The sequence below is a fragment of the Nocardia sp. CWNU-33 genome (assembly GCF_046764895.1).
Lineage (GTDB): Bacteria > Actinomycetota > Actinomycetes > Mycobacteriales > Mycobacteriaceae > Nocardia.
This window is the reverse complement of record NZ_JBKOQN010000005.1, coordinates 287,087-344,757: the sequence shown is the minus strand read 5'-3', so window position 1 is coordinate 344,757 and position 57,671 is coordinate 287,087. Positions and strand designations below refer to the sequence as shown.

At 67.0% G+C, this 57,671-nt stretch carries 47 protein-coding genes and 1 pseudogene (2 of these 48 running past the window's edge); 19 read left to right on the top strand and 29 right to left on the bottom strand.

Annotation, left to right across the window (positions count from 1 at the left end; all coding sequences use genetic code 11):
- Positions 1 to 2,410, bottom strand: partial view of a DNA polymerase III subunit alpha gene (gene dnaE / locus ACLMAL_RS09345; protein WP_411998694.1) — the 5' portion only. It extends 1,139 nt beyond the left edge of the window; only the first 2,410 of its 3,549 coding nucleotides appear in the window; its start codon is at positions 2,408 to 2,410; its stop codon lies beyond the left edge, outside the window.
- A gap of 358 nt (positions 2,411 to 2,768) precedes the next feature.
- Between dnaE and ACLMAL_RS09340 the strand changes: the two genes are divergently transcribed.
- The 8 genes from ACLMAL_RS09340 to acs all read left to right on the top strand — a co-directional run bounded on the left by ACLMAL_RS09340 (position 2,769) and on the right by acs (position 11,786).
- Complete coding sequence (locus ACLMAL_RS09340) at positions 2,769 to 3,209, top strand: hypothetical protein (protein WP_411998693.1); 441 nt, start codon at positions 2,769 to 2,771, stop codon at positions 3,207 to 3,209.
- Between the two features lie 94 nt (positions 3,210 to 3,303).
- Positions 3,304 to 4,503, top strand: a complete 1,200-nt coding sequence (locus ACLMAL_RS09335; protein WP_328412887.1) for a histidine kinase — start codon at positions 3,304 to 3,306, stop codon at positions 4,501 to 4,503.
- Positions 4,504 to 4,554: 51 nt separating this feature from the next.
- Complete coding sequence (locus ACLMAL_RS09330; protein WP_411998692.1) at positions 4,555 to 5,352, top strand: LytR/AlgR family response regulator transcription factor; 798 nt, start codon at positions 4,555 to 4,557, stop codon at positions 5,350 to 5,352.
- Positions 5,349 to 5,717, top strand: coding sequence for a hypothetical protein (locus ACLMAL_RS09325; RefSeq protein WP_411998691.1), 369 nt, complete (start codon positions 5,349 to 5,351; stop codon positions 5,715 to 5,717). Before ACLMAL_RS09330 ends, ACLMAL_RS09325 begins: the two co-directional genes overlap by 4 nt.
- Positions 5,718 to 5,771: 54 nt before the next feature.
- Positions 5,772 to 7,526 carry a cation acetate symporter gene (locus ACLMAL_RS09320; RefSeq protein WP_411998690.1) on the top strand — a complete coding sequence of 585 codons (1,755 nt, stop codon included), beginning with the start codon at positions 5,772 to 5,774 and terminating at the stop codon, positions 7,524 to 7,526.
- Between the two features lie 195 nt (positions 7,527 to 7,721).
- On the top strand, positions 7,722 to 8,108 hold the full coding sequence (locus tag ACLMAL_RS09315; protein ID WP_411998689.1) for a DUF485 domain-containing protein: 387 nt from the start codon (positions 7,722 to 7,724) through the stop codon (positions 8,106 to 8,108).
- Entirely contained in the window at positions 8,105 to 9,751 is a 1,647-nt protein-coding gene (locus ACLMAL_RS09310) for a cation acetate symporter (RefSeq protein WP_328411468.1), read from the top strand. Before ACLMAL_RS09315 ends, ACLMAL_RS09310 begins: the two co-directional genes overlap by 4 nt.
- A gap of 67 nt (positions 9,752 to 9,818) precedes the next feature.
- Entirely contained in the window at positions 9,819 to 11,786 is a 1,968-nt protein-coding gene (acs, locus tag ACLMAL_RS09305) for an acetate--CoA ligase (RefSeq protein WP_411998688.1), read from the top strand.
- Between the two features lie 121 nt (positions 11,787 to 11,907).
- Here acs and ACLMAL_RS09300 read toward each other — a convergent pair whose 3' ends face one another.
- Positions 11,908 to 12,441: a DUF6194 family protein gene (locus ACLMAL_RS09300; protein ID WP_411998687.1), complete on the bottom strand. Its 534-nt coding sequence runs from the start codon at positions 12,439 to 12,441 to the stop codon at positions 11,908 to 11,910.
- Positions 12,442 to 12,840: 399 nt separating this feature from the next.
- On the opposite strand from ACLMAL_RS09300, the gene ACLMAL_RS09295 reads away from it, so the two are divergent.
- On the top strand, positions 12,841 to 13,125 hold the full coding sequence (locus ACLMAL_RS09295; protein ID WP_411998686.1) for an antibiotic biosynthesis monooxygenase: 285 nt from the start codon (positions 12,841 to 12,843) through the stop codon (positions 13,123 to 13,125).
- A 64-nt stretch (positions 13,126 to 13,189) separates the two neighbouring features.
- Here ACLMAL_RS09295 and ACLMAL_RS09290 read toward each other — a convergent pair whose 3' ends face one another.
- Entirely contained in the window at positions 13,190 to 13,852 is a 663-nt protein-coding gene (locus ACLMAL_RS09290) for an NADPH-dependent FMN reductase (protein WP_411998685.1), read from the bottom strand.
- Entirely contained in the window at positions 13,849 to 14,760 is a 912-nt protein-coding gene (locus tag ACLMAL_RS09285) for an alpha/beta fold hydrolase (RefSeq protein ID WP_411998684.1), read from the bottom strand. The genes ACLMAL_RS09290 and ACLMAL_RS09285 overlap by 4 nt, the downstream gene beginning before the upstream one ends.
- Positions 14,761 to 14,882: 122 nt before the next feature.
- On the opposite strand from ACLMAL_RS09285, the gene ACLMAL_RS09280 reads away from it, so the two are divergent.
- The 3 genes and pseudogenes from ACLMAL_RS09280 (at position 14,883) to ACLMAL_RS09270 (ending at position 19,526) form a co-directional block, all read left to right on the top strand.
- The gene (locus tag ACLMAL_RS09280) at positions 14,883 to 18,140 is read left to right on the top strand and encodes a BTAD domain-containing putative transcriptional regulator (protein ID WP_411998683.1); all 3,258 of its coding nucleotides are present in this window, start codon (positions 14,883 to 14,885) and stop codon (positions 18,138 to 18,140) included.
- A gap of 709 nt (positions 18,141 to 18,849) precedes the next feature.
- Positions 18,850 to 19,059 (top strand): annotated as a pseudogene (locus ACLMAL_RS09275) (DUF6529 family protein); the annotation flags it as partial.
- Positions 19,060 to 19,073: 14 nt separating this feature from the next.
- Positions 19,074 to 19,526, top strand: a complete 453-nt coding sequence (locus ACLMAL_RS09270; protein ID WP_411998682.1) for a ubiquinol-cytochrome c reductase iron-sulfur subunit — start codon at positions 19,074 to 19,076, stop codon at positions 19,524 to 19,526.
- Between the two features lie 8 nt (positions 19,527 to 19,534).
- Here ACLMAL_RS09270 and ACLMAL_RS09265 read toward each other — a convergent pair whose 3' ends face one another.
- Positions 19,535 to 20,002 carry a VOC family protein gene (locus ACLMAL_RS09265; protein WP_328411443.1) on the bottom strand — a complete coding sequence of 156 codons (468 nt, stop codon included), beginning with the start codon at positions 20,000 to 20,002 and terminating at the stop codon, positions 19,535 to 19,537.
- Positions 20,003 to 20,112: 110 nt separating this feature from the next.
- Positions 20,113 to 21,003 carry a hypothetical protein gene (locus ACLMAL_RS09260; protein WP_406239395.1) on the bottom strand — a complete coding sequence of 297 codons (891 nt, stop codon included), beginning with the start codon at positions 21,001 to 21,003 and terminating at the stop codon, positions 20,113 to 20,115.
- Between the two features lie 143 nt (positions 21,004 to 21,146).
- Between ACLMAL_RS09260 and lspA the strand changes: the two genes are divergently transcribed.
- From lspA to ACLMAL_RS09245, 3 genes are read left to right on the top strand one after another with little or no spacing between them, the layout of a single operon-like run.
- The gene (gene lspA, locus ACLMAL_RS09255) at positions 21,147 to 21,869 is read left to right on the top strand and encodes a signal peptidase II (RefSeq protein ID WP_411998717.1); all 723 of its coding nucleotides are present in this window, start codon (positions 21,147 to 21,149) and stop codon (positions 21,867 to 21,869) included.
- A complete protein-coding gene (locus ACLMAL_RS09250) occupies positions 21,866 to 22,792 on the top strand; it encodes an RluA family pseudouridine synthase (protein WP_411998681.1) in 927 nt (308 codons plus the stop codon). Before lspA ends, ACLMAL_RS09250 begins: the two co-directional genes overlap by 4 nt.
- Positions 22,785 to 23,462 (top strand): hypothetical protein, encoded by a 678-nt coding sequence (locus tag ACLMAL_RS09245; protein ID WP_411998680.1) that lies wholly within the window; start codon positions 22,785 to 22,787, stop codon positions 23,460 to 23,462. Before ACLMAL_RS09250 ends, ACLMAL_RS09245 begins: the two co-directional genes overlap by 8 nt.
- 68 nt (positions 23,463 to 23,530) lie before the next feature.
- Here the strand turns inward: ACLMAL_RS09245 and ACLMAL_RS09240 are convergent, their stop codons facing one another.
- Both ACLMAL_RS09240 and ACLMAL_RS09235 read right to left on the bottom strand, forming a co-directional pair.
- The gene (locus ACLMAL_RS09240) at positions 23,531 to 24,349 is read right to left on the bottom strand and encodes a PhzF family phenazine biosynthesis protein (RefSeq protein WP_328411439.1); all 819 of its coding nucleotides are present in this window, start codon (positions 24,347 to 24,349) and stop codon (positions 23,531 to 23,533) included.
- Positions 24,350 to 24,411: 62 nt separating this feature from the next.
- Entirely contained in the window at positions 24,412 to 26,850 is a 2,439-nt protein-coding gene (locus ACLMAL_RS09235; protein WP_411998679.1) for an HAD-IC family P-type ATPase, read from the bottom strand.
- Between the two features lie 33 nt (positions 26,851 to 26,883).
- On the opposite strand from ACLMAL_RS09235, the gene rarD reads away from it, so the two are divergent.
- Positions 26,884 to 27,816 (top strand): EamA family transporter RarD, encoded by a 933-nt coding sequence (gene rarD, locus ACLMAL_RS09230; RefSeq protein WP_411998678.1) that lies wholly within the window; start codon positions 26,884 to 26,886, stop codon positions 27,814 to 27,816.
- 144 nt (positions 27,817 to 27,960) lie between these two features.
- On the opposite strand, the gene ACLMAL_RS09225 is transcribed toward rarD, so the two are convergent.
- From ACLMAL_RS09225 to ACLMAL_RS09215, 3 genes are all read right to left on the bottom strand, one after another.
- Positions 27,961 to 31,227 carry an arabinosyltransferase domain-containing protein gene (locus tag ACLMAL_RS09225; RefSeq protein WP_411998677.1) on the bottom strand — a complete coding sequence of 1,089 codons (3,267 nt, stop codon included), beginning with the start codon at positions 31,225 to 31,227 and terminating at the stop codon, positions 27,961 to 27,963.
- Between the two features lie 91 nt (positions 31,228 to 31,318).
- Complete coding sequence (locus tag ACLMAL_RS09220; RefSeq protein WP_411998676.1) at positions 31,319 to 31,825, bottom strand: hypothetical protein; 507 nt, start codon at positions 31,823 to 31,825, stop codon at positions 31,319 to 31,321.
- 88 nt (positions 31,826 to 31,913) lie between these two features.
- Positions 31,914 to 33,257 (bottom strand): DNA polymerase IV, encoded by a 1,344-nt coding sequence (locus ACLMAL_RS09215; RefSeq protein ID WP_411998716.1) that lies wholly within the window; start codon positions 33,255 to 33,257, stop codon positions 31,914 to 31,916.
- 360 nt (positions 33,258 to 33,617) lie between these two features.
- Here ACLMAL_RS09215 and ACLMAL_RS09210 point away from each other — a divergent pair, with 360 nt between their 5' ends.
- The 3 genes from ACLMAL_RS09210 to ACLMAL_RS09200 all read left to right on the top strand — a co-directional run bounded on the left by ACLMAL_RS09210 (position 33,618) and on the right by ACLMAL_RS09200 (position 34,918).
- Positions 33,618 to 34,493, top strand: coding sequence for a UTP--glucose-1-phosphate uridylyltransferase (locus ACLMAL_RS09210; protein ID WP_411998675.1), 876 nt, complete (start codon positions 33,618 to 33,620; stop codon positions 34,491 to 34,493).
- Between the two features lie 105 nt (positions 34,494 to 34,598).
- Positions 34,599 to 34,721, top strand: coding sequence for a hypothetical protein (locus ACLMAL_RS09205; RefSeq protein ID WP_411998674.1), 123 nt, complete (start codon positions 34,599 to 34,601; stop codon positions 34,719 to 34,721).
- A complete protein-coding gene (locus ACLMAL_RS09200) occupies positions 34,718 to 34,918 on the top strand; it encodes a hypothetical protein (RefSeq protein WP_411998673.1) in 201 nt (66 codons plus the stop codon). The genes ACLMAL_RS09205 and ACLMAL_RS09200 overlap by 4 nt, the downstream gene beginning before the upstream one ends.
- Positions 34,919 to 34,961: 43 nt before the next feature.
- Here the strand turns inward: ACLMAL_RS09200 and ACLMAL_RS09195 are convergent, their stop codons facing one another.
- The 18 genes from ACLMAL_RS09195 to ACLMAL_RS09110 form a co-directional block, all read right to left on the bottom strand.
- On the bottom strand, positions 34,962 to 35,498 hold the full coding sequence (locus tag ACLMAL_RS09195) for an NlpC/P60 family protein (RefSeq protein ID WP_411998672.1): 537 nt from the start codon (positions 35,496 to 35,498) through the stop codon (positions 34,962 to 34,964).
- A 402-nt stretch (positions 35,499 to 35,900) separates the two neighbouring features.
- Positions 35,901 to 39,101 (bottom strand): isoleucine--tRNA ligase, encoded by a 3,201-nt coding sequence (ileS, locus tag ACLMAL_RS09190; protein WP_411998671.1) that lies wholly within the window; start codon positions 39,099 to 39,101, stop codon positions 35,901 to 35,903.
- A 290-nt stretch (positions 39,102 to 39,391) separates the two neighbouring features.
- Positions 39,392 to 39,592, bottom strand: coding sequence for a hypothetical protein (locus ACLMAL_RS09185; protein WP_411998670.1), 201 nt, complete (start codon positions 39,590 to 39,592; stop codon positions 39,392 to 39,394).
- A gap of 65 nt (positions 39,593 to 39,657) precedes the next feature.
- Positions 39,658 to 40,515: a DivIVA domain-containing protein gene (locus tag ACLMAL_RS09180; RefSeq protein ID WP_328411423.1), complete on the bottom strand. Its 858-nt coding sequence runs from the start codon at positions 40,513 to 40,515 to the stop codon at positions 39,658 to 39,660.
- Between the two features lie 69 nt (positions 40,516 to 40,584).
- Positions 40,585 to 40,887 carry a YggT family protein gene (locus ACLMAL_RS09175; protein ID WP_228000883.1) on the bottom strand — a complete coding sequence of 101 codons (303 nt, stop codon included), beginning with the start codon at positions 40,885 to 40,887 and terminating at the stop codon, positions 40,585 to 40,587.
- A gap of 89 nt (positions 40,888 to 40,976) precedes the next feature.
- Complete coding sequence (sepF, locus tag ACLMAL_RS09170; protein ID WP_411998669.1) at positions 40,977 to 41,762, bottom strand: cell division protein SepF; 786 nt, start codon at positions 41,760 to 41,762, stop codon at positions 40,977 to 40,979.
- 187 nt (positions 41,763 to 41,949) lie between these two features.
- A complete protein-coding gene (locus ACLMAL_RS09165) occupies positions 41,950 to 42,711 on the bottom strand; it encodes a YggS family pyridoxal phosphate-dependent enzyme (protein ID WP_411998668.1) in 762 nt (253 codons plus the stop codon).
- A 67-nt stretch (positions 42,712 to 42,778) separates the two neighbouring features.
- Positions 42,779 to 43,507 (bottom strand): peptidoglycan editing factor PgeF, encoded by a 729-nt coding sequence (gene pgeF / locus ACLMAL_RS09160; protein ID WP_411998667.1) that lies wholly within the window; start codon positions 43,505 to 43,507, stop codon positions 42,779 to 42,781.
- A gap of 121 nt (positions 43,508 to 43,628) precedes the next feature.
- Positions 43,629 to 44,870, bottom strand: coding sequence for a cell division protein FtsZ (gene ftsZ, locus ACLMAL_RS09155; RefSeq protein ID WP_411998666.1), 1,242 nt, complete (start codon positions 44,868 to 44,870; stop codon positions 43,629 to 43,631).
- A 312-nt stretch (positions 44,871 to 45,182) separates the two neighbouring features.
- Positions 45,183 to 45,845: a cell division protein FtsQ/DivIB gene (locus ACLMAL_RS09150; RefSeq protein WP_411998665.1), complete on the bottom strand. Its 663-nt coding sequence runs from the start codon at positions 45,843 to 45,845 to the stop codon at positions 45,183 to 45,185.
- Positions 45,846 to 45,851: 6 nt separating this feature from the next.
- A complete protein-coding gene (murC, locus tag ACLMAL_RS09145; protein ID WP_411998664.1) occupies positions 45,852 to 47,375 on the bottom strand; it encodes a UDP-N-acetylmuramate--L-alanine ligase in 1,524 nt (507 codons plus the stop codon).
- Positions 47,372 to 48,493 (bottom strand): undecaprenyldiphospho-muramoylpentapeptide beta-N-acetylglucosaminyltransferase, encoded by a 1,122-nt coding sequence (gene murG, locus ACLMAL_RS09140; RefSeq protein ID WP_411998715.1) that lies wholly within the window; start codon positions 48,491 to 48,493, stop codon positions 47,372 to 47,374. The genes murC and murG overlap by 4 nt, the downstream gene beginning before the upstream one ends.
- A gap of 5 nt (positions 48,494 to 48,498) precedes the next feature.
- A complete protein-coding gene (ftsW, locus tag ACLMAL_RS09135; protein WP_411998663.1) occupies positions 48,499 to 50,013 on the bottom strand; it encodes a putative lipid II flippase FtsW in 1,515 nt (504 codons plus the stop codon).
- Positions 50,014 to 50,190: 177 nt separating this feature from the next.
- Positions 50,191 to 51,636 carry a UDP-N-acetylmuramoyl-L-alanine--D-glutamate ligase gene (gene murD / locus ACLMAL_RS09130; protein ID WP_328411406.1) on the bottom strand — a complete coding sequence of 482 codons (1,446 nt, stop codon included), beginning with the start codon at positions 51,634 to 51,636 and terminating at the stop codon, positions 50,191 to 50,193.
- A 49-nt stretch (positions 51,637 to 51,685) separates the two neighbouring features.
- Entirely contained in the window at positions 51,686 to 52,762 is a 1,077-nt protein-coding gene (gene mraY, locus ACLMAL_RS09125) for a phospho-N-acetylmuramoyl-pentapeptide-transferase (protein WP_328411404.1), read from the bottom strand.
- A complete protein-coding gene (locus ACLMAL_RS09120) occupies positions 52,759 to 54,369 on the bottom strand; it encodes a UDP-N-acetylmuramoyl-tripeptide--D-alanyl-D-alanine ligase (RefSeq protein WP_411998662.1) in 1,611 nt (536 codons plus the stop codon). The genes mraY and ACLMAL_RS09120 overlap by 4 nt, the downstream gene beginning before the upstream one ends.
- Positions 54,370 to 54,576: 207 nt before the next feature.
- Positions 54,577 to 56,187: a UDP-N-acetylmuramoyl-L-alanyl-D-glutamate--2,6-diaminopimelate ligase gene (locus ACLMAL_RS09115; protein ID WP_411998661.1), complete on the bottom strand. Its 1,611-nt coding sequence runs from the start codon at positions 56,185 to 56,187 to the stop codon at positions 54,577 to 54,579.
- A gap of 1,474 nt (positions 56,188 to 57,661) precedes the next feature.
- Positions 57,662 to 57,671: the end of a peptidoglycan D,D-transpeptidase FtsI family protein gene (locus ACLMAL_RS09110; RefSeq protein WP_411998660.1), read on the bottom strand. 1,796 nt of this gene lie beyond the right edge of the window; 10 of the gene's 1,806 nt are visible here — the last part of the coding sequence; its start codon lies off the right edge, out of view; the stop codon is at positions 57,662 to 57,664.

The following is a 57,671-nucleotide window of genomic DNA, read 5'->3' as shown; positions in this document are numbered from 1 at the left end:
GATAGTTCGCCTTGAAGTAGGCGGTCCAGTAGGAGACCAGACCGTAGGCCGCGGCATGCGATTTGTTGAACGCGTACCCGGCGAACGGAAGGATGGTGTCCCACAACGCCTTGATGGCGGCCTTGGAATAGCCATTGGCCTGCATGCCCGCTTCGAAGCCCTCGAACTCCGCGGCCAGCACCTCGGCCTTCTTCTTGCCCATCGCGCGGCGCAAGATGTCTGCTCGACCGAGCGAGTAGCCGGCCACCTTCTGCGCGACGTGCATGATCTGCTCTTGGTAGACGATCAGACCGTAGGTTGCGCCGAGGATGTCCTTCAACGGCTCGGCCAGTTCCGGATGGATCGGCTTGACCTCTTGGCGGTTGTTCTTGCGGTCGGCATAGTCGTTGTGCGCGTTCATGCCCATCGGGCCGGGGCGATACAGAGCGCCGACGGCCACGATGTCCTCGAACGCGGTCGGCTGCATGCGGCGCAGCAGGTCGCGCATCGGACCACCATCGAGCTGGAACACACCGAGCGTGTCGCCGCGAGCCAGCAGGTCATAGGTCGCCGGGTTGTCCAATGGCAATGCGTCCAAGTCGATCTCGACGCCGCGGTTCAGTTTCGCGTTGTCGATCGCGTCACCGAGCACCGTCAGGTTACGCAGGCCGAGGAAGTCCATCTTCAGCAGGCCGATGGCCTCGCACGACGGATAGTCCCAGCCGGTGATGAGGGCACCGTCCTGCGGCCGCTTCCACACCGGGATGGCGTCGGTCAGCGGCTCCGAGGACATGATCACCGCGCAGGCATGCACGCCTGCGTTGCGGATCAGGCCTTCCAGACCCCGTGCGGTCTCGTAGATCTTGGCGATGTCGGGGTTGGTGTCGATAAGCGTCCGGACCTCGGCCGCTTCTTTGTAGCGCTCGTGCTCCGGGTCGGTGATGCCCGACACCGAGATGTCCTTGGCCATGATCGGCGGTGGCAACGCCTTGGTGATCTGGTCGGCGATGGCAAATCCGGGCTGGCCGAACAACACTCGGGCCGAGTCCTTGATGGCGGCCTTGGTCTTGATGGTGCCGAACGTGATGACCTGCGCGACCCTGTCGCTGCCCCACTTCTCGGTGGCATAGCGCACCATTTCACCGCGGCGGCGATCGTCGAAGTCGATATCGATATCGGGCATCGACACGCGCTCGGGGTTGAGGAACCGCTCGAACAGCAGCCCATGCGGAATCGGGTCGATATTGGTGATGGTCAAGGCGTAGGCCACCAGCGAACCAGCGGCCGAACCACGGCCGGGGCCGACTCGGATGCCGACCTCGCGGGCATGCTCGATCAGGTCACCGACCACCAGGAAGTAGGCCGGGAAGCCCATCTCCAGGATGACGCCGATCTCGTACTCGGCCCGATCCACGTAGTCCTGCGGCACGCCGTTGGGGAACCGGCGGTCCAGTCCTCGGGCGACCTCTTTGCGCAGCCAGCTGCCTTCGCTCTCGCCGTCGGGCACCGGGAAGACCGGCATCCGGTCGCGGTGTGCCCACACGTCGTCGTAGGGCTGCACCCGTTCACCGATGAGCACCGTGTTGTCGCACGCGCCGGGCACCTCGGCGTCCCAGATCGTGCGCATCTCCTCGGCGGACTTCAGGTAGTAGCCGTCACCGTCGAACTTGAAGCGGGTCGGGTCGCTCAGCGTCTTGCCGGTCTGAATGCACAGCAGCGCCTCGTGATTGGTCGACTGATCCTTGGTGACGTAATGACAGTCGTTGGTGGCGATCGGCGGGATGCCCAGCTGCTTGCTGATATCCAGCAGTCCCTCGCGGACCCGGCGCTCGATGGACAGGCCGTGGTCCATCACCTCGAGAAAGAAGTTGTCCTTGCCGAAGATCTCCTGCCACTTGGCCGCAGCCTCCAGGGCCTCGCGGTCGTGACCGAGGCGCAGGCGGGTCTGCACCTCGCCGGAGGGGCAGCCGGTGGTGGCGATGATGCCCTCGGCATATTGGGCGATGATCTCCTCGTCCATCCGCGCCCACTTGCCGAGCTGGCCCTCGAGCGACGCCAGCGAAGACAGCTTGAACAGGTTGCGCAGGCCGGTCGCGTTCTCGGCGACCATGGTCATGTGGGTGTAGGCGCCCGAACCTGAGACGTCGTCGCCCTTCTGGCTCGGATCGCCCCACTGGATGCGCTTGGTGTCGAATCGGGAGGCGGGCGCAATGTAGGCCTCGATACCGATGATCGGCTTGATGCCCGCCTTTTTCGCGGAGTTGTAGAACTCGGAGGCGCCGTACATATTGCCGTGGTCGGTCATCCCGACCGCGTCCATCCCCAGCCGTTTCGCCTCGGCGAACAGGGGCGAAATCTTTGCCGCACCGTCGAGCATGGAGTACTCGGTGTGGTTGTGCAGGTGAACGAACGATCCGGACGAGGCGGCCAAGACGGTCCTTCCTCCCAAGGTCTCGACGGGGGTTGGCCTAGCGATTCTAGGCACGTCGGTACGACAAGTTTTCTGAGGCGCGCACGCCGCAAAGAGACGCCCCAGGAGGGCCCGGCGTGTCGGTGGCGAAGATCACCGGCGCGCCTGGCGAGTCGCCATGGAGCTGTCCATTTTCCGCGAATGACGTCTAGCGCGGACCGGTCGACACTACGCGACACCCGCGGCCACGTTCTCCTCCGCGCTGCTGGATCGGCGGAATCTCGACCACCGAGGCGGCGCGCGTGGCAACGTTTTATCGGGATGTGTATACGGGCATGACCGCACAACCAAGAACCGACCCAACTCTGTAGGGGTGCCGATGAATACAGCCAGATCTCTGTTCGTCCTTTCCGCTACACCCGTTGCCGCCGTTGCACTGCTGGCCACGGCCGCACCCGCCACCGCGGAGGGCAAGTTCGCCACCATCTACTCGCTCACCCAGGGCGCCTGTTTCGCGCAGGTCGATTCGAGTGTCAACGGTGACGCCTATCCGTCGAGCGCGGCGTTCACCGTCAGCACGACCATGTTCGGCATCGGACCGTGCACGCTGCCGGTCACGCTGAACTGGCGCAATCTCGCCACCGGCGCGACGGGCTCGTTCACAGTGACCGCGAACGGCCCCGGGTACTGGAGCAACAGCAGCTACTCCGCGATCTTCCAGCCCGGAATCGGCGATTTCACCAGCACGGTGACCATCGGCGCAGCGCACATGCCGGAACCGGGCAACCGTGAGTTCACGGTGCACAAATACCAGCCGTAGCCTGCGCTTCGGCGCTGCTGTCACCGACCGCGTGACGGCATCGGGATAATCGGGCGATGACGTGGCAGCAACACACCCCTTCGACGGGTACGCGTTGACGACGGCGGCGGTAGCCGTTGTCGCCTCGGTGCTGTTGCTCGCCGGTGCGCTGCTGGTGTGGTCGCGGACCCGTCGGTCCGTGACCACACCGGCCGAGCGCGCGGTGCACACCGCGCTGCACACCGCCTCGCTGGCCGCGCGGCCCTTGCGTCAGGGCCTGACCGATCAGTCCGCGCAGGAATCGGCGCCGCATCTGCGCGCCCTCACCGGAGCCGAGGCGCTGGGCGTCGCCGATCCGGACGGCACCTTGCTCGCCTGGGACGGCCCGCACTCCGATCTCGCCGAGTATTTCGCCGATGCCGCACGCCGCGCGATGGCGACCGAGCGACCGGTCCTGGTGTCCGGGCCCGGCCGCGTCGAGCACTCCGGGCGCACCTTGATCGCTCAGCCATTGCTGATCGAAAACTCCGGAGTTGCCGGTGCGCTGGGAGTGGTGACCACCGGGCAGCCGGGACCCGGCAGGCTCGGTGCGGTGGCGGAGGTGGCGCGATACGCCTGCGGCCAGCTCGAGTTGGCCGAGCTCGATGCATCCCGCGCCCGCTTGGACCGCGCCGAGGTGCGCGCATTACGCGCCCAGATCAGCCCGCATTTCATCTACAACGCACTCAATACCGTGGCATCCTTCGTCCGCACCGACCCGGATCGGGCGCGGGAGCTGATCCTCGAATTCGCGGACTTCACCCGCTATTCCTTCCGCGCCGCAGGCGAATTCACCGTCCTCGCGGACGAACTGCGCAATATCGAGCGGTATCTCGCCCTGGAGCGGGCCCGCTTCGGCGATGCGCTAGAGGTACGGCTGCAGATCGCGCCGGAGGTGCTCGGCGTCGTGCTGCCCTTCCTCGCTCTGCAACCGCTGGTGGAGAACGCAGTCCGGCACGGCTTGGCGGGGGCGAGCCGCGGCGGCACGGTGAGCATTATCGCCACCGACGCGGGCACCGACTGCGTGATCAGCGTCGAAGACGACGGCATCGGGATGGATCCGGATCTGCTGCGCTCCGGCGCCCTCGACGCGATCGAAACCGGTACCGGCCCGGCGGCTTCCGGCGAATCGGCCCATGTGGGCCTTGCCAATGTCGACGACCGGCTGCGCGCCGCCTTCGGCAACGACTACGGCCTGATCGTGGAAACCGCGCCCGGCGCGGGCACCAAGGTGAGCCTGCGGGTCCCCAAGTTCCGGGCCGGCATCCAGGCATGAAGGCTCGACCCGATCCGATGCAGCGAAGCCAGCGCTTACGATGGACCGGCTGTGACCCGGACCACTGACCAGTCCACCGGAGCGCTTCGCGTGCTTGCCGTGGACGACGAGAAACCGGCTCTGGACGAGCTGGTGTATTTGCTGCGCGCGCAATCGGGTGTCGGCGAGATCCACAGCGCGGGCGACGCGACCAATGCGCTGCGGCTGATGCGGGCCCATCCCATCGACGCGGTGTTCCTCGACATCAATATGCCCGGGCTGGACGGGATGGAATTGGCAGGCATCCTGTCGGAGTTCGCGAATCCACCCGCCGTCGTGTTCGTGACGGCGCACGACGATCGAGCGGTGGCGGCATTCGATCTCGGGGCCGTCGATTACCTGCTCAAGCCGTTGCGCGAGGCACGATTGGCCGAGGCGGTGCGGCGAATCGCTGCCGCACGCAGCACGCCCGTACCGGTGACCGAGCAGCCGCGCGCCGATCCGAACGAGGTCATCCCCGTTGAGCTCGGCGGCGTCACCACCTTGGTGAACCGCTCGAGCGTGAGCTGGGTGGAGGCGGACGGTGATTACGCGCGGCTGCACACCAGCGCCGGGTCACATCTGGTGCGGATTCCGCTGACCGCGCTGGAATCCCGCTGGGAGAATGCGGGATTCCTGCGGGTGCACCGGTCCTATCTGGTGGCGCTGCGGCTGGTGACCGGATTGCGCACGGTCGGCACCGGCACGGTGGTGTGCCTGCGCGCGGACGGGAACGCCGCGGCGGTGGAGCTGCCGGTCAGTCGGCGACAGGTCCGCGAGCTGAAGCAGCGTCTCGTGCACGGCCCTCGACAGCATCGGAACCACCTGTGACCGGACCGCAGCAGCGACCGACCCGGCAGCGTGTGGTGCTGGCCGAGCGTCGCGGCGCGCGGCGGGTACGTACTCGCGTCGAGGTGGCCGAACAGACCGAGATCGGCGCGGCCATGATCGGCGGGCTCATTCGCGCTCAGCTCGGCCTCGCGCTGCGGCTCGGCCTGGTCACGGTCCTCGTATTGTGCTCGCTGCCATTGCTTTTTCATATCGCAGCGGTCGGCTCGTTCGTGGTCTTCGGTGTACGACTGCCGTGGCTGCTGCTCGGTATCGTGGTCTATCCCCTGCTCTACGCCGTCGGCCGGCTGTACGTTCGCCTCGCCGAGCACAACGAACAGGACTTCCTCGAGCTGGCGGACGAGTGACGTGAACATCGACGCGGCAACCGATCTCACGAAGCGAGTCGGCCGGAGACGACAATGAGCACCAGCACCGCACCCGCGCTCACCATCGCCGCCCTGCTGCTTGCTGCACTCGCCACCGTCGCCATCGGCATCTACGGCGTGCGCTTGGCGCGGACCACGTCGGACTTCCTCGTTGCCTCGCGTAGTGTCGGGCCGCGCTGGAACGCGGCGGCGATCTCCGGCGAGTATCTTTCCGCCGCTTCCTTTCTCGGTGTTGCCGGGCTCATCGCCAAGTACGGGGCCGATGCGCTCTGGTATCCGGTCGGGTTCACCGCGGGGTATCTCGGATTGCTGTTGTTCGTGGCCGCGCCGCTGCGGCGATCGGGGGCCTACACCGTGCCCGACTTCGCGGAATTCCGGCTCGGGTCGGTGCGGCTGCGCCGGCTGGCGGCGGTCGTAGTGGTGCTGATATGCGGGGTGTATCTGATTCCGCAGTTCCAAGGCGCCGGGTTGACGTTGCGCATTCTGTTGGGCGTGCCGGACTGGGTCGGCGCCGTGGCGGTCGGGGCCATCGTGATCGCGAATGTGGCCGGCGGTGGGATGCGGTCCATCACGCTGGTGCAGGCCTTCCAGTACTGGCTCAAGTTGACCGCGGTGGCGATACCGGCGCTGGTGCTGCTCGGGCATTTCCTAGCCGACAATCGCGAGCTCGCCACACCCGCGCCCCCGATCGTCACCGAGCGGACGACGGTCGATGTGAGCACCGATGTGGTCGTTCAGGTGGCCGCGCCACAACTGGTTTCGATCAACGGCACCCTCGACGACCGCGCGGTGACCGGACCGGCGCTGCTGACATCCGGCGAACACGAGCTGGCCGCGGGCACCCAGCTGGTCCTCGATGCCGGCGCTGCCGTGCCGGTGGTGGCCGGTGCGCCCGCCGACGGCGCGGCCTGGTTGCTGCCCGGCGGCGGGTTCGGCGGATCGCATCCGACCTACCAGGTGTTCTCGCTGATCGTCGCCACCTTCCTCGGCACCATGGGGTTGCCGCATGTGCTGGTGCGCTTCTACACCAACCCGGACGGCCGGGCGGCGCGGACCACAGCGCTCGCGGTGATCGGGCTGGTCGGAGTGTTCTACCTGTTCCCGGTGCTGCTGGGGGTCTTCGCGCGGCTCTACGTGCCGCAGCTGCTGATCACCGGCACCTCCGATGCCGCGGTGGTGCTGCTGCCGGGATCGGTGCTCGCCGGTCTGCCGGGACAGTTGCTCGCGGCGCTGGCGGCCGCGGGCGCGATCGCCGCGTTCCTGTCCACCTCGTCGGGTCTGCTCGTGAGCATCGCGGGGGTGCTCAGCACGGACATGTTGCGTGGGCGCATTCGCGATTTTCGTGCCGCAGCGCTGTGCGCCGGTGCCGTGCCACTCGGTCTTTCGCTCACCGTCGCCTCGCTCGATCTGTCCCGCACCGTCGGGCTCGCATTCTCGGTCGCCGCGTCCACGCTCTGCCCGCTGCTTGCACTCGGCATCTGGTGGCGCGGGCTGACCGCGATCGGGGCGGCCACTGGGCTGATCACCGGCGGTCTGGCGGCGGGCGGCGCGACGGCGGTATCGGTGCTCGGCGGGGTCTCCGACGAGGTGGCGGGCGGCTGGCCCGCGGCGGTGCTCGGCTATCCGGCGGCGATCAGCGTTCCCCTGGCATTCGCATCGATGATCCTGGTCAGCAAGGTGACACGCGGCCAGAGCGCGCGCACGGTCGGGCGGATCTTCGTGCGCCTGCACGCGCCGGAAAGGCTCGGCATGGGCGCCGACCGGGAGCGCGTGCTGCGCTCTAACTGAGGCTGCCCGCGGTCGAACGAACCGCCGTGGCGATCCGATTTTCGCACTCCGCGGCCGGACCGTTCGTCGCGTCCAGCCGACCGCTCACCGCACAAACAGGCACCTTCACAGAGTGACCTGCGCCACATCATGATTCCCTCATGCCGACCTGGCTACGGTCTGCGCAGTAAGTCACGTCACACGCTAGGACTCCTGATGACCAGTATCGACCTCGACGGCGAGAGCACCGAGCCTCGGCGCTCGGATGCCGCCGCGCCGTCGCGCACGCCGAGCGCCGAAGACTTCGCCGCCGTGCAAGCGAGTCCGCAATTCCAGGAGCTCCGAAGCCGGTTGCGCCGCTTCGTGTTTCCGATGACCGCGCTGTTCCTGGTCTGGTACCTGAGTTACGTGCTACTCGGCGCTTACGCGCACGACTTCATGGCGACCGAGGTCTTCGGGAACATCAACCTCGGCCTACTGCTCGGCCTCGCGCAGTTCGTCTCCACCTTCGCCATCACCGCACTCTACGTCCGGTTCGCCAACCGCGAACTCGACCCGCGCGCGGCCGCTATTCGTCATTACCTCGAAGGGGGCCAGGCATGACCGTCTTCGCCGACACGCAATACCTTGCCGCAGGGACGGTCGGCAATCCGGCCGCGAACATCGCCATCTTCGCCATCTTCGTCGTGATCACCATGGTCGTGGTGATCAGGGCCAGTCGCAACAACCGCACCGCCGCCGACTACTTCACCGGCGGCCGCGGCTTCTCCGGTCCACAGAACGGTGTCGCCATCGCGGGCGATTACCTTTCCGCGGCGAGCTTTCTCGGCATCGCCGGTGCGATCGCGGTCTACGGCTACGACGGGTTCCTCTACTCGATCGGTTTCTTGGTCGCCTGGCTGGTCGCGCTACTGCTGGTCGCCGAAATGCTCAGGAACACCGGCAAGTTCACCATGGCGGACGTGCTGAGCTTCCGGTTACAGGAAGGCCCCGTCCGCACCGCTGCCGCATTGACCACACTGGCCGTCTCGCTGTTCTATCTGCTTGCGCAGATGGCGGGCGCCGGCGGTCTCGTCGCGCTGCTGCTCGATATCTCCGACAAGACCGGGCAGTCCATCGTGATCGCCGTTGTCGGCGTGCTGATGATCGTGTACGTGCTGGTCGGCGGCATGAAGGGCACCACATGGGTGCAAATCATCAAAGCCGCACTGCTCATTACCGGTGCCGCGCTGATGACGGTCATGGTGTTCGCCAAGTTCGGCTTCAACTTCTCCGACATCCTCGGCTCGGCCCAGGAAGCGGTGTCGGGTTCGAAGACCAAGGGTGTGGCCGCGCGTGACGTGCTCGCCCCCGGTGCCCAGTACGGCGGCAGCTCGACCTCCAAGCTGAACTTCCTCTCCCTCGGCTTGGCGCTGGTGCTCGGCACGGCCGGTCTGCCGCATGTGCTGATGCGCTTCTACACGGTGCCCACCGCGAAAGAGGCTCGGCGATCGGTGGTCTGGGCGATCGGACTGATCGGCGCGTTCTACCTGTTCACCCTGGTGCTCGGGTACGGCGCGGCCGCGATCGTCGGCCCCGACCGTATCCTGGGCGCGGCCGGCGGCCAGAACTCGGCGGCGCCGCTGCTGGCATTCGAGCTGGGTGGCGTTGTGCTGCTCGGCATTATCTCCGCGGTCGCCTTCGCTACGATCCTCGCGGTCGTCGCCGGACTGACCATCACCGCCTCGGCGTCGTTCGCCCACGACATCTACGCGAGCGTGATCAAGAAGGGCAAGGTCGACGAAGACAAGCAGGTCCGGGTCTCCAGGATCACCGCGGTGATCATCGGCGTGCTCGCCATCGGGCTCGGCATCCTCGCCAACGGCCAGAACGTCGCGTTCCTGGTGGCGCTCGCCTTCGCGGTCGCTGCCGCGGCGAACCTGCCGACCATCTTGTTCTCGCTGTTCTGGAAGCGGTTCAACACCACGGGAGCGCTGTTCAGCATGTACGGCGGCCTGATCTCCACCATCGTGTTGATCGTGTTCTCCCCGGCGGTGTCGGGCACCAAGACCTCGATGATCCCGGGTTCCGATTTCGACTGGTTCCCGCTGTCGAATCCGGGAATCGTTTCCATCCCACTGGCCTTCGCGCTCGGCGTGATCGGCACCTTCCTCGGCGGCCGGAAGCGGGAAGACCCGGCGAAGGCCTCGGAGATGGAGGTCCGCTCACTCACCGGCGTCGGCGCGGAGAAGGCGGTCGTGCACTGAGACCTGCCGCCCCGACATTTCGACGGGATGAGACCACATCCCTTGTAGTTCCGATAGGAGTTCCACGTTGACCAGCGCAACCACCGACTTTGACACGACCGGCCTCGACAGCGCGTCCGGTGCCGTACCGGCCACCTACCCGCCGGAGGCCGCGTTCACCGCGACCGCCAATGCCGGTGCGGCCGTGTACGACCGGGCCGCGGCCGATCGGCTCGGGTTCTGGGCCGAACAGGCTCGGCGGTTGCACTGGGATCAGCCCTGGACACAGGTCCTCGATTGGCGCGACGCGCCCGTCGCGAAGTGGTTCGTCGACGGCAAACTCAACGTCGCCTACAACTGTGTCGACCGGCACGTACTGGACGGCCACGGCGATCAGGTCGCCATCCACTGGGAAGGCGAGCCGGGCGACTCCAGAGACCTCACCTACAGTGAACTGCTCAGCGAAGTGTCCAGGGCGGCAAACTATCTCACCGAGCTCGGCATGCGGGCCGGCGACCGGGTCGCCATCTATATGCCGATGGTTCCCGAGGCCATCGTCTCGATGCTGGCCTGCGCCCGCCTCGGCCTCACCCACTCGGTCGTGTTCGCCGGGTTCTCCCCCACCGCGTTGCGGCAGCGGGTGGACGATGCCGAGGCGCGGCTGGTGATCACCACCGACGGGCAGTGGCGGCGCGGTGTGGCCGCGCCGCTCAAGGCCGCGGTGGACGAGGCGCTCGGCGGCGTGCCCTCGAGCGTCGAGCACGTGCTCGTGGTGCGCCGCACCAACATCGAGGTGCGGTGGACCGAGGGCCGTGACCTGTGGTGGCACGACACGGTCACCGATGCTTCCCCGGACCACCAGGCGCAAGCGTTCGATGCCGAGCATCCGCTGTTCATCCTCTACACCTCCGGCACCACCGGAAAACCCAAAGGCATCCTGCACACCTCCGGCGGCTACCTGACCCAGGCGGCCTACACCCACCACAACGTCTTCGACCACAAGCCCGGACACGACGTCTACTGGTGCACCGCCGACATCGGCTGGGTCACCGGACACAGCTACATCGTCTACGGCCCGCTCGCCAACCGGACCACCCAGGTCGTCTACGAGGGCACACCCAACTCTCCCGACGAGCACCGGCACTTCGACATCATCGAAAAGTACGGTGTCACCATCTATTACACCGCTCCCACCCTGGTGCGAACGTTCATGAAGTGGGGCCGCGAGATCCCCGACGCCCACAACCTGTCCTCGCTGCGACTACTCGGCTCGGTCGGCGAGCCCATCAACCCGGAAGCCTGGCGCTGGTACCGGGATGTCATCGGCGGCAACCGAACTCCGATCGTGGACACCTGGTGGCAGACCGAGACCGGTGCCATCATGATCTCCCCGCTGCCCGGCGTCACCGCGACCAAGCCCGGCGCCGCGATGGCTCCGCTGCCCGGCATCTGCGCCAAGATCGTCGACGACGAGGGCACCGAGCTCGAGAACGGCCGTTCCGGTTTGCTCGTCCTCGACCAGCCGTGGCCGTCGATGCTGCGCGGCATCTGGGGCGACATGGACCGGTTCCGGGAGACGTACTGGGACCGATTCGCCGACGCCGGTTGGTATTTCGCCGGTGACGGCGCCAAGCTCGATGCCGACGGCGACCTGTGGGTGCTCGGCCGCGTCGACGACGTGATGAACATCTCCGGCCACCGTATCTCCACCGCCGAAGTCGAATCCGCCCTCGTCGGGCACTCCGGAGTCGCCGAGGCCGCGGTGGTCGGTGCCAGCGACGACACCACCGGTCAGGCCATTGTCGCGTTCGTCATCCTCACCGCGGGCGCGACCAACACCGGCGCGGCCCTGGTCGCCGAACTGAAAGCCGAAGTGTCCAGGGAGATCAGCCCCATCGCCCGCCCACGCGAAATCCATATCGTCCCCGAACTCCCGAAAACCCGCAGCGGCAAGATCATGCGCCGTCTACTCCGCGACGTCGCCGAGGGCCGAGAACTCGGCGATACTTCGACCCTCGTCGACCCGAAGGTCTTCGAGACCATCGCCCGCGGATAGACGACGCGGAATGCGGCGGACCCGGCCACCACGGCGATGAGGGGGACCGGGTCCACCGCTCCGCGCCACCGGATCATCGGCGCGGGTGTGGTCGCTGCGATGGGTGATCGCGCCTGATACGTCAGTCGGCCTGCTGTTGTGCGAGGGAACGTCGGCGTGCGAGCCAGTTGGCATGTTTGCGAGCGGTGAACCGGTAGGCCTCGGCCAACAGAGGTTCGATGACGTCGAAGGTCTCGTCGCTCGGGTTCACGACACAGACCCAATGCTGAGCACCGTAGGTAGGGTGCGGCATCAGCTGGTCCCTGGCCGCATAGTCGTAATCGGTAGCAAGCGTGCCGTTCTCGTCGCGCCGAGTGGGTACCTGCCCGAACATCGCGGTAAAGGTGTCCTTGGTCAGGGCGATGTTCAACCGGTACGCGTCCTCATGGTCCAGCGCGGAGACGGTGTCGTAGTTGTCGCCGGTCACGATGGTCGCGAAGGGGATTTGGCGCTTAGCAGGCAGGTCGCCGTTCGGGTCGTAGATGAAGAAACTGTCACCCAGATACCCACTGACCACCACGCCCTCGAACTTCTCACCGATGTAGCGCTTCACTTCGTCGGCATCCATACCGAACCCTTTCTCTAGCGAGATTTCCCCTACCTTGAATTTTCTCATTGAACTTCCCAATGAGACTTTCTTGAATGTAGCCACGATGCAGGCCGAATTTGTCGACAAAACTCTCAAACCCGTGAGACAACTTGAGTCGAGGCGTGCGCGATCGTTTCGTGTCGCCGACACGGCGCACTGGCTGCGTGCCGAGGATGGGGCCGGGGCTCGGTCGCGGGAGTTCTAGCAAAAGATCTGCGGCGCGGGAGGCAATGTCGAAGGTTCTGCTCGATCCGACTGCAGCGCAGGCGCGTGTGACGGCGGCCATGCCGCCGGTACGGCGGACGGTGTTGACGCCGCCGCGGCGCGGGCTACGATTGCCATATACGGAACCGTATATTTGAGAGTTGTTGTTAAACAATCAAATTGCGAAAGCACCGATGCTTTCGCCGAGGAGAGGCACGTCGGATGACAGTCGGTTTTGTTGCCTTCCACTACCCGGTACCCGCACACTTCGACGAGTTCGTCGCCCGGGTGCACAAGGTCCGCGCGGTCCTGCGCTCGTCGCCGGGCTGCCTGTCCGCCGAGTGCTGGGTGACGAGCGAAGGAGACGCCGTCGTCTCGACGGCCGCATGGGATTCCGACGACACGTATTCGGCGGCGTTCGCCGCCGTTTTCAGCGCGGGCGTGGACGCCACATTCGACGAACGTGAATGCCGCCCGCGTCAGATCTTCGAACTCGAATCCCGCTAGCCTCGGACGGCGCCCGCGGAGGCTGCCACTCGTCGAGCTCGGGCGGCCGGGGATCGGGATGTTCTCACTGCACGAACGGTGCACTGGCGCGAGCGTCGCGCAATGCGCGGGCCCACCAGAGGAGTTGGTCCACTGCGCCATTGACGGATTCGTCGAGCTCGGCATCGCGGCGCGGCCAGCTGCCGTCGGCCGCGAAGCGTTGCCACACCTTGGCGATGGGGACGGTGCGGCGAATGGGAACGGCATTCAGTTCGCCGAACACCTGCCGCAGTTGGGCGGCGGCCTGGCTGCCGTCGGATTCGCGGCCGTAGCTGACGACGGTCACCGGCTTGGCGGCCCATTCGCTGTCGAACCAGTCGATGGCGTTCTTCACAGCCGCCGGGAAGCTTCGGTTGTATTCGGGCGTGACCACGACGAAGGCGTCGGCGGCGGCCAAACGCTGGCCCAATTCGCGCACCGTCGGGGGAACCTGTTCGTCGTGATCGGTGAGCCGATCGGGCAGTCCGACGGTGGCGAGGTCGACGGTGTCCAGCTCGACATCACGACGGCGGCGCAATCGGCCCGCGAACCAACCCGCCACCGTCGGCCCGAATCGCCCGGTGCGGGTGCTGCCGAGGATCAGCGTCACCCGCACCGGGCGCGCGGTGGGCGCCGCCGGGGCCGGGCCGGCGCCCGGTTCGTCAGTGCCCACCGCCGCATTCACGGTTCGATCGCCGAGCTCGCTCACCGCACATCCTGTGCGGGTGCTTCGAGGAAGGCAGGGATGATCGGCAGCAACAGTTCTGGACGGTGCACCAGGGTGACGTGGCTGGTGCCGGGCAGGATGGCCAGCTGCGCGTTCGGCAGGCCTGCGGGCGTGTCGCCCATGATGCCGCCGCCGAAGAGCCGGAACATCTCGACCGCGTGCTCGGGCCTGACGATGTCGGAGTCGCCGATCACCGTCAGCGTCGGCGCTGTGATCTGACGCACCGCCGCTGCCGCAAAAGCGGGCAACGCGTTCTGGTCGTGATCCTTGACCCGCGCGACCAACCGCGGGAAGTCCTCAGGACGCGGCGCGTTCTTCATGTAGTCGTTGTAGAAGGGCGAACCGTGCAGCATCTCGGGCTGCAGTTCGGCAAGGCCGTCCAGCAGCCCGGGGTGCATCGCGTTGGCGTCGAGGCCGCCCGCCGCGAGCACCTGTTTGCGCACCAGCTCGGGGTGCTTCAGCGAAATCTCCAGTGCGACACCGGCACCCATGCTGTAGCCGAAGATGTCTGCGCGTTGCACGCCGAGCTGGTGCAGCAGCGCCACCGTGTCCTCGGCCATCTGCGGGGTGCGCAGCGGGCGGTCGATGTCGGCGGTGCGGCCGTGTGCCTGCTGTTCGACGGCAATCACCTGGCGGGTCTTGGACAGTTCCGGAATCAGTTGACCGAAGTCGGTGCCGATGCCCGACAACGCGCCGTGCAACAACACCAACGGCGGCTGCGCGGTCGGAGTCCCGTGCACCTCGTAATACATGTGCAGGCCGTTCACATCGGCGTAGGCGCCGGGAGCCGCGGCCGGAGCGGGCGTCGGCGCGTCGTCGGCGCCCGAGCAGCCCGACAGCAGGGCGGTCGCGGCGAGGGCAGCGGCGACGAATGCGGTGCGGAGTTTCATGTCGGTTCCTTCGGTGGTCGGTGTTGTTCGTTGGGACCAACTCTGGGCTGTGCACCTTCCGGTTTGTTTACGGTCGGATTCCGGTGCCGAGCGCCCGTGCGTCCACCGCTTAAGCTGCGAGTATGCGTTTCGGTGTGCTCGGTCCGTTGACGGTCTGGACGGCGGCGGGCACGGTCGTCCCCATTCCGGGCGCCAAGGTGCGGGCGCTGCTGGCAGATCTGCTGGTCAACGGCGGACAGCCGGTCTCGGCGGATCGGCTCGTCGACGACATCTGGGCCGATGACCCGCCCGGAAACCCCGCAGGCACGCTGGCGGCCAAGGCGTCGCAGCTGCGGAGGGCGCTCGAGGATGCCGAGCTCGGTGGCCGCGAGCTGGTGGTGTCGCCACCACCCGGCTATCGCCTCGGCGGCACCGACGTCGACGCGCTGCATTTCCGTTCACTGGTGGCCACTGCCCGTGCGACCACGGACACGGCCGCGCGCGTCCAGGCGCTCACCGAAGCGCTCGGTCTGTGGCGCGGCCCCGCATACGCCGACTTCCGGGACGCAACCTTCGCCGAACCCGCCATCGCCCAGCTGGAGGAACAGCGGCTGGTCGCTGTCGAGGAACTCGCGGAGGCGCGACTGTCACTCGGCGAATATCGCTTGGTGGCAGGCGATCTCGCGGCCTTCGTGCGCGAACACCCACTGCGCGAACGGTTGCGCGCGGGATATTTGCGTGCACTCTACGGTGCGGGCCGCCAGGCCGAGGCCCTCGACAGCTACGAGGACCTGCGTCGACAGCTGGCCGACGAACTGGGCCTCGACCCGAGTCCGGAACTTGTTGCTCTGCACCGCTCGATTCTGGGGCAGGAGCTCCAGCTCGCCGCGCCGCGACCGGAAACAGTACTACGGCGGCGCAATTCCAATATCCCGGCCCAGCGCACCGAGCTGATCGGCCGCGACGGGGATCTGATTCGGCTGCGCGACACCGTTTCCGCCACCAGGCTGGTGACGCTGACCGGCCCCGGCGGCGTCGGCAAGACCCGGCTCGCGCTCGCCGCGGCTGCCGGACTGACCGAACGGTTTCCTCAGGGCGCCTGGCTGGTCGAGCTGGCGCCGCTGCAACCGACCGCGACCGACGGGTCGACCTGGCTGGCCGAGGCGGTGTCGCAGGTGCTCGGCATCCGAGCCAGCGACGGCGCCGATCCGGCGGAGCTGCTCTGCGAGGCACTCGCCGATCAAGAACTGCTGCTGGTCCTCGACAATTGCGAACACGTCGTCGATTACGCGGCCGACCTCGCCGAACTGCTGCTCGGCGCCGCCCCGAAGCTGCACATCCTCGCCACCAGCCGCGAGCAGCTGCGACTGCCCGGTGAGGACATCGTCGCGGTGGAGCCCTTGACCGTGCCGACCCGCGACGCCGATCTCACCGAGCTCGAACAGTCCAGCGCGGTAAAGCTTTTCCTGACCCGGGCCCGTGCGAGCGCCCGCGACTTCGTCCTCGACACCGACACCGCCGCACCGATCGCCACCCTGTGCCGCAGACTCGACGGCATTCCCCTGGCCCTGGAGTTGGCTGCGACCCGGGTGCGGGCGCTCGGTGTGCACGAGATGGTGGCCCGGCTCGACGATCGTTTCCGGCTGCTCGCCACCGGACATCGCGGCGCCCCGCCACGCCAGCAGACCCTCACCGCAATGATCGACTGGAGCTGGGGTCTGCTCGACAACAACGAGCGGGCAGTGCTGCGCCGACTGGCTGTGCATGCGGGCGGCTGCACCCTCGACGCCGCCGAAACGGTGTGTGCGGAAGGGATCGACGGGGACACCACCACTACCCGGCTCGAGCTGTCCACGGTCGCGGATATTGTTGCGAGACTGGTGGATCGGTCGCTGGTACACGCAACGGGCAGGCGGTTTCGGCTACTCGAGTCGGTGGCGGCGTTCAGCATGGATCGACTGGCGGAGGCGGGCGAAGCGGCCGCGGCGGCCCGGGCCCACCACCGGTATTACCTGCGGCTGGCCGAACGGGCTTCGCCGGAGCTGTATGGCGCGGACCAGCAGCGATGGTTGCATCGACTCGACAGCGAGGATGCGAATCTGCGGGCCGCACTGGACGGATTCGTGCGGGCGAATGATGCGGACCATGCGCTGCGGCTGGTGAATGCGCTGGCCTGGTATTGGCTGCTGCGCGGGCGGTTGAACGAGGCGCGGCGATGGTTCGATGCCGCGCTCGCACTGGGTGGTGCGCCCGAGCATCGCGCACCGGCTCTCGCGTGGAATACCGGGCTCGCGTTCCAGCAAGGCGAATTCACCGACGGTGCCGCGAAGCGCGCCGCGGTGTTCGCGGTTTATGACACCGTCGACAATCCGGCGGGGCGGGCTCGCGCCGAGCTGTTCCTCGCCTTCTCCGCGCTGGAGTCCGGCGACCTGCCGGAGCTGGAAGCACTGGTGCGCCGGGCGCTTCCGGTGTGCGAACAGCTCGGTGACCGCTGGGGTATCGCGGCCGCGCACGTGGCGCTGGCGAAATCCGCGCACAGCCGAGTGGATCTGACCGCGTTGGAGCACAATGCCCACTCAGCGGCGCGGATCTTCGCCGAAATCGACGACCGCTGGGGCAGACTACAGGCTGCCGAATGGCTCGGCGGCCTCGCGGAACTGACGGGCGACCTGACCGTCGCCACCGACATCCACACCGAGGCGCTCGGCCTTGCCCAGGAGCTGGAACTGTGGGGCCAGGTGTGCACCCACCTGTGCTGGCTGGGCTGGATCACCATGCAGCACACCGACTTCGACCGCGCCACCGCGCTCGGTGCGCAGGCGCAGCGAATCGCGGCCGAACACGGCTACGGTCCCGGCCGCCTCTTCGCCTCGGTCGTGCTCGCCTTCGCCGCCCGGCGTGACGGCAAACCCGATGTCGCGGAACACATCCTGCGCGAACTGCTGGCACTGACCCCGCCCGACGCCGAAGAAACGCCACTGTTCCTCCCCATGCTCCAAGTCGAACTCGGTTATCTCCTCGAACAGCGAGGCGAGCCCGCAGCCGCACTCGACCTCCACCTCGCCGCCTTCGACGGCGCCCAACGCATCGCCGCCCCACGCGACACCGCTTTCGCCCTGGCCGGATTGGCCACCGCCACCGCTGGCCTCGGCGAATACGACGCCGCCGCACACCTTTTGGGTGCCGCCGAAGCCGTCCGCCTGGCCAACGGCATCGCCCTGCTCCCCGCCGAACGCCCGGACATCGACGGCCCGACCAGGATCGTCCGGGCAGCCCTCGGTGATCCCGCATTCACCGCAGCCCACGCGGCGGGCGCGAAACTGACACCGGGTGCAGCGCGGGCGCTTGCGGCCGCCTCGGCACCGACACCGCGACCCACCGTCGCCGCCGACCATGGCTGACCACCCAACCAGGTGAACTGCGATAGCCATCCGCCGACCGCGCGTCCGTGAGCACCGATTCCGAGCACGAATGCGGCCGAGGCACCACCAGCCGCACCGACAACACGACCCCTCACCGCCGAACTGACCCCGCAGCCGGGTGAACTGCAACGATCACCCGCCGGAAACACAACCGCGAGCACTCGTTTGCGAGCACGAGTGCGGCCGCCGAGGCACTGGCCCCAAGCCAGACAGCACGACGCACCGCCGGTCCGATCTCAGCTGACCGTCCGACCTGACAGCCCCGGACATGCACCGGTCGGCCGCACCGCATCGCGCGCTCTCCTGAGCCGCGGCTCGCCCGTAACTGCCACGACAGCTGCCCACTTTTCGGCCCGGGGACCATGGCCGTTTCCATTGCTCGGTCCGCCGTCGCGCCTGCACATTCGAGGCGTACCGCACGCACGGCGTACCGGCTGCTTCCAGCCTCCTGACCAGCAAACACGCAGGCATGACACGCCGATCGACGGGTGCCGTGAATGTCGGATCGAACCGCTCGGGTGGTCTACCACGTAGACAATGCGAGACAGCGGTGCCGGCGCAGCGTGCGGTTCGGGGATCGCTTCGGCCGGTCTTTCGACGGCCGCGCATCGAGGAGACCCTATGAAACGTCTGGGACCATTGCTCACCCTCGGGGCGGTGGCCGGGTTGGCCGCTGTCCTGCTCGTCGTTTCAGGACTATCAGACCCGGGTGCTGCTGCACTCGCTGTTCGGCTGCTTCTTCTATGGCGCCTTCGTCGCCAAGATGCTGCTGCTGACCAGAAAGGGCCTGCCCGGCTGGGTGATTCCGGTTGCGGGCGGCCTGACGCTCAGCGGGCTGGTCGGCGTCTGGCTCACCTCGGCACTGTGGTTCTTCCAGCACAACGGCATCACCTTCTGAAAGGAGATCGACCCATGACGATCGACGAATTCATCCTCCGGCGACGCACTGTGGTGGCCGGCGCTGGCGCGGTGGCCGCGCTCACCGCGTGCAGCACCTACGGCAAGAGCGAATCGGCAGCGGCACCCGCACCGAAGCCCGCGACCGCAGCGGCACCCGGCCCGAATGCCGCTGCGGGGCAACCCAACCCGAATGCCATCACCAATACTGCAGATGTCCCGGTCGGTGGCGGCGTGATCAGCGGCGACACCGTGGTGACGCAGCCGAGCGCAGGCACCTTTGTCGGCCTTTCCTCGGTCTGCACGCATGCGGGCTGCAAGGTGGCCGACGTCTCCGGCGGCACCATCAACTGCGCCTGCCACGGCAGCAAGTTCGGCCTGGACGGCTCGGTGGTGAACGGGCCCGCGACCCAACCCCTCGCCGCTAAGAACGTTCACGTCGAGGGCGATTCGGTGGTGCTGGGGTAAGCCGCCGGTCAGGAAGTGCCGAACATTTCGGCCATACGCCTGTCCATCTCCTCCGGCGGGACATCCTCGATATGGGTGGCCACCGTCCAGCGGTGCCCCCACGGGTCTTCGAACGAGCCGCTGCGGTCACCGTAGAACTGGTCGGCGATAGGGGTGAGCTGCTTGGCACCGGCCGCTAAGGCGGCGGTGTAAGCGGCGTCGGCGTCCGCGACGTAGACGTGGAGATTGACCGGAGTTCCTCCGACGGTCTTCGGGTCGAGGAAACCCATATCGGGAGCGGGATCCCCGAGCATGACGACCGAACTGCCGAACATCAGTTCACAATGCGCGATCTTGCCGTCCGGACCGGGCATGCGCATTCGCTCCGACGCACCGAAAATCTGTTTGTAGAAATCGATGGCCGCCGCAGCGCCGTCGATAGCCAATCCGGGCGAGACCACCGGATATCCATCGGGAACGGGTTTGACATCGGACATGTTTGACCTCCGGTAGAAGGCGATGTGTCGGACACGCCGAGCCTATTACCGGCCACGGGCAAAAATGCCCGATCCCACCGATCTAGGCATCAGGCCCGCGATTCATCGGCTCATTCCGTCCACGACACCTGCGTATTGATGGTCTGCTGCAGCATGCTGGCGCTGCGCGCGTCACGGTAGGCCTGATGCCCGCCCACAGTGATGCAACCCGATACCGGCAGCGGCAGCCCCAGGTCGACAGTGATCGTTCCGGTGCCCTGCATGACGTAGTCCTGGATGTCGAGCGTCCCCGCGTTATTGGGCATCATCCACACCGACGTCTGCGGCTGCTGCGTCACCTCGAGCTCGATCGTCAGCCGGTCGCCCTCGCGTTTGGTTAGCGTTGCCGTGGTCACCTGGTCGAGCGCGACGCCGCCGGTCACCTCTTGGCGGACCGTCCACACCGCACCCTCGCCGACCGGCTGGTCGGGGAACGCGATCGAGCGGTAGACCGCTTGATAGAAGGCCTGCTCGAGGGCCGCTCGCGCGGCATTAGAGGTATCCGGCGATGGCTCCAGGCGCAGTGCGGTGATCGCGCCGAGCTCGCTCATATCGAAACCGGCGTGGGAACCATCCGCGGCCGTCAGTGCCTTGGCGAGCGACGGGTCCGGGCTCGTGATGGTGCCGAGGGTGAGGTCGACGCCGTCACTACCCGCCCGCGCGGTCATCGGGATGGTCAGCGCGGGCGTGGAGAAATCGCGCGACGGCTGATCGTTGATCTGCTGCGCGATGCGGTAGTCGGTGCGCAAGGTCACTTGCTGCGCGGTGCCTGCCTGGTAGCTGGGGCGCAGCAAGGCGCGCGGCTCGCTGCCCGGCGAGACGACCGTGGTGACCGCCACCGAGATCGGCACCGTCACTTCCTTACCGATTCCGAGCGGCTCGGTGCCGTCGGATTCGTTGCGCGCCTCGGTCCCATCGCTGCAACCGACACCGAACGCCGAAAGCCCGAGCGCAAGCACCATCAGCAGCACACCCGAGCGCGCGACCCGAGGGGCGTGGGGGGAAGACAACACCGTCACGAGGATCAGAGTACGACCGCTTCCTGAGTGTCAGCTGGGACATGCAGGAGACCGCGTGCAACAGGGCCATGCTTGCTCGAGAGATGATGGTCGTCGTGAGTGACGACCGGCCGACCGAGAAAGACCCCACTGGCGACAGCGCGCAGGTGGCTCGAAAGGGCACTGCCGACCAGGCGGCGCCACCGACAGAACCAACGCCATCGACTCCCGAGCTATCGACCGAGGCTGCGGCGGCCGCACCGTTGCGGCTGCGGACCCTGCTGATCATCGCGGCGGTGCTGCTCGGGCTGGATCTGCTCACCAAGACGATCGCGGTCGCCCAGCTGGAACCCGGCGAGCCGGTGTCGATCATCGGCGATTTCGCCCGTCTGTCGCTGGTGCGCAATCCGGGCGCGGCGTTCTCCATGGCCACCGGCATGACCTGGTTGCTGACGCTGGTCGCTGCGTGCGTGGTGATCGGGGTGATCCGCATCGGGCGCACGCTGCGCTCGCTGTGGTGGGCGATCGGGCTCGGCATGGTGCTCGGCGGCGCGCTCGGCAACCTGGTCGACCGAGTATTCCGGGCACCGGGCCCGCTGCAGGGGCACGTGGTCGATTTCGTCGCGATCGGCTGGTGGCCGGTCTTCAATGTGGCCGATTCCGCGATCGTGTGCGGCGCCATCCTGCTGGTGGTGCTGACGGTGTTCGGGTTCGAACCCGACGGCAGTCGGACCGGACGCGGTGGCGACACCGCGACCGAAGGGGACGTGCCGGACGGCAGCGATTCCGAGAGCAAGCCGAAGAACACCGGACAGGAGAACGCGGCATGAGGGAAACCAGAACCATGCCGGTGCCCGACGGGCTCGACGGTATGCGCGTCGATGCGGGGCTCTCACGGCTGCTCGGCCTGTCGCGCACCGCGGTGGCCGCGATGGCCGAGGAGGGCTCCGTGCAGCTCGACGGTATCGCCGCGGGCAAGTCCGATCGACTCGTCGGCGGCGCCTGGCTGGAGGTCGAGTTCCCGGAACCGAAGCGGGAATTGACGATCGAGGCCGAAGCCGTGGAGGGCCTGACCATTCTGTACGCCGACGACGACATCGTCGCGGTGGACAAGCCGGTCGGCGTCGCCGCCCATCCCGGGGTCGGCTGGCACGGGCCGACGGTCGTCGGCGGACTCGCCGCGGCCGGTTACCGCATCTCCACTTCCGGCGCACACGAACGCCAGGGCATTGTGCACCGGCTCGACGTCGGCACCTCCGGGGTAATGCTGGTCGCGCAATCCGAGCGGGCATACACGGTGCTCAAGCGCGCCTTCAAGCAGCGCACCATCGACAAGCGGTATCACGCCCTTGTGCAGGGACATCCGGATCCGAGCAGCGGCACCATCGACGCCCCCATCGGCAGGGCCCGCGGCAACGACTGGAAATTCGCGGTCACCGCCGACGGCCGCCCGAGCATCACCCACTACGACACTGTCGAGGCGTTCCAAGCGGCCAGCCTGCTCGACATCCACCTGGAAACCGGCCGTACCCACCAGATCCGGGTGCACTTCTCCGCGATCCGGCACCCTTGCTGCGGTGACCTGACCTACGGTGCCGACCCGCGCCTCGCCGAACGCCTCGGCCTGGAACGCCAGTGGCTGCATGCCCGCGCGCTCGGCTTCAATCACCCCGCCGACGGCCGGTATCTGGAGATCACCAGCGAGTACCCGGCGGACTTGAAGAACGCGCTCGACATCCTGCGCAATGCCTGACCCCGACTCTCGGTTCCACCCCTGGCGCGCTCTCGCCGTCGCCGCGGCGGCCGTCGGCTTGGTCGCGGTCATGGCGGTGCTCGGCGCGCTGCGGCCGCCGGTTCCCTCCGGCGTCGCCACCGATCGGCTCGGCCCCGAACGGGGCGAGCCGGTCGCGGAATACCTTGCCCGCGCCCATGACTCGCTCACGGGCACGGATACCGACGAGCACTGGGCCCTGGTGTCGTTCACCGAAACACTGACCCCCGAACAGATTCCGGCCCACAGCGGCGGACTCCGCATCGCCCAGGTGATCCATCAGGTCCAGATTTCCCGCGTCCACGCCCCGATGGTCGCCGTCGCGGTCCCGGCGGGTGACGCGGTGGCCGTCGCTTCGGCCGACAACGCGGCCTGGCAGCTGCTCGCGCCACTGGTCTCCGACGAACGCTCCGCCCACCTTGTCGCGCTCTCGGCGGCCCGACTCCGTGCACACTGCGCATGCACCGTCGGCCTCGTCGTCCGCGGCCGACTCCCCCACCTCCGAGACCTTTCCGTCCAGAATGGAATCCGCGCCGTCCAGGCCCTCCCGCCGGACGCCGTATCCGGCAGCTTCGCCGTTGTCCCGCTGCTGCCCGACCAGCACGATGTAGTGCTGCCCGGCCCGGACGACGGCCCGCTCCCCGATCGATGACAACGACGCAGCGCCGGCGGCGGCCGGTGCCTGCTGAAGCGTCTACGCAACCAGGGATCTCATGCCGCTCAGTCCGGTATCGTCACCACGCCGTCGAGGTACCGGCGGCAACGGCCGATGAGCAGCACACGGTTGCCGACGAGCTCGCAGCGCATGCTGCCGCCGCGATGGGATAGTTGGCGGGCGGTGAGCTCGGTGCGGCCGAGTTCGCGGGTCCACAGCGGAACCAGCTGGGCGTGTGCCGATCCGGTGACCGGGTCCTCGATCACTCCGAGATCCGGTCCGAAGACCCGGGACACGATATCGGAGGACTCACCGCGGGCGGTGATGACCGCGTCGAATGCCAGGGGCGGGAAGGCCGCGAAGTTCGGATGGGCGTCGCGCACTTCCTGTTCGGAGCCGAGGACGATCACCTCGTCGAATCCGGTGAACGCGCGCACCGGGCGCACACCGAGTGCGTCGATCAGCACTGGATCGGGCTCTATCTCCCTGGATTCGAGCGCGGGCAGATCGAGCACGTATTCGTCATCGTCGGTCCGGTCGACATGTAGCCAGCCACTGCGAGTGAAGAAGCTCACCCGGTCTTCACCGGGGTGGATGTCTTCGAGAACCTGAGCCGCCGCTGCCATGGTGGCGTGGCCGCACATGTTCACTTCGAGGGTGGGGGTGAACCAGCGCAGGTGGAATACGGGCCACTCCCCCGGTCGCGCGCCGGCGTCCGGGGGTAACTGCGCAGTGTAGAAGGCAGTTTCGGCGAGGTTGTTCTCCTCGGCCAGATTTTGCAGCAGCGCATCCGGCAGCCACGCCGACAGCGGCATGACCGCGGCTGGGTTGCCCGAGAACGGTGCGTCAGCGAACGCGTCGATCTGGTGCAGCAGTACCTCCATATTCGAAAGGTACTCCAACACCGAATACTCGCCTCGCACAAGGTATCTCGCGGCGCGGCGAGTCAGATGTCCAGTTGTCGGGCGCCGCCGCTGGGGGTGGCAGGAAGCAGTTGGCCCCGCTGTCCCTGCAGTGCCGCACTGATCCACCAGGCGGCTTCGACGAGCGCGATACCGATGGCGCCACAGATGATTGCCGCGGTGGTGAGCCGGATGTTCGAGGGGTCGAGCTTGAAGAAGTGGCGGGTGAACGGAACGGTGAACAGGAACAGGTACGCCACCACCGACGACGTGATGAGCACGATCTTCCACCACACGTACGGCCGCGCCACGATGGCCAGCACCCACACCGCGATCATGATGAGCGTGATCAGCGCCGTGGTGCCCGCCTGCTCCTTCTGCTGCTCGCTCGCATGCGGTCCGGCATAGGCAATCAGGTAGGACACGAAGGTCGCGATGCCGATCACCACGCCGGAGGGAATGGCCAGTCGCAGCACCCGAGGGACGAAGCCAGTGCGGGCCCGCTCGTTGTTCGGCGCCAGCGACAGAATGAACGCCGGGATACCGATGGTGAACCAGGCCGCGATCGTGACGTGCCGGGGCAGGAACGGATACGGGATCGGCGCATAGTCGAAGATCTGCGAACCCACCCCGGCGAGCCCGACGAGAAAGGCGAGCAACACCGCGTACACGGTCTTGGTGAGGAACAGGTTCGACACCCGCTCGATGTTGCCGATGACCCGACGACCCTCGCCCACCACGTACGGCAGCGTCGCAAATTTATTGTCCAGCAACACGATCTGCGCGACCGCGCGAGTCGCGGGGCTACCCGCCCCCATCGCGACGCCGATATCGGAATCCTTCAGCGCGAGCACGTCGTTCACGCCGTCACCGGTCATGGCGACGGTGTGACCGCGAGACTGCAAGGCGCCCACCATGGCTCGCTTCTGGTCTGGACGCACCCGGCCGAAAGTGGTTTCGCGTTCCAGGATGTCGGCGAGCTCGTCGCGGCCATCGGGCAATTCGCGGGCATCAACCGCGTGGTCGCCGCCGGGGAGGTCGAGCGAGGAGGCCACCGCGCCCACCGACACCGCGTTGTCGCCGGAGATCACCTTGATCGAGACGTCCTGGCCGGCAAAGTATTCGAGCGTCTCGCGAGCGTCGGGCCGGATCTTCTGTTCGAGCACCACAAGCGCGGCGGGTGTCACAACGCCCGGAGCGTCGGGAGCGTCGACGGCGCGGTCGCTGCGTGCCAGCAGCAGGATCCGCAGGCCGGAGGAGCCGAGCTCCTCGGCGACCCTGGCATCGTCGGATGTCGGGTCGAGCAGCACATCCGGAGCGCCGAGCAGCCAGTCGCCGTGTTCGCCGTAGGAGTACCCGCTCCACTTCTTCGCCGAGGAGAACGGGGCGACCGCGGTGTGCTGCCAGCCGGGACCGTCGGGCAGTTCTTCGCCGATCGCCTGCACGCTCGCGTTCGGGCGCGGATCGTCGGCGGCCAGGGCGGCCAGCGCCTTGCGCACCTCGGCGTCGTCGGCGTCGTCGAGCACCTTGATGTCCGACAGCCGCATCCCGTTCTCGGTCAGCGTGCCGGTCTTGTCGGCGCACACCACATCCACCCTGGCCAGACCCTCGATCGCAGGCAGCTCCTGCACCAGGCACTTGCGCCGACCGAGCCGGACCACGCCGACCGCGAAGGCGACCGAGGTCATCAGCACCAGGCCCTCCGGCACCATCGGCACCAGTGCCGCGACCATGCCGCTGACCGCGGGCCGCCAACTCTCCTTACTGGAGAACAGCTGGTTGTACACGCTCAGCAGCCCCGCGGGGATCAGCAGATAGGTGATGACCTTCAGAATCGTGTCGATGCCGCTGCGCAGCTCGGATTTCACCAGGGTGAACTTGCTCGCCTCCTCGGCCAGCTTCGCCGCATAGGCGTCGCGACCGACCTTGGTCGCACGGTAGGCACCGCTGCCGGACACCACGTAGCTGCCCGACATCACCTGCGCGCCGATCCTCTTGTCCACCGGGTCCGCTTCACCGGTGAGCAGCGATTCGTCGACCTCGAGCTGCGCGGACTCCTCGACTGTGCCGTCGACCACGATCTGGTCGCCGGGCCCGAGCTCGATCAGATCGTCCAGCACCACCTCGCGCGGCGCGAGTTCCAACGACTTGCCGTCGCGACGCACCGCCGGTTTGGCCTGGCTGACGATGGCCAACTGGTCCAGGGTCCGCTTGGCGCGGATCTCCTGGATGATGCCGACCGCGCTGTTGGCGACGATCAGCAGGCCGAACATGCCGTCGATGATCGACCCGGTGGCCAGGATCAGGATGAACAGCACACCGAGAATGGCGTTGATCCTGGTGAAGACGTTGGCCCTGACGATCTCGCGCACCGATCGGCTGGCCCGGTCCGGGACGTCGTTGGTCAGCCCGTCGATGCGACGTTGCGCGACCTGCGCCGTGGTCAGTCCGGTGGCGCCCGTTGCCTGCACGGTTATCGACATGACCGCAAGGCTACCGAGAACTACGGTCGTAGCGTGCAGCGAAGCAGGTCGGTCCCAGGTGTTGTGTTCGGCGCAGCCGCGTTTCTCATCTGGGGCCTGTTCCCCGCCTTCTTCGGGCTGCTCGGGTTTGCCGGTCCGGCCGAGGTGGTCGCACAGCGGATCCTGTGGACGCTGATCCTGGTCGTCGGCGTGCTCGTGGTCAACGGCCGGCTACGCGAGATGCGCGGGATCGACGCGAAGACCTGGCGGCTGGCCGCGGTGGCCTCGACAGCGCTGTCGCTCAACTGGGGTGTGTACGTGTACGGGGTCACCTCGGGGCACGTGGTGGAGTGCGCGCTCGGCTACTTCATCAACCCGCTGGTGACTGTGGCATTCGGCGTGCTCATCTTCCGGGAGCGGCTGGCCCGGGCACAGTGGGCCGCGCTCGGTCTCGGCGCGCTCGCGGTCGCGGTGCTGACCGTCGACTACGGCAGGCCGCCGATCATCGCGCTCGCGCTGGCCTGTTCGTTCGCGATCTACGGATTGGTGAAGAAGGTGATCGCGCTCGACGCGCTGCGCGGCATCGCCGCCGAGGGCCTGGTCGCCGCGCCGTTCGCGCTCGCGTTCGTCGTCGTGCTGATGGTGTCGGGTCGCAGCGAATTCGGTTCCGGTGCGGGCCATACCGCGCTGATGGTGTCCACCGGTCCGGTCACCCTCGTTCCGCTCCTGTTGTTCGCCGTTGCCGCGCAGCGCGTTCCGCTGTCCACCATGGGGCTGCTCCAGTACCTCACTCCGGCTCTCCAGATGGCCTGGGGCGTCGCCGTCGCCCACGAACACATGCCGGCATCCCGCTGGGCCGGTTTCGCGCTGATCTGGGCGGCCCTGGCCATTTTCACCACCGATGCACTGCGCCGCGCCCGCAACGGCAGGCGAAATCCGAAGGCCGGCGCCATGACGCCCGAACCGACCCACACACCCGATGCGTAGCGCAGCTATCCGACAGTCATTCACACACCGGTGAAGCGCCTTCCGCCGGCAATCTCCTCACATTGCGGTCTCGGCCACAGCAGCCGGCAAGCGCGCTCCATCAACTACGCGTACCTTCCGGTCGATTCTTGGCGTCTGGAGTGCTCAATAGTCGGTGATGATGTGCCCGGGGGTCCAGAGTCCGAAGTGGTCTTGTTCGGTGATCGTGGGCCGTGCCGGGTCCGCGCTCGCATCGATCCTGCTGAACTGCTGGAGTTCGCCCCAGTCACGACGCCAGTCGTTGTTCAGGTAGGTGGCCAGGCTGCGCGAGCGCAGCAGCATGTCGGTCCAGCCGAGGGGGCCGCCGCCGTCGTGGCTCTGCCACAGGCTGGTGATTTCGGCGCCGGGGCGGTCGGGCAGGATGCGGTAGGCCGGGATTTCGGCAATGCCGTTGTGGTGGTCATAGGGGCGCTGGTTCGGGAACTGAAGTCCGACCATCCAATCGGTCAGCACGGGGGCCTTCGAGCCGACGACCTCGGCGAGCGTCTTGGTCTGCGGCACCCGCGGCGGGGTCAGCGCCAGCCACTGTTTCGGGTTGCGGTCGCGATCGACAGCGACAATCCGGATCACGTCGGCGCGATCCGGGATCTCGGTGAACGGCACCCGCAAGTTCCGCCACGACGGCGCGGGACCGATATCGATCGGGGTGACCCGGCCCATGGATTGCGCGGTCGTCGCGGAATCGGTGGCGCCGTACTCGATTTCGAGCAATTGCCCCGGCGTGACGATGCCGTCGGCATCGACGGACCTGATTCGCCCTGCCGCGCTCAGCGCGATGATGCTCTCGCGATCGTCGGGGTCGGGCAGGCGATACCAGCCGGTGGTCAGGTCGGCGGGCCCGGCGTCGCCGGAGCGATAGGTGCCCAGCATCGGCGTGGTGGCCGGGTCGAGACCGAACGGCAGGGTGGCGCTTGCGGTTCCCGCGGTGTTCTCGGTGGCCGACTTGCTGCTGAGTGCGTCCGCGATACTGCCGGAGGAGCTCGCTTCATCGTCGGGGCGTAGGTCCTCGGCAACCCCGCTGCCGCTGAATCCGGTTCCGCTGCCCGACAACGTGCTGATCGCGTCGCCGATCAGCGGCCGCAGCATGCCCGCGTTCGGGTCGGTCTCGACCAACACCTGGCCCGCCAGGCCCGACGTATCCCCAGACACCGCAGCGATATTCGAGCGCGCCAGCGAGAACGCCGGATACTGGGCGAGGGCCGCCTTGGCGAACGAGCCGATGTCCCAGACCACCAGCAGCGCCAGCGCGATGGTCAGCGGCGGGAGCAACGAAACACGCCGGCCGAATCGCGAAATCTGGTGCGGCGTACCAGGTTCCGGAGCATGGATGTGCCACCACGCGGACCCGACGAGCAGCAGGACCGTGGCGACGAGGAACAACTTGTTGAGCCCGAATCCGGCGACGACGGGCGGCTTGTCCCACCACGGAATGCCGTAAGACGAGACGTACCACCACTTGTTGGGGCCGGAGAACACCAGCGCGAGCACGAATGCGATCAACGCGGCGAACAGGGCACGGTTGCGCGGCGCACGCAGCACCCGCGGGCCGACCGCCATGGCCGTGACCATCGCGACGGCTCCGGCCACCCCCGCGTACACGCCGAAATGATGAGTCCACTTGGTGGGCGTGACCATGACAAGAAGCAGCGCGCCGACGGTGACACCGAGAATGCGCCGCGTCGGGCCCGCCGCGGTCTGCGGAATCCGACCGCCCTTGCGCAGCACCATGAGCACGCACACGGCCAGTCCGACGAACATCGCGAAGACGCCGATCCTGCGGCCGACCGAACCGTCGGTCTCGCCTTGAAACAGGTACTGATAGCGCAGATAGTCGTCGAACCACTGCACATCCGGGCCGACGATGTGATGCACGCGCTTCATCTCGAACATCGCCGCGAGCGGCTGATCGGCGAACATCACCGCCAGCGCGACGGCCCCTGCCGCAAGCAGCGGTGCGAGCAAGATCGCGTACTCGATAACCCGCTCGCGCACCGAACGCTGATTACCGATGCGGGCCATGATGATTCGCGCAACCGGTCGCAACCCCGCAAGCAACGCGGCGATACAAATGACGCCGGAAGGCCCTGCCGTGCAACTGAATGCCGCGACCAGGATCGCCAGCCCGGCGGGCAGCAACCGCCGAGTCCCGATGGCACGCTCGACAAGACACCAGGTGAGCAGCAGCCCGAGTGCCACCGGCGGTTCGGGGCGCAGGCCGTTGTCGTAGGCCAACCAGATGGTCAGAAAGCCGAGCGCCCCGGTCCACATCGCGATCCGGTTGTGCCGCACCGCAACTCCGAGCCGGGGTGCCGCCTCACGGCTGAGCAGCAGCCACATCGACACGCCACAGAGCAAGGCGGGCAGCCGCACCCACGGGCTTGCGGTGCTCACCTCGGTCATGAGCCGGATCAAGTCGTAATACGGTGTCCCGACCGGATTTTCGGGCACTCCGAAGTACGCGAAGTAGTTGGCCATGTAGCCCGCGACACCGGACGCACGCGCCATGCCGAACTGGTATCCGTCGTCGGAGGTGGTGGAACCGATGAAGTACCACAGCACCATCGTTCCGAGCACCACGCCGTCGAGCAGGGAGAACGTCCACCAGCGCTGCGGAAGGACCTGCCGACTGCGCCTGCCGTCACGGCGATCGAGCCGGTACAGCGCGACCAGCGAAACAAGGGTGCACAGCACGGCGAGCCAGATCGCCGCTCGCTTGATCGGAGTGGGGGTCGAGGAGAATCTGGTGTCGAGCGCCGCGGTGACACGGGCACCGTCGGCACTGGCCAGATCGCTGAAGATGCCGACCAGCTGCGGTCGATAGTCGCCGTTGAGCACGACAGGGAAGCCGGGCGCTTCGAATCCCACCAGGGTGGCGGTGGCGCTGGTGGTGTCGGCATGTACGGTGAGCTCGCAACCAGGGATCAGTTCGTCGACCGGAACGCTGAGCAGCGCCTGGTTTCGCAGCACAACGTCGAGTCGAGCGGCGGTGTCGCCGCGGGGCGGCTGCACCCGCGCGACGAACCCGTACCGCTCGAGATTAGGCGCTCCTGTCGGTCCGGTGGCAGCGAGCACCCCACCTTTCGCGCTGAGCTGGTTGATCGCCGTGCAGGGCAGGGTGGCATCGAAAGTCAGTGGCGCATAGGAGACCAGCGGGGCTTCGATGCTGCGTGCGGATCCGGCTTGCGGCCAGGTCAGCGTCGCTGCGTCCACGCGAACCGGCAGCAATGGCACGGCGACCGCGAACAGCGCGCCGAGCAAACCAGCAATCAGTGCGAGGGGCCCGGCCCATCCCCCGCGTCTATTCGGTTGTGCCGTCCCGGATTCGGATGCCTCGACGGGCGGCTGCCCCGCCCACACCATCGTGTCAGCCACGGTGCCCGATAGTAGCGGAATAGTTTGCCTGCGAAACGTGTTGCCTGCGCGACCGACCCCCGAGCGGAGCGGGGGCCGACCGCCCGAAGAACTAGCTGGTGCAGGCCACCGACTGCTGGCCGAGGTTGCTCAGCATGGTGCAGGCCCAGGTCTTCTGGACCTTCCACTTGCCGTCTTCGGCGACGAAGGGCACGTCGACGATATTGGTCTGGCCGTTGAGGGTGAAGTTCGCCTTGGCGTTGACGCTGTCGCCGAAGGGGGTCACCTCGGTGACGGCGACCTGGATGTTGGCGCTCTTGGCGGCCTCGGCAAGACGGTTGGGCAGCTCCGGGTCGGCCTGCGCGCCCTGGACCATGTCGAGCTTCTCGGCATTCGGGATCGACGGATCCAGCGCCTTCTGCAGTGCCGTGTTCAGCTCCGACACGGTCGGGACCGGCGGCAGGTTCGGGCTCGCCGACGCCGCAGCCTTGGCGCTGGTCGTAGTGCGGGCCGGCTTGGCGGTGTCCTTGTTGTCGTCGCCACCACAAGCGGTCATGCTCAGCGTGGCGGCGATGGCCAGGCCGGCGATCGCGATGCGTCCAGTCTTACGAAGCTTCAACTGCTCGTCCTTTACGTTCGAGTAGGTACGGGTCGACACACAGCGTCCAACCGAACGGCAACGCTGCACGAGTATCACAGGCTACCGGTCAGCGGAGACTGCCTAGTGGATCAGCCCGGGACAAACTGATGTCGTCGGCAGCGAACGTACGCGCCGGGCCGGGCCCTGTCGAGCTGGTCTCGAACCGGACGGTGACCACACCCAGTCCCGCGCCCTGCACCCAGCCGTGTCCGAATTCGGGATGCGCCACGTCCATACCCGGATACCACTGGGTTGCCCGCCGCGCCGTCGAATCGGCTTGCGGCGCCTCGGAATCCGACCTGACGGCGGGCGCGGGCGCCCATTCGGGCTCCTCGGTGCGCTCCTCGACAGGCGATTGATCCAGTTCGGGGAACAGCGATTCCTGCCGCACCGTCGAGAGCCCACCGAAGCTCACGCCGACCAATCGGATCGGGCCGAGCTCGGCAGGATCGATCGCGGAGCGCTGCGCGGCGGTGCACAGGGTGGCCAGGTCGGCCGTGGCATAAGGCAGGGTGAACGATCTCGTCACGATGCTCATGTCGGATTTCTTGAGCTTCAGCACCACCGTGCGGGCAGCGCGGCCGTCCTTGCCGAGCCTGGTGTGGGCGGCGCCGGCCATCGCCTCGATCGCGGGCCGCAGCTGGGCGAGGGTGACAATGTCGCTCTCGTAAGTGGTTTCGGCGCTGATCTGTTTGGCTTCGGCGCGTTCGGCCACCGGACGGTCGTCGATGCCGCGGGCCAGCCGGTGCAGCGCCGCACCGATACTGCCGCCGAGAATCGATACCGCCTCCGCCTCCGGCAGCGCCGCGAACGCGCCGACGGTCTCGATTCCGAGCGAGCGCAGCCTGCTCTCGGCGACCGGCCCTATCCCCCACAGTTTGCGCACCGGAAGACCGGCGAGCAGCTGCTGTTGTTCCTCCGGCGAAACCACTCGGATGCCATCGGGTTTGGCCAGACCGGAGGCAATTTTGGCCAGCTGCTTCCCGGTTCCGGCGCCGACCGAGGCGACCAGTCCGGTCCGCTCGCGGACCAGCGCCCGCAGTTGCTCGCAGAATTCGTGCACCTGCTGCGCGCTCGCTCCTGCCAGTTCGGCGGGCTCGCCGAACGCCTCGTCGAACGACAGCGTCTCCAGCACCGGGATCCGGCTGCGCAACGCGTCGAACACCTGCGCGCTCAGCATGCTGTAGACCGGGCCGCGCGGCGGCACCACCACCGCGGCGACGCCGACCAGCCGCCGGGCCTGATGCATCGGCATCGCCGAGCGCGCACCGTACACCCGCGCCTCGTAACTCGCTCCCGCCACGACACCGCGCCCGCCGGTGCCGCCCACCAGAACGGGACGCCCGCGTAGCGTCGGACGGGTCAGTTGCTCGACCGAAGCGAAGAAGGCGTCCATATCGATGTGCAGCACCCACCGGCGGGCCGTGCGGCCGGTGGCATACGCCGCGACACCTGCCGCTTTTCCACCCGTCGCGCCCACGTCGCCACCTGTCGCGCCTGCGGCGATGGTGGTGTCGTCGGTGCTCACGACCCGAAATCTACGCCGCCCTACCGACAGATCCGGCATGCACGGATCTGGGCGGTCACTGTCGGGTTGCTATAGGTATCAGGTAACGGCCGCCCTGCCGCGTGACCGCGGCGCAGCGATCCCGCGAACTGCCCGTGACCTGCCCTGATCCGGCCCAACGCCCGATGGATCCGCATCCGACTGCCCAACCATTACTTGCCGGGATCGGGCTTTTCGGCCACACCGATATGTGATGATCGGTTCATGAAGATCCGCAAGGCCGTGATCCCGGCCGCCGGAATCGGCTCCCGACTCCTCCCGCTGACCAAGGCCATCCCCAAAGAGATGCTGCCCGTCGGCGACAAGCCGGTCATCGAGCACACAGTCCGCGAGCTGGTCGCGTCGGGTATCACCGACATCACCATCGTCGTCAGCAGCGGAAAGTCGTTGATTCAAGACCACTTCCGCCCCAACCCGGCATTGGTCGCGCAGCTGCGCGCGGACGGCAAGACCGCCTACGCCGACGCCGTCGAAGAGGTCGGTGAACTCTCCCGGCTCGGCCACATCACCTACCTCGACCAGCACGGCCCTTACGGCAACGGCACCCCGGTCCTGAACGCGGCCCGCAATGCCGGCGACGAGCCGATGCTGGTGCTGTGGCCCGACGACGTCTTCGTCGCCGAGGTGCCGCGTGCCCAGCAGCTCATCGACGCCTACGAGGCCACCGGCTCCCCAGTGCTCGCACTGATGCCGATGGACCCGGCCGAATCCCAGCGTTACGGCGTACCGGTGGTCGCCGACGACCAGGGCAACGGCCTGCTGCGCATCACCGGCCTGATGGAGAAGCCCAAGCCGGAGGACGCGCCCTCCGACTTCGCCGCGATCGGCGGCTACGTGGTCACCCCCGGCATTATCGATGAGCTGCGTAGGCAGACCGAACGCTGGTATCAGCACCGTGCGGGCGAGGTCTACCTGACCGATGCCATCAACGTGCACGCCGCAGAGAACCCGGTCTTCGGCCAGGTCATCCGCGGCCGCTGGTACGACACCGGCAACCCCGCCGACTACCTGGTCGCCCAATTCGCCTCGGCCCTCGCCCATCCCGAATACGGACCGAGGCTGCGCACGCTCTTCGACTGACGGCGCGCAGCCACCCCGCCAAAGCGGCTCCGACCGGCACCCGATCCGGCTGCCTCCCGTCGGCGACCAGCCGCGCCGGGTTCGTAAAACCTTGCCTCACAACGAATGCGGACACCGGAAACCGCGGCGCAACCGGCGCCGGCGACGAACGCCGCACCGCTGGCGGTGCGGCGTTCTCAGCCCGTGCGGGTGGCGCTGTCCAGCATCGCCGCCATGACCGACCCTTGATCACGGGTGGCGGCGAGCTGACCACCTACCGTCCCGGTCCGCCGATGATGGCGCTGTCGCTCGGACCGCACGCCGGCGTGGCATTTACCCCGCGCACCGACCGGCTCGGAGCGGAAGCGACTGTACAGGCGAAGAGTTCGACGCTGCGGACGTCGTTCTACGAGGAGCTGTTCGGCCTGACGGCACGCTTGGGGTAGCCAGATCGCCGCCGGTCGGCCGCGACCCGAGGCAGCACCGGTTTCAGAAGCGGCGGATGGTGAAGATGTCGAACTCGCCGAGCGGGTGCAGACCGACGGGCACGCCCCAATCGTGGGCGTCGAGGATCTGCCCGAAGCCGGCGTAGATGCCGACATGGGAGGCGTCGTCGTTGAGGATGACGACGTCACCCGGCGAGAGCGCGGCGAACGGGACCGCAGACCCAACCCTGGCCTGCTCCCAGGTGGTGCGCGGCAGCTTGACCCCGACCTGACGGAAGGCCCACTGGACCAGGCCCGAGCAGTCCCAGGTGAAGGGTCCCGTCGCACCCCATTCGTAGGGCTTGCCGACCTGCGTCGCGGCCGCGGTCAACGCGCCGAGTCCAGCGGTACTCGGCAGCGGCAGCATTGCGGAGCCGCTGGAACTGCCCGAGGCCGACCCGGAACTGCCCGAACCCGACCCGGAACCTCCCGAACCCGATGCGCTCCCCGAATCACCGCGCACCGGTCCGGCCAGTAGGAAGGTCACGACCGTGGACACCAGAAACCCGATGGCTATCCGGCGCAATGGTTTTCTCGTCACGTGCTCGCCCCTTCCGTCGACCCGGCTACCGCACGGCACCGGCCTCGTCGATGGGGGTGGAGCCGCGCATAACAGCACCTGCGCCAGACGCGAATATGGCGTCGGCACAAGGTATTTCAGGTGGATCAGTACAGCACGAACAGTCACTGCCGCCACAGGAGTACCGTTACGCACCAGCGGCAACATTGTTGATTGTGCCGGGCCTTCCAAGATCGCGACAAGCATTCCAGCAAATCTTCAGCATGTGATCTTGATCACAATTACCACGGTCGGGTGAGGTCTTCGCGAGGAGCGAGGCCACGAGCCGAGCATCGGCCTTCCCATCCCACGCACCGAGAACGCCTACAAAAACGCGGGGCGGGACCGAATCGGTCCCGCCCCGCGCTGTCGATCGAATACCGGTCAGACCTTGGCGATGGACACCCGCACGCCGCCGACGATGTCGGCGGCATCCGCGCCCGGGTCACCGAAAGTCAGCTCGGTGGCCAAGATTTCACCGGCGATGAGGTCGCGATGGGTCTGCGCCCAGGCCGCCTGCTCGGCGGGCACCCCGAGGACCACCGTAATGCGGTCGGAAACATCCAGCCCGGCGGACTTTCGGGTCTCCTGCAGATCGCGGATCACATCGCGGGCCCAGCCCTCCGCCTCCAACTCCTCGGTCACCACCGAATTCAGCACCACCAGCCCGGCATTGCCCGGCAGCGCCGCGGTGGACTCGGGCTCGGCGGCAACCAGGCGCTGGGTGTACTCCTCTGGCAGCAGCTGGATGCCCGCCGCCGTGACAACGCCGTCGGGATCCTCGGACCACTCGCCCGCCTTGACCGCCTTGATCACCGTCTGCACGTCCTTGCCGAGGCGCGGACCCGCGGCACGGGCATTGACGACCAGCTCGAACCGGCCGTGTACGGCGACGTCGGTGGTCAGATCGACCTTCTTGACGTTCACCTCGTCGGCGATGATGTCGGCGTACGGGCGCAGTCGGTCGGCGTCGGGCGCGGCGATGGTCGCCTCGGCCAGCGGCAGCCGCACTCGCAGGTTCTGGGCCTTGCGCAGGCTCAGCACTGTCGAGCAGACCACGCGGACCTCGTCCATCGCGGCGACCAGCTGCGGATCCTGCGGCAGCTCACCCTCCTCGGGCCAATCGGCCAGATGCACCGACTGCTCGCCGGTCAGGCCGCGCCAGATCACCTCGGAGATCAACGGCAGCAGCGGTGCGGCCAGCCGGGTAACCACCTCCAGCACCGTGTGCAGGGTGTCGACGGCGTCGCGGTCCTCGCTCCAGAACCGCGAACGCGACCGGCGCACATACCAATTGGTGAGCGCGTCGGCGAACGAGCGCAGCTCGTCGCAGGCGCCCGCGATGTCGTACCCCTCCAGCGCCTCGGTCATCACATCCCTGGTAGCGGCCAGCTTGGCCAGGATGTAGCGATCGAGCACATTCGTAGAGTCGGTGCGCCAGGTGCCCGGCCGGGATGCGTAGAGCTGCAGGAAGGTCCACGCATTCCACAGCGGGCGCAGCGCATGGCTGACGCCTTCGCGGATGCCGCGCTCGGTGACGATCAGGTTGCCGCCGCGCAGGATCGGCGAGCTCATCAGGAACCAGCGCATCGCATCGGAGCCGTCCCGGTCGAACACCTCGTTCACATCCGGGTAGTTGCCCTTGGACTTGCTCATCTTCAGCCCGTCATCACCGAGCACGATGCCGTGCGCAGCAACGGTTTTGAAGGCGGGGCTGTCGAAGAGCGCGGTCGAGAGCACGTGCAGCGTGTAGAACCAGCCGCGGGTCTGCCCGTTGTACTCGACAATGAAATCACCAGGGAAGTGGCCGTCGAACCACTCCTTGTTCTCGAACGGGTAGTGCACCTGGGCATACGGCATCGAGCCCGATTCGAACCAGCAGTCCAGCACCTCCGGCACCCGCCGCATGGTCGACCTGCCGGTCGGATCGTCGGGGTTGGGCCTGGTCAGATCGTCGATCATCGGCCGGTGCAGGTCGGTCGGGCGCACGCCGAAATCGCGCTCCAGCTCATCGAGCGAGCCGTAGACGTCGGTGCGCGGATAGGCCGGATCGTCGGACACCCACACCGGGATCGGGCTGCCCCAGTAGCGATTGCGGCTGATGTTCCAGTCCCGCGCACCCTCCAGCCACTTGCCGAACTGGCCGTCGCGGATGTGCTCGGGCACCCAGGTGATCTGCTTGTTCAGCTCCACCATCCGGTCGCGGAACGTGGTGACCGCAACGAACCAGGACGGCACCGCCATGTAGATCAGCGGCTGGCCCGACCGCCAGCTGTGCGGGTAGGAGTGCTCGATCGTCTCGTGCCGCAACAGCTTTCCTGCGGCCTTGAGGTCCTTGATGATCACCGGGTTGGCGTCGAAGACCATCAGACCCTCATACGGCGGCACCATCGAGGTGAACTTGCCGCCCGGATCCAGCGGCTGCACCAGCTCGATGCCGTTGGCGGTGGCGACATCCATATCCTCCTCACCGAAAGCGGGAGCGAGATGGACGATTCCGGTACCGGAGTCGGTGGTCACGTAGTCGGCGGTCAGCACCCGGTGAGCGCGCGGGTGACCGACGAAGAAATCGAACGGTGGCTCGTAGGACAGATCGGCCAGCGCGGCGCCGTCGTACTCCGCGAGCACCTCCGGCTCCTCGCCGAACTCGCGGGCGTAATGCGAGACCCGTTCGGCGGCCAGCACATACCGCTTGCCGTCGGACGCGCGCACCTGCACGTAGCGCACATCGGGGTGCACCGCGATGGCCAGGTTGGAGGGCAGGGTCCACGGCGTGGTGGTCCAGATCAGCGCGTTGGCGCCGTCGAGCGCGTGCAGTGGGTGCTCGGCGGGCACGCGCAGCACCATGTCGACGGTAACGGCCGGATCCTGACGCATCTTGTAGGCGTCGTCGAGCCGGGTCTCCTGATTGGACAGTGGAGTCTGCTCGTACCAGCTGTAGGGCAGCACCCGGAAGCCCTGATAGATGAGGCCCTTCTCGTACAGCGACTTGAACGCCCACATCACCGACTCCATGAAGTCGAGATCCAGTGTCTTGTAGTCGTTGTCGAAGTCGACCCAGCGCGCCTGACGCGTCACGTAATCGCGCCATTCACCGGTGTAGCGCAGTACCGAAGATTTACAGGCGGCGTTGAATTCCGCCAGCCCCATCGCATCGATCTGTGATTTGTCCGTGATACCGAGCTGCTTTTCCGCCTCGATTTCCGCGGGCAATCCGTGGCAGTCCCAACCGAATCGCCGATCGACGCGCTTACCGCGCATCGTCTGGAAACGCGGAACGAGATCCTTCACATAGCCGGTGAGCAAATGCCCGTAATGCGGCAGACCGTTGGCAAACGGCGGGCCGTCATAGAAGACGAACTCCCCGGCGGGAGCGACGGGCCCGGAGGAGGCAGCCTGCGTAACCACGGAGGACTCCGCGGCCGCCAATGACACTGCACCCGAACGGTTTTCGATGCTGGCGCGGAAGGTGTCATCGGCCGACCAAGCGTCGAGGACACGTCGCTCCAGGTCAGGGAAGGACGCCCCGGTGCCTGCGCCGAGGTCGACGCGTGGGTATGCGCTACTGGAAGTGTCGTCCGCCATCGCGGATGCCGTCTCCTCGTGCCGCCGCGCCGTAGGCGCGTATGTGTCAGCACGGGGACGATTCCGGCGCCGGTTGCGCCGATACCGCGGTACCACCCCGCTTGTCCAGCGGCAACTGCGCCGGACCTCTCGTTGCAAGCTGTGACGGGCTCACCCGTTCGGTTCTACTGAGCGTGCCGAGTGTTCGCTCGTGCCGCCGTTCTTCCGAAGACTCCCCGGTGATGGCCGGATCAACGCCGCATATGTTTGATTCTAGCCACTGTGGTCAAACCAGTTCTGGTGGCCCGACCTCAACGTTTAGCGTGTCGTCCCGGCGGTGGTGCGGAATCGCTGTCCGAGCTCCGCATGGACAGCGCACTCACCAACAGCAGCACGGCACCCAGTACACAGACAACGATGCATCCCCACGCCCACACCACCGATCCGGTGGTCAGCGCGGCCACTAGCAGGGCAAAGCCGATAGCGGCAAGGACGAGCGTCAAGACGAGCATGTTGACCCCCTAGGCATGCCAGGCGGCAGGACTACAAAGGCGGCCATGTCGGCCTGATAACGAGACTACTTGCCACCCTTGGCAAACGAGGCCGGCGCGAGATTATTGGCAGTATTGGCATCGGCGAAGGCGCCGTCGCCATCGACCGGGACGGCAGAGCCACGGTTCTCCAGCTCCTCGAGCTGCGATTCCAGGTACGACTTCAGCCGCACGCGGTATTCGCGTTCGAAGGTCTTGAGCTGCTCGATCCGGCTCTCCAGCACGCTGCGCTGCTGAGTGATGGTCGCCATGATCTCGGTGTGCTTGCGCTCGGCGTCCGCCTGCAGCGCGTCGGCCTTTTCCTTGGCCTGACGCAGCTGGTTGTCCGAGCGGGTCTGCGCGTCCGACAGCATCGCATCCGACTTCTGACGAGCGTCGGCAATCATGGCCTCGGAGCGAGTTCGGGCATCTCCGACGAGTCGCTCGGAATTTGCCCGAGCGTTCGAAAGCAGGTTCTCCGCTTCGGACTTGGCATCGCTGGTCAGCCGGTCCGCCATCTCCTGGGCGAGGCTGAGCACCTTGGCCGCCTGCAGGTTCGCATCGGCGCTCGGCGCTTCCTTGGCGACAGGCGGGGCCACCGGCATCGGGGCGGGCGGCGGGGCCTGCTGCACCGGAGGCTTGATGGGCTCCGGCGGCGGAGCCTGCTGCACCGGAGCTTTCACCGCATTAGGGCTGGCAGGGCCGCGATTCTTCTTGGCATCGGCCAGTTCCGCGTCCAGCTCGGCGACCCGTTGACGCAGGTCGGCGTTCTCCTCGATCAGCCGCGAGAGCTCCTGCTCCACGAGATCCAGGAAGGCATCTACTTCATCCTCGTTGTAGCCGCGCTTCCCGATCGGCGGTTTGCTGAACGCGACGTTGTGCACATCGGCTGGGGTCAGCGGCATGGAAGGATCCCTTCACGCGTCTTTTGGAGATCTAGCAGATCTAGCAAGCTATCTTCTCGGTTCATTCTGTCACACCGGGGCTACCGGTTGCCCGAGCCTGCCCACGATCGACATCAGGATGAAGACGATGAAAAGCAAGACCATAATCGACAGATCGAGTCGAATTCCCCCCAGTGACACCGGTGGTATCAACCGCCTCAGGAGTTTCACCGGAGGGTCTGTGATCGTGAAGATCACCTCGAGGATGACGACGACGAAGCCGCTCGGGCGCCAGTCGCGAGCAAAACTACGGATGAACTCGACGATCACCCGGCTGATCAGCAACAGCCAGAAGATGAACAGTACGAAGTACAGCACCGCGAACAAGGCCACGACTTCACTCTGCCCGAAAATCCCCGCCGCGCAAAATGACCACACCGCCCCATGCGTGACAGGTCTGAGACCACCCCCGGATCACACCGCTATTTCTGGTTGTAGAAGCCGGTTTCCGCGATCCTGCGCCGCTCCTCGGCCGATACGTCCACGTCGGCCGGTGAGAGCAGGAACACTTTGGTGGCGACCTTGTCGAATGAGCCACGCAGGGCGAAGGCCAGGCCTGCGGCGAAATCGACGAGCCGCTTGGCATCGGCGTTGCTCAGGTCGACCAGGTCCATGATCACCGGGTTGCCCTCACGGAACCGCTCACCGATGATGCGGGCCTCGCTGTAGTCACGCGGGCGCAGCGTCGTGATCTTGGACAAGGGACCTCCGTCCTCGAAGATCCCAGGACGACGCGCAGGGGTGGGCTCGGGGCGCACGCGCTCCTCCAGCCGCCGCTCCTCGGCATCGGGATCGACGGCGAGCGCACCCCTGGTGGCTCCCCGCATCATCGGCGCGTTGCCACCGGCACGGAATCGGCCCGCGGTCGGTGCGGACTCGATCCGGGTCGGGCGACGCGGCGCGTCGTAGCGGTCGTCACCGTAGGGCTCGTCGGCATAGTCGTCCCGACGGGACACCGGGTACCCGGCCTTGTACGGAGACTTGTAAGCCGGCTCCGGGTAATCGGATTCGTCATCGAAGCGATCGGCACCGTACCGATCGTCCGAATAACGGGGGGCGCCATAGCCCCCACGGTCGGAGTAGTCACGGGGCCTACGGGTGGCACGCTCGTCCACGCCACGAGGGGCATGCTCGGCGACATAGTCGTCTTCGTAATCCTCGAGCGGAACCATGCCGAAGTACGCCTTGAACTTGTGCAGCGTGCTCATGACTGCGCCTCGCTGTCGCTCGGCTCCGTCATGACCACGATTGTGGCTGCGTCGGTTACTCGCTCGCTGCGCTCGCTCATTCTGGTCGACCTTCCTTCGGCCCCGGTGGCGGCCGGGTGTTGAAGTCTTGCTCAGCCCTCTTCTGCCCCAAGCATATGTGTCGAATGTGACTGATGAGGTTTCTTTGCTACGCCGAGGTTATCGGTCGGGCGCCCATCAAGGCGGTTCCGACACGCACACACGTGGAACCGTGTTCAATCGCCGATTCCAGATCACCGGACATTCCGGCGGAAAGTTCTCGTGCGCCGGGATGGTCACGCAGTAGCCGGGCATGCACCGCGGCAAGGCGGGCGAACGCGGCGGTGGGGTCGACATCGAGCGGCGGAATCGCCATCAGCCCAGCCAGCCGCAGCCCTGCGGCGTCGGCAACCCGGTCCGCCAGCGCCGCAAGCTCTTGCGGTGCGACGCCGCCGCGGCCGGGATCCTCGTCGAGGCTGACCTGAACGAGCACCTCGACCGGGTCGGTCCGCTCCCCCGCATCCACCGCGGCGCGCGCCGCGGTGTCAAGAGCCATTGCCAGTCGTTCGCTGTCCACCGAGTGCACCGCATAGGCCCAGCGCGCAACGGTGCGTGCCTTGTTGCGCTGCAATCGGCCGATCATGTGCCAGCGCATATCCACCAGCCCGCCCAGCTCGACCGCCTTCGCGGTGGCCTCCTGCTCCCTCGACTCGCCGAACTCGCGGCAGCCCAATCGGTGCAGGATGGCGACATCGGCAGCCGGGAAGAATTTCGTCACCGGTAGCAGCCGCACCGACGCCGGATCACGGCCTGCCACTCGACAGGCCGCGCCGATCCGCTTGTTCAGCCCGGCCAGGTTCTCCGCCAGCTCGGCGGTCCGGCCGTCTACTGCATCGGCCGCAATGGTTTCCGACTTCGCCGCAGCACTCATGACACCGCCGTCCCGGCGCTCGGCTCCGTCGAAGCCGCCGATGCGGCTGCGCCGATGGTTCGCTCGCTCATGCGCCCGCCTGTGCCCAGATCACACTGCCTATCCTGCCGGTAGGCGCGCCGCGGCGGTGACTGAACAGGGTGCGATCCTCGATGGTGCAGCGTGGATCGACCGCGACGGCGGCGACACCGGCCTCGGTGAGCTGCCTGCGGATTCCGGCGCGCAGGTCCAGCGCGGGGGTGCCACGCACGGTGGTGGTCGCGCTGCCGGGCAGATGCGCTTCGACATCGGCGCGCATCGCGGCGGGCACCTCGTACTGGCGGCCGGAGGCGGCCGGGCCGAGGAAGGCGCCGATCCGATCGAGCCGGGCACCGACGGAGATCATCGCGTCGAGTACCCGTGGCACGATGCCGATCCGAGCGCCGATGCGTCCCGCGTGTACGGCGGCGACCACGCCCGCTTCGTCATCGGAGAGCAGAATCGGCACACAGTCCGCACTCAGGACCACCAGCGCGAGCCCCGGCACGGAGGTCACCAGCGCATCGGTCGCAGGAACCGGCTCGGACCTTGGTCCATCGACAATTTCGACATGGCGGCCGTGGATCTGTTCCATCCACACCAGCCGCTCGGGCGCCAGCCCGATTCCATCGGCCAGCCGATCCCGATTGCGCTGCACCGTCGCCGGATTGTCCCCCACATGATCGCCGAGATTGAACGAATCGTACGGCGGCGCTGAGAAGCCCCCCGCTCGCGTGGTGGTCACCCGTCGAACGGTCAGCGTCGGCGCAATTGTCATGGCACCAGCCTAACGGCCGGCGCCGCTCGGCCCCGAATGCGCGTATCCCACGTCACAGCCGTTTTCGGCCCCCGTCGTCCCGGCGGCCACCGGGACCCGGCCCCCGCCGGATCCTGCTTCTTTACCTGCGCATGAACGAGGGCACGTCGACGTCGTCATCATCGTCACCCGAATCCGGGGGTTCGATGTGCGTGCGCGAGTTGTTGGCGATCGTCGGCTCGGCGAGGGTGCGTGCGCGTTCGCTGTCCCGATAGCTGGGCACGGATCCCCGAGTGGAGGCTGACTGGCTTGCGGCAGAAGAGGTTTCGGCACGCGAAGACGCCGCCACCTCGCTGGCGCGGCTCTGCGCGATTTCGCCTGCGCGCGCGGAACCGATCGTGCCCCGGTTCGCGGGTTCGAAAGTACGCCGCGCGGGCGCGCCGCTGTCGAAGCCCGCCGCGATCACGGTGACGCGTACTTCGTCGCCGAGCGAGTCGTCGATCACCGTGCCGAAGATGATGTTGGCCTCGATGTGCGCGGCCTCCTGCACCAGCGAGGCCGCCTCGTTGATCTCGAACAGGCCCAGGTCGGAGCCGCCCGCGATCGAAAGCAGCACACCGTGCGCCCCGTCCATGGACGCCTCGAGCAGCGGTGAATTGATGGCCGACTCCGCGGCTTTCACCGACCGACCCTCACCACGCGCCGAACCGATGCCCATCAGCGCGCTGCCCGCACCGGACATCACGCTCTTGACGTCGGCGAAGTCGACGTTGATCAGGCCGGGGGTGGTGATCAGGTCGGTGATGCCCTGCACACCGTTGAGCAGCACCTCGTCGGCAGATCGGAAGGCGTCCATCAGACTCACCGCGGCATCGCCGAGCTGCAGCAGCCGATCGTTCGGAATGACGATCAGCGTGTCGCAGGACTCGCGCAGTAGGTTGATGCCCACCTCGGCCTGGTTGCCGCGCCGCTTGCCCTCGAAGGAGAACGGCCTGGTCACCACACCGATCGTGAGGGCTCCGAGCTTGCGCGCGATCTGAGCGACGACCGGCGCACCACCGGTGCCGGTGCCACCGCCCTCGCCCGCGGTGACGAAGACCATGTCGGCGCCCTTGAGCACCTCTTCGATCTCGTCCTTGTGATCCTCGGCGGCCTTGCGGCCGACCTCGGGGTCGGCACCGGCGCCCAGGCCGCGAGTGAGTTCACGACCGACGTCGAGCTTGACGTCGGCATCGCTCATCAGCAGGGCCTGCGCGTCAGTGTTGACCGCGATGAACTCGACTCCCTTGAGACCTTGTTCGATCATCCGGTTGACGGCATTCACACCGCCGCCGCCGATACCGACGACCTTGATCACTGCAAGGTAGTTGTGCGGGGGCGTCATTGGCTCTCGCCTTCCTTCGATCTAAAGCCTGTCGTTTTCGGATTCTCGACACTCGGCCGGGAGCAAACCCTAAACCTCAACCATAGGGTTGGCGTTATGTCAAGTATCCGACTGGTGCGGAACGCTATTCGCCGCCGCCGCGATCCGTGCGCAGGCGCGCCGAAACGAGTGAGGAGAATCTTGTGTGATCCCTCTCGTCTCGCCGCACAACACACACTATCGTGGACGGTTGCCCCCCGGCGCCCCGTCTCGGCGACCACCTCCGAAAGCGGAGCAGTCCACCGAAAATTCCCCGGGCGCAATGGGTGTCGATCACCTTACCGTGACGAGATTCGGACTCGAAACGTCGTAGACCGTGCCGTCCCTGGTGAGCAGCGGCAAAACCACAGCCGCTTTGCGTTGGGCGTCGTTCGTCCCGCCCCACAGTACCGTGCGGCCATCGTGCAGATTCAGCGAAATATCCGAAATCGACCGCGCGACAACCTCGCCCACCTGAACACTCACCGCGGGCGGCAGCGCAACCAGCACCGATACCGCGGCCCGGGTGACGGGATCGTCGGCGCCGGGATGCCCGGTGAGCAGTTTCGGCACACCGATCGGGGTGGGCTCGATTGCGAATTCGACGCTTTCGCCATCCACCAGATGCGCCCCCTGCGGGCTGTCGAAGAACAACACGGGGGTGCGCTCCTCCACCGTGACCTTGACCGTCGACGGAAATACCCGCTGCACCCGAACCGTGTGCACCTTCGGGATGCCGGCCACCCGCCCCGCCACCGATGTCGTATCGATACGCAGCATCGAACGACCCGACGGGATCTCCAACTGCTCGCGCACCTGCTGTTCGGACACCGCGACCAACCCGGCGATCCGGACGGTGCGCACCGAAAGCATGGGGGTGAACCAGGCCAGGACACCGAGAACGACGAGTACGCACACACCGAGCGCTCCCCACAGCCGGATTCGCCGCCACGGCATCGCGTCTCACCGCCCGTACTGTGGACGAGCTCGCAGCCCGTCGAGAATTTGGCTGCCGAGCATCGTGACATCACCTGCACCCATGGTGATCACCACATCGCCCGGCAGCGCCAGCGCCGCGACCTGACGGCCGACCCGCGACATATCCGGTTGGTAGTGCACAGGTTTGGTGACCGACTGCGCGACAAGCGCACCATTCACCCCGGGCAGCGGCTTTTCTCGCGCGCCATAGACATCGAGCACGACCACCTCGTCGGCCAGGCTCAGCGCGGCACCGAAGTCATCGGCGAAAGTGGCGGTGCGGCTGTAGAGGTGCGGCTGAAACACCACGATGACCCGACCCTGCCTGGAACGGGCGCCATCGCGGGCTTCCTGCTGGACCAGCTCGGCGGCGGCGCCGAGCACCGCACGTACCTCGGTCGGATGGTGGGCGTAGTCGTCGAAGACGCGGACGCCGTTTTCCCGTCCCGCGAACTGGAACCGGCGGTGTACCCCGCCGAAACCCTCCAGGCCCTGGACGATTTCGGCCATGTCTGCGCCCGCGGCGCGGGCCGCGAGCAGCGCGGCGAGCGCGTTGAGCGCCATATGCCTGCCGGGCACCGAGAGCCGCAGGGTGCGCGGCGCGGGCTCATCGGCGAGCTGGAACTGAACGACGCCACCGACATCGCGCGGCTCCCAGCTGTGCAGGCGCACCCCGACCGGTACCGGCGCGTCGGACAGCTCGCCCGAGCCGTAGCCGAGCACCCGAATGTTCTTCTCCGCGAGCCGGGCGCCGACGCGTTCGGCCAGTGCCAGCGAACCGGGATCGTCCAAGCACACCACCAGCAGTCCGCCCGCGGAGAGCCGATCGGCGAAATCGTCGAAGACCTGCACATAGGCCTCGTCCGAGCCGAAGAAATCCAGGTGATCGGATTCGATATTGGTGACCACCGCGACGTGCGGGTCGTATTGCAGCAGCGAGCCGTCGCTCTCGTCGGCCTCGGCGACGAAGATCTCACCGGTGCCGTGGTGGGCGTTGGTGCCCGCCTCGTTGAGTTCACCACCGACGGCGAAGGACGGATCGAGCCCGCAGTGCTGCAGGGCCACGATCAGCATCGACGTGGTGGACGTCTTACCGTGCGTGCCGGAAACCAGCAGCGTGCGATGCCCCTGCATGAGCGAGGCGAGCACGGTGGGACGCAACAGCACCGGGATGCCGCGACGATTCGCCTCGACCAGTTCGGGATTGGTCTTCGGGATGGCGGCATAGGTGGTGACCACCGCGGTCGGGCCACCGGGCAGCAGGTCGAGCGCGCTGCCGTCGTGGCCGATGCGCACTTGCGCACCACGAGCGCGCAGCGCGAGCACGCCGCGACTCTCCTTGGCGTCCGAGCCGGACACCGCACCGCCGCGCGCGAGCAGAATGCGCGCGATGCCGGACATGCCCGCACCGCCGATGCCGACCATGTGCACCCGCTCGAGTTCGGGCGGCAGCGCCGACCGCGCGTCCACGGCGGCGGCTTCCACCTGATTAACGCTCGATTCGCTCATCGGCCCGACACCTGCACGACGATCCGCGCGACTTCGTCCGCGGCATCACGGTGCCCGGCGCCTGCGGCGGACAGGCTCATCTCGATCAGCCGTGCGGGGTCGGTCAGCAGTGGGATCACCTCATCGATCACATATTTCGGGGTCAGTTCGGAATCCGCCACAATTCTGCCACCGCCTTGGCCGACGACCGGCCTGGCGTTGAGCTCCTGCTCGCCGTTGCCGTGTGGCAACGGCACATAGAACGCGGGCAGACCGACCGCCGACACCTCGGCGACGGTCATCGCACCGGACCGGCAGACGACCGCGTCCGCGGCGGCGTAGGCCAGGTCCATGCGGGAAAGATACGGCACGGCGACATACCGCGATCGATCGTCACCCGGGTCCGCGACATCGAGTGTGTTCTTGGGGCCGTGCGCGTGCAGGACCGAGATGCCTGCCGCGGCCAGCTGCGGCGCGGCGGCGGAGACCGCCTCGTTCAGTGTCCGCGCACCCTGCGAGCCGCCGAACACCAGCAGCACCGGGCCCGTGACGGGCAGGCCGAAGTGTGCGCGCGCCTCGGCCTGCAAGGCCGCGCGGTCCAGCGACGTAATGGAGCCACGCACCGGAATGCCGACGACCTCGGCATGCGCGAGCCCGGAATCGGGCACCGCAGCGAGCACGCGGTCCGCGCGGCGGGCGCCGACCTTATTGGCAATGCCTGCTTTCGCATTCGCCTCGTGCACCACCACCGGCACTGCACGCCTGCGCCGCAGCACCCCTTTGCCCGCGGCCAGGTAGGCGGGCAACGCGACGTAGCCGCCGAAGCCGACGATCACATCGGCCTCGACCGCATCGATGATCGCCCTCGTCCTGGCCACCGAGGCACGGACACGACCGGGCAGCCGCAGCAGATCGGCGGTCGGCTTACGCGGCAACGGCACCGGCGGGATCAGCTCGAGCGGATAGCCGCGCTCGGGCACGAGGCGAGTTTCCAGTCCGCGTTCGGTGCCGAGGGCGGTCACCCGGATCGAATCGTCGAGGCGTTTGAGCGCATCGGCGACGGCGAGTGCCGGCTCGATATGTCCCGCGGTACCACCACCCGCGACAATCACCGACAGCGGTCGGCCTGCGGGCCGCACGTCACTCACCTGGATCTTCCCCGATCTCTCGCATGATTCACCGGATAATTCGGCTCCCAAGCCCTGGTCGCCCGCAGCGAACTCGTGCCCCGGCGCTCCGGGGCACGACGTCTGCCGGAATCGGAGCCGGGCTGCGGACGACGCGCGGGCGGCAGCGCCTGTCGTGCCCGATCGGCACGGGCCTTCTCTGCGGACCTGGCCGCCCTGGCCGCGGCCGAGCGCGCCCTTGCCGCGTCCGCCCGTGCGGGGGAATACACCTCCGGCTTCGGCAGCCGCAGCAACCTGCTGAACCGGCCGTCCTGCCCGGCATGCAGTGCGGCGACCGCCTCCGGTTCGTGCCGGGCGGCGTTGGCAATGAGGCCGAACATCAAAAGAGTGATCGCCAGCGATGAGCCGCCAGCCGAAACGAGTGGCAGCTGTAGTCCGGTAACCGGAAGCAACCCGACCACATAACCGATGTTGATCAGGGCCTGGCCCGCGATCCATGTCGTTGCGGACGCAGTCAGCAGCCGCAAGAACGGATCCGCGGACCGGCTGGCGATACGGATGCCGGTATAGACGAAGAGAGCAAGTAAGGCGAGCACCAGACCGCAGCCCAGAAAGCCGAGTTCCTCGCCGATGATCGCGAAGATGAAGTCATTGTGGGCATTCGGAAGGTAACTCCACTTGGCTCGGCTCTGTCCCAGTCCTCGACCCCAGATGCCGCCATCGGCAAGCGAGTACAGCGCCTGCCGTGCTTGGTAGTTATCGCCCTGTGTGTCGGTACCGGGGTTGAAGAAGGACCGAACCCGATTCGATCGATAGCCAGCAGACATCGCGAGAACGCCCGCCGCGATCACACCTGAGATCGCGATGGTCACAAAGAGCCGAACCGGCAATCCTCCGTACCACAACAGCGAGCCGAGGACGAGACCTACCGCGACCGTAGTGCTGAGATTCGGCTGTACCACAATCAACAGGCAGACCAGCAGGCCAGCCGGGACAAGGGGCACCAGAATGTCTTTGAGGCTCGCCTGATCGGACCGTCGGGAAGCAAGTAGATGCGCGCCCCACACGATCAACGTGACCTTCACGATCTCCGACGGCTGTACCGATACCGGACCGAACATCAACCAGCGTCGCGCGCCCTGCACGCTGGTACCGATGCCGGGAACCAGCACCAGCAGCAGCGCGAGCACCGATAGCGCAAATATCGGGAACGACGCTTGTCTCAACAGGCGCAACGGGATTCGCAGCGCGATGTAGAACAGCACGGCGCCGAACACTGCGAACAGTGCCTGCTGATTGAACAATGAATACGCCGAGCCGCCCCCCGCATACTCCACGACCCCAGACGCCGAGAGAACCATTACCAGGCCGAGTGTCGTGAGCAGCGTGGCAATAGTGACAACCAGATGGAATGACGCAAGCGGCCGCGCCAGCCATGAACCGGCGCGCGCGCCCAGCCACCGAGTCGATGCCGACGGCCCGCTCACCTTCTGCGAGCTACCTGTCGGCGCAGATTTCCCGGGCTTACTCATGCGGTCACGCCGACTTCTTCGGGCCGGTATCTCCGCGGCGGCAGTCACAGGTATGACCAGCAGCCGCACCGATAGCGGTCGATCCTGTCACGACCTGATCAATCCGCGACAGCCACCGGGCCTTTCGCTCCGCCTCGAGCGAAAGGGGCCCCACGTGATGAGCGCGTATCACGGAGATCATCGGAATTCCCCGGCCTCAGCGGTTCCCAGATCACCGTCTTCCAGAGCGTGCACCGCCGCAGCGAAGCTGCGCCCGCGGTGCGTGTAGTCGGCGAACATGTCCAGTGAGGCCGCGGCGGGAGCCAAAAGCACGGTATCGCCTTGACGGGCGAACCCGGCCGCCGCGCGCACGGCCTCGGCCATGACGGCGTCGGCCTTCTCGGTTCTACCCATTCTTGCATCGTCTCCCGCGCGCACCTCGACGACCGGGATCTCGGGCGCGTGTCGCGCCAACGCAGCCGCGATTATCGGCGCGTCGACCCCGAACAGCACCGCGGCGACCAAACGGTCGGCAACCTCTTGGACAAGATCCTCGACCGCCGCGCCCTTCAATTGCCCACCGGCGAGCCAGATCACCTGTGCGTGGGCCAGGATCGACGACCGCGCGGCATGCGGATTGGTGGCCTTGGAATCGTCGATGAACTCGACGCCGTCCAGCTCACGCACGAAGGCCGCGCGATGCGGACCGACCTTGTGCTCGATCAGCCCCTCGCGCACGAACTGCGGTGCGACATCGATGGCCCGGGTCAGCGCCGACGCCGCCAGTGCATCGGCGATGCCTGCGGGTCCCTGCGGGCTGATGTCGCCGACTTCGGCCAGGATCGCTGCCTTGGTGAAGGCACGATCGAGCAACTTGCCGTCGACGACGCCGAGCTCACCGTCGGCGGGCACGCCGATCCGGAAACCGATGACCCGACGGGCTTTCGCACGGCGCGCGAGCGAGGCGGCGACCGGATCGTCGAGTCCGACCACACCGATCCGCCCGACCAGCGCGCGTGCCTTCGCGGCGGCGTAGGCGTCGAGGCCGCCGTGCCAATCCAGGTGATCCTCTGCCACATTCAGCACCACGCCTGCCTCCGGTCGCACCGAAGGCGCCCAGTGCAACTGGAACGAGGACAGTTCGACCGCGAGCACCTGCGGACCGGGGTTGCGCCGCAGCGCATCCAGGATCGGCAGCCCGATATTGCCGCACGCCACACTGGCGATGCCCGCGGCGCGCAGGATCGAATGCACCATCGAGGTGGTAGTGGTCTTGCCGTTGGTTCCGGTCACCACCAGCCACTTGCGGACCGGACCGTAGATCCTGGCCTGATCGACCCACCAGGCGAATTCGACGTCGCCCCACACCGGGGTGCCCTCGGTCACGGCCGCGGCGAGCACCGGCGAGTCCGGCCGCCAGCCCGGGCTGGTGATGACCAGCGCGAAGCGGCTCCAGTCCGCGGACTCCAGTTCGGTGCACGTCGCGATGTCGAGGCCGAGACCGGCCGCCTCGGCGAGCGCGGACGCGCCGCCGTCGGTGACCACCGGCCGGGCACCGATATCGCGTAGCGGCTCGATCAGCGAGCGTCCGGAGACGCCCCAGCCTGCCACGAGAACATCACGGCCACGCAGAAATTCGAGCATGGGCCCCGGCGTTCGCAGGGCCCTCGGAGAATGTTCGACCATCGCTAGTTCACCCGACCGCGGAGAGATATTCGCTATAGAACAACCCGAGTCCGACCGCGGAAGCGATCGCCGCCAGCAACCAGAATCGGATGATCACCGTAGTTTCAGCCCATTTGCTCAGCTCGAAGTGATGATGGAACGGTGCCATCTTGAACAACCGGTTGCGCGTAGTGCGGTACACCGCCACCTGCAGCACCACCGAGGCCGCCTCCGCCACGAACAACGCGCCGATGACGACCATCAGCAGCTCGGTCCTGGTGGTGATGGACAAGCCCGCCAGCATGCCGCCCAGCGCGAGCGAGCCGGTGTCACCCATGAAGATCTTGGCGGGCGCGGCGTTCCACCAGAGGAACCCGACGCACGCGGCAGCACCCGCGGCACAGACCAGGGCCAGGTCCAGCGGGTCGCGCACGTTGTAGCAACCGGCTTCCGGTTTGATCGCGCAGGCGTGGTAGTACTGCCAGAACGAGATGACCACGTAGCCGCCGAGTACCAGACTCATCGAGCCTGCGGCGAGACCGTCGAGACCGTCGGTGAGGTTCACCGCGTTGGACCAGGCGACCACGATGATGCAGACGAACGCCAGGAAAATGATCGCGCCCATCGACACCGTGGTGATGTCACGGACGTAGGACAGGTGCCTGCTCGCCGGGGTGAGCCCGTTCGCGCCGCGGAACTGTAGGGCGAGAACACCGAAGATCACCGCGGCGGCCAGCTGGCCGAGGTACTTGCCTGCGGCGGTCAGCCCGAGATTGCGCTGCTTGCGCAGCTTGATGAAGTCGTCGAGGAAGCCGACGAGGCCGAGTGCGGTGGTCAGTCCGAGCACCAGCAGTCCCGACGCGGACGGGCCCTCGGCGTCGTAGCCGATGCCGATCAGATGCGAACCGAGGTAGCCGGCCCACAGGCCGATCAGGATGGCGACACCGCCCATGGTCGGGGTGCCGCGCTTGGCCTGGTGGCTGGCCGGGCCGTCGACCCGGATCTCCTGGCCGAACCCCTGCTTGGCGAAGGTCCGAATAAGTAGCGGCGTCAGCAGGATCGACACCGCTAGCGCGATGCCCGCCGCGAATAGAATCTGCCTCATCCTGCTGCCTCCGTGTCAGATCCCGCCCTGGTCCCACCCACGTGACCCCGCGCACGCTCCGTACCGGTCAGATGTTCGGCGACCTCCCACAGGCCAACCGACTTCGATGCCTTGACCAGCACCACATCGCCCGCCTCGACTTCCTCGTCGAGCAGCGCGATGGCCGAGCCGATATCGGGAACGATGATCGACTCCTCGCCCCATGAGCCTTCCATCACCGCTCCCTGGTGCATCGCCCGGGACGGCCTTCCGGTCCCGACCACGATCAGCCGGTCGACATCGAGGCGTACCGCCAAGCGTCCGATCCGGTCGTGCTCGATCACCGACTCCTCGCCGAGTTCGCCCATTTCGCCGAGCACTGCCCAACTGCGCCGCGCGGTATCACCCGCGCGCGACATGGTGACAAGCGCCTTGAGTGCGGCCCGCACCGAATCAGGATTGGCGTTGTAGGAATCGTTGACCACGGTGACGCCGTCGGTGGTAGTCCGCACATCCATTCGACGGGCCGATGCAGCATGAGCGCCGGAGAGCGCTCGAGCGATGGTGTCGAGATCGGCGCCGCATTCCAGGGCTACCGCGACGGCGGAAAGGGCATTGCCGACCTGATGTTCGCCGTGCACGGCCAGTTGTATCGGGGTGCTGCCGGACGGCGTGTGCAGCGTGAAGGCTGCCCGCGCTTCGTCGTCGAGCCGGATATCGGTGGCTCGGATGTCGGCACGCTCGGACTGTCCGACGGTGACCACGCGTGCGGTCGTACGGTCGGCCATTGCGGCGACTTGCTGATCATCGGCATTGAGCACGGCGAGTCCGGCGGTCGGCAACGCCTCCACCAGTTCGCCCTTTGCCTGGGCGATCGCCTCGCGACTCCCGAATTCGCCGAGGTGGGCGGTGCCGACATTGAGTACGACGCCGATCCGCGGTGGCGCAACCTTCGCGAGAGCGGCGATATGGCCAGGGCCGCGGGCGGACAACTCCAACACCAGGAATCGGGTGTCGGCATCGGCGCGTAGCGCGGTCCACGGATGACCGAGTTCGTTGTTGAACGATCCCGGCGGGGCCACCACCGGGCCGAGCGGAGCGAGCACGGCGGCGAGCAGGTCCTTGGTCGAGGTCTTGCCGGAGGAACCGGTCACCCCGACGACCGTGAGTCCGCCTGTCGCGGTGTTGGATTGGCGGCGCTCGCGGGGCTCTGCGTGGTCACGCTCCGCTACCTCCTCCGAGCCCGTCGCGCCCGCCGCGGAAAGCCGTTCGACGCTGACCCGCGCCAGCGTGGCCAACGCGGCCAGTACCGCAGCGCCCGAGCCGTCCGAATCATGGGCCAGTGCAACCGAAGTCGCCGGAACCGCGCCCGCGGCGGGCGTCACCACGATGGCGGGCGCCCCGACCGGCCGAGCGGCCAGGACCGCAACCGCGCCCGCGGCAACCACCGCTGCGGCGAAATCGTGACCGTCGGCGTGCTCGCCGGGCAGGGCAAGGAACAGATCTCCGGAACCGATTCGGCGCGAATCGAATTCGACCGAACCCGTAACCGTCACCTCCGGGTCGGGGACGTCGTGCAGCGTGCCGCCGACGACGTCCGCGATCTCCCGCAGTGTCATCTCGATCATGAAACCGTCAAGTCCTCCGCGTCCGTACCGTGCGGACTTCGCTGTGCCGACTGGAAATGTTGTGTTGCGCCACCGCGGGCGTCTCGTCCTCGTCCAGCTCTGTCAGACCCGAAGTCGTTGTCTGCGTGGGCTGTTCGACTCATACTCGCGCCTTGCTGACGCTCGGCTCCGACGGGTGTCGAGCACGCAGGCACACCATCGGCTCGGTCATCCCTGCGCCTCGCTGACACTCGACTCCCGCACGTGCCCGGCGCGGCCCTCCAACGCCTCCGCAAGCACGTCACGGTCGTCGAAGCGATGCTTGACGCCCTGGATCTCCTGGCCTGGCTCGTGCCCCTTACCCGCGATCAGCACCACATCGCCGACGCGGGCCCAGTCGACGGCTGCGGCGATCGCCTCGGCACGGTCACCGATCTCACGCACCTCGCCACGGTCGCCGGCCGGAATCGCCAGTGCACCTGCGCTCAGCGCCGCCCGGATCGCCGCCGGGTCCTCCGAGCGTGGATTGTCATCGGTAATAATCAGCAGGTCGGCGCCGCGCGCCCCGGCCGCGCCCATCAACGACCGCTTGCCCGCATCGCGGTCACCACCGGCGCCGACGACAACGGCCAGCCTGCCGGGAGCTTCCGGATTGTCGGCGGCGAGGTGCCCGCGCAGGGTCGCGATCACCGATTCCAGCGCGGCGGGCTTGTGCGCGTAGTCGACGATGGCGAGGAAGTCCTGGCCCCGGTCGACCCGCTGCATCCGGCCCGGCACATCGACGGTAGCCAGCGCGGGCCCAGCGATCGCGGGATCGACATCGGCGGCCGCGCACACTGCAACCGCGAGCAGTCCGTTCGCGACGTTATAGCTCCCCGGAAGACGTAGGCGCACATCCACATTCACACCGGGTCCGGCAGCGGTGAACTCCTGCTCGCCGCCGTGTGCCACCACCGGACCGGTCAGATGCCAGGTGCTGCTCGCCGCCGCGATCCCATCGATCGTGGCCACGGTGATCGGGGCATCGATGTCGGCGGCCAACCGCTTGCCCCACTCACTGTCGACGCAAACGACTGCGGTGCGCGCGGCGACCGGCGAATCCGGTTCGAACAGCCGCCGCTTGGCGGCGAAGTAGTCCTCGAAGTCGGCGTGGAAGTCCAGGTGGTCCTGCGACAGATTGGTGAACGCACCCACCGCGAAGCGCACGCCGTCGACCCGGCCCAGCGCGAGTGCGTGGCTGGAGACCTCCATCACGACCGCGTCCACGCCCTGCTCGACCATCAGCGCGAACATCGCGTGCAGCTGCGGCGCTTCGGGGGTGGTCAGCGCACTCGGCACCCGACGGCCGCCGATCCTGGTCTCGATCGTGCCGATCAGCGCGGTGGACCGGCCCGCGGCGGCGAGCCCGGCCTCCACGAGATAGGACGTCGTGGTTTTGCCGGAGGTGCCGGTAATGCCGATGATACGGAGCCGCTGCGAGGGGTTGCCGTAGATGGCGGCCGACAGTTCGCCGAGTACCGCGCGCGGCTGTTCGCGCACCAGCACCGGCACGCCGACCTCGCCCGCCAGTTCTGCGCCCGCTGCGTCGGTGAAAACCGCGACCGCACCACGCTCGACAGCGTCACGGGCGAATCGCGCTCCGTGCGCTTGCGCACCGGGCAGCGCGGCGAACAGGTCTCCCGGCAGCACGGCGTTCGAGCGCTGCTCGATGCCGGTGACCGACACCTCACGCGCAGTCGGCGCACCGCGTAACTCTGCGGCGACCGAGTTAGCCAGAGTCGTCAACAATGACGCCGGTGGGCACTCGGGCCGCAACGCGCGCGGTTGACCAGACTGCACAGAAACCAGGCTCCTCTCGGGGGCGGTGATCGACGTGTCAGGTTACCGGTGACGGCTCCCGGCACGGCCAGGCAGCCCCACCGCAGCATCAAGACACCGCCCTCGAACCCTACGACCCCCGCACCTCATCCGCGGGCTCCGCCACGCTGCCCATGGCACACAACCGGTAACCGGCCAGGCCGGTTTCGCCATGGCTGCCGAGCACTCCGTCACCGTGCAACCAGCGTGGTGTGGCGCACGCTGGGGGCGGCAATGGACGCGGCGCCGCATGAGCGGAATACACCTGTGCCCCGTCCACATGCAATGCGGACGGGGCACAGACGATCAGACCGGGGCGATTCCTTCATTCCGACTACGCCACACCACCTCGGCTACGTGGGTCAGTGTGCAGGTTCGACCCAAGTACAAGGATCCGACGGATTCTGCGGAGGATTATTCAACGCAGCACACTTCGACGGATCCGTCTGATGGCACGTCTGCATATAGCCATCCGAGTTGCAGAATATGTCGGCAGAAGCGGTCCCTGCGCCAATTCCGAAACCTATAAAACTTCCCCCGACCAGTACGACACCGAACGCAAGATGAGTACAGGCACGTTGAATACCGGCTGCATTTATTCGTTCCAGCATAGTTATCCAACTTTCTTTTACCGATAATAGATACATTTCAACGAAGATAATGCGACAAACGCGGAAATATAATCTACAGCCTGCCGAACATCTTCCGAGGTAGAACTCCCGGGCACAGCCCGGCCGAGTGATCAGGCAGCAGGAACGACGAGGATCCGCGCCGATACGGGATGGATTCTCCGGGGATAGAACAGCCCGTCATCCGCAAGGCTCGGGCACTCCACAGTAAACCGTGACTCGCAAAGCTCTTTTGGTTACGAACCACCCGCCGGCAGGTGCACTCCTACCCCACGATAATCCAGAGGGTACGCATTTGCAGTACCCGATCCGTCCAATCCAATCGCCGATACAGCGGCGATCGATATCGCAGCAACAATTCTCGTCAAGATGAACCCTCCCTGACTCACTCCCCATGTCCACAACATACTGGGGGCACCTCGACAGTACTGGGGTTCCGATCGGAAGTAAATACCGCGGCCTCTGTGCTCGATATGTTTGCAGCGAACACATAGGAGACGAACAGCAGGAAACAGGGCACCTGCGTCCACGCGATTGCGCGACCCCTTCATCAATTATCGAGGATTCGAAGGCACCTTTCACAGGCCACCGCATATCACGAGCGATGCCTCATCGAATTAATAGATTTGACACCCGTCAGCTCATCCGACAGGTTCGGAGGTCGGCATCGCGACAGGAATCTCGTCGATACCGATACCTGTCTCGCCGCGAACCTTCCGATACAACTCCCGGCAAGACACCACCACTATTGCGCTGTGTCGCGAACATCCGTAGAGAGCTGTCGGCCACGCTCTCCGTCGTTCGTCCAGACGTAGTCGACAGCCGGGTCACCCGGCC

Coding starts and splice junctions, on each gene's coding strand:
- ftsZ (WP_411998666.1), bottom strand. CDS start 44,870: ATGACGCCCCCGCACAACTACCTTGCAGTGATCAAGGTCGTCGGTATC.
- sepF (WP_411998669.1), bottom strand. CDS start 41,762: ATGAGCACGCTGCACAAGTTCAAGGCGTACTTCGGCATGGTTCCGCTC.
- ACLMAL_RS09310 (WP_328411468.1), top strand. CDS start 8,105: ATGACCGTCTTCGCCGACACGCAATACCTTGCCGCAGGGACGGTCGGC.
- ACLMAL_RS09120 (WP_411998662.1), bottom strand. CDS start 54,369: ATGATCGAGATGACACTGCGGGAGATCGCGGACGTCGTCGGCGGCACG.
- ACLMAL_RS09245 (WP_411998680.1), top strand. CDS start 22,785: ATGCCTGACCCCGACTCTCGGTTCCACCCCTGGCGCGCTCTCGCCGTC.
- pgeF (WP_411998667.1), bottom strand. CDS start 43,507: ATGACAATTGCGCCGACGCTGACCGTTCGACGGGTGACCACCACGCGA.
- ACLMAL_RS09295 (WP_411998686.1), top strand. CDS start 12,841: ATGACAGTCGGTTTTGTTGCCTTCCACTACCCGGTACCCGCACACTTC.
- ACLMAL_RS09260 (WP_406239395.1), bottom strand. CDS start 21,003: ATGGTGCTTGCGCTCGGGCTTTCGGCGTTCGGTGTCGGTTGCAGCGAT.
- ACLMAL_RS09265 (WP_328411443.1), bottom strand. CDS start 20,002: ATGTCCGATGTCAAACCCGTTCCCGATGGATATCCGGTGGTCTCGCCC.
- ACLMAL_RS09300 (WP_411998687.1), bottom strand. CDS start 12,441: ATGAGAAAATTCAAGGTAGGGGAAATCTCGCTAGAGAAAGGGTTCGGT.
- ileS (WP_411998671.1), bottom strand. CDS start 39,101: ATGGCGGACGACACTTCCAGTAGCGCATACCCACGCGTCGACCTCGGC.
- ACLMAL_RS09210 (WP_411998675.1), top strand. CDS start 33,618: ATGAAGATCCGCAAGGCCGTGATCCCGGCCGCCGGAATCGGCTCCCGA.
- ACLMAL_RS09280 (WP_411998683.1), top strand. CDS start 14,883: ATGCGTTTCGGTGTGCTCGGTCCGTTGACGGTCTGGACGGCGGCGGGC.
- murC (WP_411998664.1), bottom strand. CDS start 47,375: ATGAGCGAATCGAGCGTTAATCAGGTGGAAGCCGCCGCCGTGGACGCG.
- ACLMAL_RS09315 (WP_411998689.1), top strand. CDS start 7,722: ATGACCAGTATCGACCTCGACGGCGAGAGCACCGAGCCTCGGCGCTCG.
- ACLMAL_RS09180 (WP_328411423.1), bottom strand. CDS start 40,515: ATGCCGCTGACCCCAGCCGATGTGCACAACGTCGCGTTCAGCAAACCG.
- ACLMAL_RS09270 (WP_411998682.1), top strand. CDS start 19,074: ATGACGATCGACGAATTCATCCTCCGGCGACGCACTGTGGTGGCCGGC.
- mraY (WP_328411404.1), bottom strand. CDS start 52,762: ATGAGGCAGATTCTATTCGCGGCGGGCATCGCGCTAGCGGTGTCGATC.
- ACLMAL_RS09165 (WP_411998668.1), bottom strand. CDS start 42,711: ATGAGTGCTGCGGCGAAGTCGGAAACCATTGCGGCCGATGCAGTAGAC.
- lspA (WP_411998717.1), top strand. CDS start 21,147: ATGGTCGTCGTGAGTGACGACCGGCCGACCGAGAAAGACCCCACTGGC.
- ACLMAL_RS09205 (WP_411998674.1), top strand. CDS start 34,599: ATGCGGACACCGGAAACCGCGGCGCAACCGGCGCCGGCGACGAACGCC.
- ftsW (WP_411998663.1), bottom strand. CDS start 50,013: ATGAGTAAGCCCGGGAAATCTGCGCCGACAGGTAGCTCGCAGAAGGTG.
- ACLMAL_RS09320 (WP_411998690.1), top strand. CDS start 5,772: ATGAGCACCAGCACCGCACCCGCGCTCACCATCGCCGCCCTGCTGCTT.
- ACLMAL_RS09340 (WP_411998693.1), top strand. CDS start 2,769: ATGAATACAGCCAGATCTCTGTTCGTCCTTTCCGCTACACCCGTTGCC.
- ACLMAL_RS09250 (WP_411998681.1), top strand. CDS start 21,866: ATGAGGGAAACCAGAACCATGCCGGTGCCCGACGGGCTCGACGGTATG.
- ACLMAL_RS09235 (WP_411998679.1), bottom strand. CDS start 26,850: ATGTCGATAACCGTGCAGGCAACGGGCGCCACCGGACTGACCACGGCG.
- ACLMAL_RS09285 (WP_411998684.1), bottom strand. CDS start 14,760: ATGAAACTCCGCACCGCATTCGTCGCCGCTGCCCTCGCCGCGACCGCC.
- ACLMAL_RS09185 (WP_411998670.1), bottom strand. CDS start 39,592: ATGCTCGTCTTGACGCTCGTCCTTGCCGCTATCGGCTTTGCCCTGCTA.
- murD (WP_328411406.1), bottom strand. CDS start 51,636: ATGCTCGAATTTCTGCGTGGCCGTGATGTTCTCGTGGCAGGCTGGGGC.
- ACLMAL_RS09150 (WP_411998665.1), bottom strand. CDS start 45,845: ATGCCGTGGCGGCGAATCCGGCTGTGGGGAGCGCTCGGTGTGTGCGTA.
- ACLMAL_RS09240 (WP_328411439.1), bottom strand. CDS start 24,349: ATGGAGGTACTGCTGCACCAGATCGACGCGTTCGCTGACGCACCGTTC.